General features: G+C 57.5%; 53 protein-coding genes (2 of these 53 running past the window's edge). 24 read left to right on the forward strand and 29 right to left on the reverse strand.

Annotation, left to right across the window (positions count from 1 at the left end):
- On the reverse strand, positions 1-102 hold the 5' portion of the coding sequence (gene mca / locus JOE56_RS02235) for a mycothiol conjugate amidase Mca (RefSeq protein ID WP_204514636.1). 855 nt of this gene lie to the left of the window's left edge; the window shows 102 of its 957 coding nt (coding positions 1-102); the start codon lies at positions 100-102; its stop codon lies beyond the left edge, outside the window.
- A 75-nt stretch (positions 103-177) separates the two neighbouring features.
- Here mca and JOE56_RS02240 point away from each other — a divergent pair, with 75 nt between their 5' ends.
- Positions 178-594: a DUF4307 domain-containing protein gene (locus JOE56_RS02240; RefSeq protein ID WP_204514637.1), complete on the forward strand. Its 417-nt coding sequence runs from the start codon at positions 178-180 to the stop codon at positions 592-594.
- A gap of 102 nt (positions 595-696) precedes the next feature.
- Positions 697-1,188 carry a transcription elongation factor GreA gene (gene greA / locus JOE56_RS02245; RefSeq protein WP_102237601.1) on the forward strand — a complete coding sequence of 164 codons (492 nt, stop codon included), beginning with the start codon at positions 697-699 and terminating at the stop codon, positions 1,186-1,188.
- A gap of 62 nt (positions 1,189-1,250) precedes the next feature.
- Here greA and JOE56_RS02250 read toward each other — a convergent pair whose 3' ends face one another.
- Complete coding sequence (locus JOE56_RS02250) at positions 1,251-2,591, reverse strand: AI-2E family transporter (protein ID WP_239530346.1); 1,341 nt, start codon at positions 2,589-2,591, stop codon at positions 1,251-1,253.
- A gap of 42 nt (positions 2,592-2,633) precedes the next feature.
- Between JOE56_RS02250 and JOE56_RS02255 the strand changes: the two genes are divergently transcribed.
- From JOE56_RS02255 to JOE56_RS02265, 3 genes are all read left to right on the forward strand, one after another.
- A complete protein-coding gene (locus JOE56_RS02255; RefSeq protein ID WP_204514639.1) occupies positions 2,634-3,506 on the forward strand; it encodes an SGNH/GDSL hydrolase family protein in 873 nt (290 codons plus the stop codon).
- Entirely contained in the window at positions 3,503-4,177 is a 675-nt protein-coding gene (locus tag JOE56_RS02260) for a Maf family protein (protein ID WP_204514640.1), read from the forward strand. The genes JOE56_RS02255 and JOE56_RS02260 overlap by 4 nt, the downstream gene beginning before the upstream one ends.
- Positions 4,178-4,262: 85 nt before the next feature.
- The gene (locus JOE56_RS02265; RefSeq protein WP_204514641.1) at positions 4,263-6,005 is read left to right on the forward strand and encodes an acetyl/propionyl/methylcrotonyl-CoA carboxylase subunit alpha; all 1,743 of its coding nucleotides are present in this window, start codon (positions 4,263-4,265) and stop codon (positions 6,003-6,005) included.
- 58 nt (positions 6,006-6,063) lie between these two features.
- Here JOE56_RS02265 and JOE56_RS02270 read toward each other — a convergent pair whose 3' ends face one another.
- Positions 6,064-7,494, reverse strand: a complete 1,431-nt coding sequence (locus JOE56_RS02270; protein ID WP_204514642.1) for an NAD(P)H-quinone dehydrogenase — start codon at positions 7,492-7,494, stop codon at positions 6,064-6,066.
- Positions 7,495-7,740: 246 nt separating this feature from the next.
- On the opposite strand from JOE56_RS02270, the gene JOE56_RS02275 reads away from it, so the two are divergent.
- A complete protein-coding gene (locus tag JOE56_RS02275) occupies positions 7,741-7,989 on the forward strand; it encodes a WhiB family transcriptional regulator (protein ID WP_040348529.1) in 249 nt (82 codons plus the stop codon).
- Between the two features lie 20 nt (positions 7,990-8,009).
- On the opposite strand, the gene JOE56_RS02280 is transcribed toward JOE56_RS02275, so the two are convergent.
- Together JOE56_RS02280 and JOE56_RS02285 are read right to left on the reverse strand one after the other, a co-directional pair.
- The gene (locus JOE56_RS02280) at positions 8,010-9,476 is read right to left on the reverse strand and encodes a sensor histidine kinase (RefSeq protein ID WP_204514643.1); all 1,467 of its coding nucleotides are present in this window, start codon (positions 9,474-9,476) and stop codon (positions 8,010-8,012) included.
- Positions 9,477-9,479: 3 nt separating this feature from the next.
- Positions 9,480-14,405: an NAD-glutamate dehydrogenase gene (locus tag JOE56_RS02285; RefSeq protein ID WP_204514644.1), complete on the reverse strand. Its 4,926-nt coding sequence runs from the start codon at positions 14,403-14,405 to the stop codon at positions 9,480-9,482.
- 98 nt (positions 14,406-14,503) lie between these two features.
- On the opposite strand from JOE56_RS02285, the gene JOE56_RS02290 reads away from it, so the two are divergent.
- A complete protein-coding gene (locus JOE56_RS02290; RefSeq protein WP_204514645.1) occupies positions 14,504-14,968 on the forward strand; it encodes a DUF2505 domain-containing protein in 465 nt (154 codons plus the stop codon).
- On the opposite strand, the gene JOE56_RS02295 is transcribed toward JOE56_RS02290, so the two are convergent.
- From JOE56_RS02295 to JOE56_RS02305, 3 genes are read right to left on the reverse strand one after another with little or no spacing between them, the layout of a single operon-like run.
- Entirely contained in the window at positions 14,930-15,370 is a 441-nt protein-coding gene (locus JOE56_RS02295; RefSeq protein ID WP_204514646.1) for a DUF6912 family protein, read from the reverse strand. The genes JOE56_RS02290 and JOE56_RS02295 overlap by 39 nt on opposite strands.
- A complete protein-coding gene (locus tag JOE56_RS02300; RefSeq protein WP_204514647.1) occupies positions 15,367-16,581 on the reverse strand; it encodes a CpaE/TadZ family protein in 1,215 nt (404 codons plus the stop codon). The genes JOE56_RS02295 and JOE56_RS02300 overlap by 4 nt, the downstream gene beginning before the upstream one ends.
- A complete protein-coding gene (locus JOE56_RS02305; RefSeq protein WP_204514648.1) occupies positions 16,578-17,165 on the reverse strand; it encodes an SAF domain-containing protein in 588 nt (195 codons plus the stop codon). The genes JOE56_RS02300 and JOE56_RS02305 overlap by 4 nt, the downstream gene beginning before the upstream one ends.
- A 163-nt stretch (positions 17,166-17,328) precedes the next feature.
- On the opposite strand from JOE56_RS02305, the gene JOE56_RS02310 reads away from it, so the two are divergent.
- Entirely contained in the window at positions 17,329-17,541 is a 213-nt protein-coding gene (locus JOE56_RS02310; RefSeq protein ID WP_102237590.1) for a helix-turn-helix domain-containing protein, read from the forward strand.
- 4 nt (positions 17,542-17,545) lie between these two features.
- On the opposite strand, the gene JOE56_RS02315 is transcribed toward JOE56_RS02310, so the two are convergent.
- Complete coding sequence (locus JOE56_RS02315) at positions 17,546-18,049, reverse strand: hypothetical protein (protein ID WP_204514649.1); 504 nt, start codon at positions 18,047-18,049, stop codon at positions 17,546-17,548.
- Positions 18,050-18,150: 101 nt separating this feature from the next.
- Here JOE56_RS02315 and JOE56_RS02320 point away from each other — a divergent pair, with 101 nt between their 5' ends.
- Together JOE56_RS02320 and JOE56_RS02325 are read left to right on the forward strand one after the other, a co-directional pair.
- Positions 18,151-18,915 (forward strand): LysM peptidoglycan-binding domain-containing protein, encoded by a 765-nt coding sequence (locus JOE56_RS02320; RefSeq protein WP_204514650.1) that lies wholly within the window; start codon positions 18,151-18,153, stop codon positions 18,913-18,915.
- Positions 18,912-19,343 (forward strand): Rv3235 family protein, encoded by a 432-nt coding sequence (locus tag JOE56_RS02325; protein WP_102237588.1) that lies wholly within the window; start codon positions 18,912-18,914, stop codon positions 19,341-19,343. The genes JOE56_RS02320 and JOE56_RS02325 overlap by 4 nt, the downstream gene beginning before the upstream one ends.
- Positions 19,344-19,381: 38 nt before the next feature.
- On the opposite strand, the gene secA is transcribed toward JOE56_RS02325, so the two are convergent.
- The 6 genes from secA to mtrA all read right to left on the reverse strand — a co-directional run bounded on the left by secA (position 19,382) and on the right by mtrA (position 27,651).
- A complete protein-coding gene (gene secA / locus JOE56_RS02330; protein WP_204514651.1) occupies positions 19,382-22,084 on the reverse strand; it encodes a preprotein translocase subunit SecA in 2,703 nt (900 codons plus the stop codon).
- A 120-nt stretch (positions 22,085-22,204) separates the two neighbouring features.
- Entirely contained in the window at positions 22,205-22,867 is a 663-nt protein-coding gene (gene hpf / locus JOE56_RS02335) for a ribosome hibernation-promoting factor, HPF/YfiA family (protein WP_338028610.1), read from the reverse strand.
- A gap of 49 nt (positions 22,868-22,916) precedes the next feature.
- A complete protein-coding gene (locus tag JOE56_RS02340; RefSeq protein WP_204514653.1) occupies positions 22,917-23,501 on the reverse strand; it encodes a ComF family protein in 585 nt (194 codons plus the stop codon).
- Between the two features lie 120 nt (positions 23,502-23,621).
- A complete protein-coding gene (locus JOE56_RS02345) occupies positions 23,622-25,298 on the reverse strand; it encodes an LpqB family beta-propeller domain-containing protein (protein WP_204514654.1) in 1,677 nt (558 codons plus the stop codon).
- The gene (mtrB, locus tag JOE56_RS02350) at positions 25,298-26,974 is read right to left on the reverse strand and encodes an MtrAB system histidine kinase MtrB (RefSeq protein ID WP_204514655.1); all 1,677 of its coding nucleotides are present in this window, start codon (positions 26,972-26,974) and stop codon (positions 25,298-25,300) included. The genes JOE56_RS02345 and mtrB overlap by 1 nt, the downstream gene beginning before the upstream one ends.
- Positions 26,971-27,651, reverse strand: coding sequence for an MtrAB system response regulator MtrA (gene mtrA, locus JOE56_RS02355; protein ID WP_204514656.1), 681 nt, complete (start codon positions 27,649-27,651; stop codon positions 26,971-26,973). The genes mtrB and mtrA overlap by 4 nt, the downstream gene beginning before the upstream one ends.
- A 375-nt stretch (positions 27,652-28,026) precedes the next feature.
- Between mtrA and JOE56_RS02360 the strand changes: the two genes are divergently transcribed.
- From JOE56_RS02360 to JOE56_RS02380, 5 genes are read left to right on the forward strand one after another with little or no spacing between them, the layout of a single operon-like run.
- A complete protein-coding gene (locus JOE56_RS02360) occupies positions 28,027-28,986 on the forward strand; it encodes a glycerophosphoryl diester phosphodiesterase membrane domain-containing protein (RefSeq protein ID WP_204514657.1) in 960 nt (319 codons plus the stop codon).
- Positions 28,983-29,627 (forward strand): hypothetical protein, encoded by a 645-nt coding sequence (locus JOE56_RS02365; RefSeq protein WP_204514658.1) that lies wholly within the window; start codon positions 28,983-28,985, stop codon positions 29,625-29,627. The genes JOE56_RS02360 and JOE56_RS02365 overlap by 4 nt, the downstream gene beginning before the upstream one ends.
- Positions 29,624-30,823: a DUF4350 domain-containing protein gene (locus JOE56_RS02370; protein ID WP_204514659.1), complete on the forward strand. Its 1,200-nt coding sequence runs from the start codon at positions 29,624-29,626 to the stop codon at positions 30,821-30,823. Before JOE56_RS02365 ends, JOE56_RS02370 begins: the two co-directional genes overlap by 4 nt.
- Positions 30,820-32,037: an AAA family ATPase gene (locus tag JOE56_RS02375; protein ID WP_204514660.1), complete on the forward strand. Its 1,218-nt coding sequence runs from the start codon at positions 30,820-30,822 to the stop codon at positions 32,035-32,037. Before JOE56_RS02370 ends, JOE56_RS02375 begins: the two co-directional genes overlap by 4 nt.
- The gene (locus JOE56_RS02380) at positions 32,037-33,329 is read left to right on the forward strand and encodes a DUF58 domain-containing protein (protein WP_204514661.1); all 1,293 of its coding nucleotides are present in this window, start codon (positions 32,037-32,039) and stop codon (positions 33,327-33,329) included. The genes JOE56_RS02375 and JOE56_RS02380 overlap by 1 nt, the downstream gene beginning before the upstream one ends.
- Before the next feature lie 13 nt (positions 33,330-33,342).
- Here the strand turns inward: JOE56_RS02380 and JOE56_RS02385 are convergent, their stop codons facing one another.
- Together JOE56_RS02385 and JOE56_RS02390 are read right to left on the reverse strand one after the other, a co-directional pair.
- Positions 33,343-33,807 (reverse strand): anthrone oxygenase family protein, encoded by a 465-nt coding sequence (locus JOE56_RS02385; RefSeq protein WP_204514662.1) that lies wholly within the window; start codon positions 33,805-33,807, stop codon positions 33,343-33,345.
- Between the two features lie 34 nt (positions 33,808-33,841).
- Positions 33,842-34,837 carry a stage II sporulation protein M gene (locus tag JOE56_RS02390; RefSeq protein WP_239530347.1) on the reverse strand — a complete coding sequence of 332 codons (996 nt, stop codon included), beginning with the start codon at positions 34,835-34,837 and terminating at the stop codon, positions 33,842-33,844.
- A gap of 64 nt (positions 34,838-34,901) precedes the next feature.
- On the opposite strand from JOE56_RS02390, the gene JOE56_RS02395 reads away from it, so the two are divergent.
- Positions 34,902-35,717, forward strand: coding sequence for an RDD family protein (locus JOE56_RS02395; protein ID WP_338028611.1), 816 nt, complete (start codon positions 34,902-34,904; stop codon positions 35,715-35,717).
- A gap of 44 nt (positions 35,718-35,761) precedes the next feature.
- Here the strand turns inward: JOE56_RS02395 and JOE56_RS02400 are convergent, their stop codons facing one another.
- Positions 35,762-37,165, reverse strand: a complete 1,404-nt coding sequence (locus tag JOE56_RS02400; RefSeq protein WP_204514663.1) for a phosphohexomutase domain-containing protein — start codon at positions 37,163-37,165, stop codon at positions 35,762-35,764.
- Positions 37,162-37,488 carry a DUF3499 domain-containing protein gene (locus tag JOE56_RS02405; protein ID WP_102237574.1) on the reverse strand — a complete coding sequence of 109 codons (327 nt, stop codon included), beginning with the start codon at positions 37,486-37,488 and terminating at the stop codon, positions 37,162-37,164. Before JOE56_RS02405 ends, JOE56_RS02400 begins: the two co-directional genes overlap by 4 nt.
- A gap of 36 nt (positions 37,489-37,524) precedes the next feature.
- Here JOE56_RS02405 and JOE56_RS02410 point away from each other — a divergent pair, with 36 nt between their 5' ends.
- Positions 37,525-37,893, forward strand: a complete 369-nt coding sequence (locus JOE56_RS02410) for a hypothetical protein (protein ID WP_204514664.1) — start codon at positions 37,525-37,527, stop codon at positions 37,891-37,893.
- Positions 37,894-37,908: 15 nt separating this feature from the next.
- Here the strand turns inward: JOE56_RS02410 and JOE56_RS02415 are convergent, their stop codons facing one another.
- Both JOE56_RS02415 and JOE56_RS11765 read right to left on the reverse strand, forming a co-directional pair.
- Positions 37,909-38,154, reverse strand: coding sequence for a hypothetical protein (locus JOE56_RS02415; RefSeq protein WP_204514665.1), 246 nt, complete (start codon positions 38,152-38,154; stop codon positions 37,909-37,911).
- A gap of 132 nt (positions 38,155-38,286) precedes the next feature.
- A complete protein-coding gene (locus JOE56_RS11765) occupies positions 38,287-38,721 on the reverse strand; it encodes a WhiB family transcriptional regulator (RefSeq protein WP_454636696.1) in 435 nt (144 codons plus the stop codon).
- A gap of 323 nt (positions 38,722-39,044) precedes the next feature.
- Here JOE56_RS11765 and JOE56_RS02425 point away from each other — a divergent pair, with 323 nt between their 5' ends.
- From JOE56_RS02425 to JOE56_RS02440, 4 genes are read left to right on the forward strand one after another with little or no spacing between them, the layout of a single operon-like run.
- The gene (locus tag JOE56_RS02425; protein WP_204514666.1) at positions 39,045-40,085 is read left to right on the forward strand and encodes a coenzyme F420-0:L-glutamate ligase; all 1,041 of its coding nucleotides are present in this window, start codon (positions 39,045-39,047) and stop codon (positions 40,083-40,085) included.
- Positions 40,082-40,681, forward strand: a complete 600-nt coding sequence (locus JOE56_RS02430; protein ID WP_204514667.1) for a hypothetical protein — start codon at positions 40,082-40,084, stop codon at positions 40,679-40,681. The genes JOE56_RS02425 and JOE56_RS02430 overlap by 4 nt, the downstream gene beginning before the upstream one ends.
- A gap of 38 nt (positions 40,682-40,719) precedes the next feature.
- Positions 40,720-41,490: a CoA transferase subunit A gene (locus JOE56_RS02435; RefSeq protein ID WP_102237569.1), complete on the forward strand. Its 771-nt coding sequence runs from the start codon at positions 40,720-40,722 to the stop codon at positions 41,488-41,490.
- A complete protein-coding gene (locus JOE56_RS02440) occupies positions 41,487-42,152 on the forward strand; it encodes a CoA transferase subunit B (RefSeq protein WP_102237568.1) in 666 nt (221 codons plus the stop codon). The genes JOE56_RS02435 and JOE56_RS02440 overlap by 4 nt, the downstream gene beginning before the upstream one ends.
- A 59-nt stretch (positions 42,153-42,211) precedes the next feature.
- On the opposite strand, the gene manA is transcribed toward JOE56_RS02440, so the two are convergent.
- The 6 genes from manA to JOE56_RS02470 all read right to left on the reverse strand — a co-directional run bounded on the left by manA (position 42,212) and on the right by JOE56_RS02470 (position 50,483).
- On the reverse strand, positions 42,212-43,381 hold the full coding sequence (gene manA / locus JOE56_RS02445; protein WP_204514668.1) for a mannose-6-phosphate isomerase, class I: 1,170 nt from the start codon (positions 43,379-43,381) through the stop codon (positions 42,212-42,214).
- 103 nt (positions 43,382-43,484) lie between these two features.
- The gene (locus JOE56_RS02450) at positions 43,485-45,965 is read right to left on the reverse strand and encodes an NlpC/P60 family protein (protein WP_204514669.1); all 2,481 of its coding nucleotides are present in this window, start codon (positions 45,963-45,965) and stop codon (positions 43,485-43,487) included.
- A gap of 186 nt (positions 45,966-46,151) precedes the next feature.
- Entirely contained in the window at positions 46,152-47,630 is a 1,479-nt protein-coding gene (locus JOE56_RS02455; protein ID WP_204514670.1) for an LCP family glycopolymer transferase, read from the reverse strand.
- A 30-nt stretch (positions 47,631-47,660) separates the two neighbouring features.
- On the reverse strand, positions 47,661-48,806 hold the full coding sequence (locus JOE56_RS02460) for an acyl-CoA dehydrogenase family protein (RefSeq protein ID WP_204514671.1): 1,146 nt from the start codon (positions 48,804-48,806) through the stop codon (positions 47,661-47,663).
- A complete protein-coding gene (gene purE / locus JOE56_RS02465) occupies positions 48,799-49,323 on the reverse strand; it encodes a 5-(carboxyamino)imidazole ribonucleotide mutase (RefSeq protein ID WP_204514672.1) in 525 nt (174 codons plus the stop codon). The genes JOE56_RS02460 and purE overlap by 8 nt, the downstream gene beginning before the upstream one ends.
- A complete protein-coding gene (locus JOE56_RS02470) occupies positions 49,320-50,483 on the reverse strand; it encodes a 5-(carboxyamino)imidazole ribonucleotide synthase (protein ID WP_204514673.1) in 1,164 nt (387 codons plus the stop codon). Before JOE56_RS02470 ends, purE begins: the two co-directional genes overlap by 4 nt.
- 140 nt (positions 50,484-50,623) lie before the next feature.
- On the opposite strand from JOE56_RS02470, the gene JOE56_RS02475 reads away from it, so the two are divergent.
- Positions 50,624-51,061: a GtrA family protein gene (locus tag JOE56_RS02475; RefSeq protein ID WP_204514674.1), complete on the forward strand. Its 438-nt coding sequence runs from the start codon at positions 50,624-50,626 to the stop codon at positions 51,059-51,061.
- 19 nt (positions 51,062-51,080) lie between these two features.
- Here the strand turns inward: JOE56_RS02475 and JOE56_RS02480 are convergent, their stop codons facing one another.
- Both JOE56_RS02480 and JOE56_RS02485 read right to left on the reverse strand, forming a co-directional pair.
- On the reverse strand, positions 51,081-52,220 hold the full coding sequence (locus JOE56_RS02480; protein WP_204514675.1) for an alkaline phosphatase family protein: 1,140 nt from the start codon (positions 52,218-52,220) through the stop codon (positions 51,081-51,083).
- On the reverse strand, positions 52,221-52,802 hold the full coding sequence (locus JOE56_RS02485; RefSeq protein WP_204514676.1) for a DUF5998 family protein: 582 nt from the start codon (positions 52,800-52,802) through the stop codon (positions 52,221-52,223).
- Between the two features lie 52 nt (positions 52,803-52,854).
- On the opposite strand from JOE56_RS02485, the gene JOE56_RS02490 reads away from it, so the two are divergent.
- Together JOE56_RS02490 and JOE56_RS02495 are read left to right on the forward strand one after the other, a co-directional pair.
- Complete coding sequence (locus JOE56_RS02490) at positions 52,855-55,560, forward strand: bifunctional acetate--CoA ligase family protein/GNAT family N-acetyltransferase (RefSeq protein ID WP_204514677.1); 2,706 nt, start codon at positions 52,855-52,857, stop codon at positions 55,558-55,560.
- Between the two features lie 98 nt (positions 55,561-55,658).
- Positions 55,659-57,671 carry the 5' portion of a DNA gyrase/topoisomerase IV subunit A gene (locus JOE56_RS02495; protein ID WP_239530510.1) on the forward strand. The gene runs 513 nt beyond the window's last position, so 2,013 of the gene's 2,526 nt are visible here — the first part of the coding sequence; it begins with the start codon at positions 55,659-55,661; its stop codon lies beyond the right edge, outside the window.

Here is a 57,671-nt window from a genome sequence, read left to right on the forward strand (position 1 = left end):
ACGGGCACCCAGGGAAGTGTACAGAGCTGTTGTCGCAGCTCCCTTTGACGATTCGTCGTCTGGGTGCGCGTGAACGGCAAGCAGCCGGAGGCCCGAATACATGTATCCCCTTAGAGTTCTTTTCTGAAAGCAACTATCATAGATTAGTCCTTTTAACTCGCGTTTACGAAAGCTCCCATGGACTCACTTGGCATGGACTCACTTGACTCTCGCTACGGTCGCACAGCTCAGGGCAATAAGAAGCGCCCGCTGCTGTTCGCGCTCGTTGGCATCGTCATCGTCCTGATAGCTGGAGCCGCGTTTCTCGCATTCAAACCACGCGCTCACCCGCACGCGCCTGAGACGTCAAACTTCACCGCTCATGACGCAGGGAACGCATCTGTAACTTTTTCTATCGTCCCTGACGCTCACCGAGACATTAAGTGCGCTGCGATTATTAAGAACCAGTACGAAGCAGTCGTGGGATATAAGGAGATCACGATCCCGGCTGACCCCCAGGCGAACTCTGCTTCTATGCACCACGACCGCGTTGACGTTCGCACCACGCAAGAAGGCGCGCAAGGAAACGTGGAATCTTGCGTTTTTGTAGGGTAGACTAGCGGTTCAAATATATCCCGAGTTCCACCAAAGGAACCCGGGATATGTTTTGTTCCAGCTAGCCAAACGACCACTGGCGCAGCATAGAAAGGCACAATTATGACCGCGGAAAACACCGCAGACCAGACGTGGCTCACGCCCCAAGCTTTTGAGCGTCTCTCTAAGGAGCTCGAGCATCTGTCGGGTCCCGGTCGCACGGAAATTGCCGAGCGCATTGAAGCTGCTCGTGACGAAGGCGATCTGAAAGAAAACGGCGGATACCACGCAGCGCGTGAAGAGCAAGGAAAACTCGAAGCACGTATTCGCGAACTCGAGCACCTGCTTCAGAACGCGAACGTGAGCGAACCAGACGGCGACGAGTCAACCGTCACCCCCGGCAAGCTCGTCACTCTGAAAATGGGACGTCGCAAAATCGAGTTCCTCTTGGGTTCACGCGAAATCATTTCAGAGGAAGAGAAGATCGATGTCTTTTCTGAGAAGTCCCCGCTGGGCGCAGCTGTGAATGGCAAGAAGGTTGGCGACAAGGTGGAGTACGAAGCTCCCAACGGTCGCACGATCGAAGTCACCATCGAATCGGCTAAAGCTTACTGAGTCTGTCGCACGAAAAAGCCGTGGAACCTGCTTGGTTCCACGGCTTTTCTCATTCATCGAGCTTATGACTCGGAAGAGGTTTTCGCGCGTTCCTTCGCCACTTGAGCTTCTACATGCTCTGATGTTGCTTTTTTGGCTTTCGTCAGCGCTTCGCTATCTCCTTTGAGATTAGCCAGCGCCTCGTGGGCCTTCTTCATGTACTCATCGTTTCCACTGAGCGTAAGCACCACCGTGTTGAGCATGGCGACGAACGGAACAGCAAACAGGGCACCCGGGATACCGAACAGTACACCACCACCGGTGACCGCCAGCACAACAGCCAGCGGGTGAACAGCAACGGCCTTACCCATGAGGAACGGTTGCAACACGTTTCCTTCCAACTGCTGTACCGCCACAACGACAATGAGCATGATGATGGCACTCACCAGCCCCTTGGACACAAGCGCCACCAACACCGCGATGACACCCGTCAGCACGGCACCGACCAACGGGATGAAGGACGCCAAAAACACCAACACAGTCAACGGGAAGGCCAATGGGATTCCCAAGGCTAGGGCACCGATACCAATACCTACCGCGTCAATAGCAGCTACCAGCACCTGAACACGTACGTACTGCACAAGTGAATTCCAACCGTTAACGGCCGCAGCAACCGACTTGGGCTGAGCCGGCTTTGGAAGCAAGCGTACGAACCAGTTGAAAATGCGCCCGCCGTCAAACAGGAAGAAGAAGGATGCAAACAGGGTGATCAGCAAACCGGTGACAAAGTTTCCAATGCTTGACGCTGCGCCCAGCGCTCCAGAAGCGATCTTGCCCTGTGATTTCTGTAGCCAGTCAAGCGCCTTGGTGTTGAACTCGTCCAGGTAGCCAGTAATGACCGTGGAGTCGATGCCAAACGGGTTGTTCTGGATAAACGCGTTCAATTTGTTCACACCCAGAACGACCTGGTGAGCAAGAGCAGGGAAGCCTACAACGATCTGCTGGCCGGTAAATGCCAGTAGCCCCAAGACCACCAAAATAAACCCAAGGAAGGTTGTCACCACTGAGAGCGTATGTGGCCATTTGTGACGATCCAAAAAGCTCACAACCGGCGCCATGAGAGCTGCGAGCAACAATGCAATCAAACACGGAAGCACCAAAATTGAGACTTTGGACAGTCCCCAAAACGCGACAGCAACAGCAGCGACAATGACAAGGAATCGCCAGCTCCATGCCGCTGCAAGCTTCAACCCTGGCGCAACGTACGGTGGCTTCTGACTCTCTTCACGCGCCTCTTCAATTTCACGATCATTAAAGTCATCCAGACTGATGGTCTGGGTAGCCTGAGGTTCTTCTTCGCGAACGCTATTCACGCTGCGCAACCACTTCCCCAAAATGGGCTTTCGACGTCGCTTCGAGTTCATATGGAATAGCTTACCGGTGCTTTTATTCATAGACTCAAACCGATGAAGGCTTCCACGAAACTTCTTGTTGCATCACTCTCACTCCCCCTCATCGCTGGGGCGGGTGCAGCCGTGTTGCGCATGCAGTCAAACCGGATGCGTAAACTCTTCGAGCGCGACCTCAACCTGCCTGGCGAAGACATCGCTATGACGATCGGCCCAGACGACTCGTCAGCGGAAGCCGGAACGACCTCGGCGCCCTTAGACACACATTCCGAAGACCTACCCGCTTTGGTAGTGGTTGGTGATTCGTGGATCGCGAAGATGGGCCGAGGTGCCCCGTCCCCAGCCGTCCTCATGGGCCGAGGTCTTTCTGCGTTGCTAGGTCAACGCGTCCGGGTGCGTGCCTGCACCCAGCCCGGGGCACGAGGCGAAGAGATGAGCGAACACATTTCGGCAGTGTTGGCTGATTCGCGGATGCGCCGTTCGCGTTCAGGCTCAGCCGGACCGCGTTTTGCGGTTATTTCGATGGGTTCAGCGGACATTGTTCGCCCCAGCGTGTACCGGAGCGGTGTGGCTGTCTTTAGTCGCGCGCTGAACCGCCTAGAACGTGAAGGTGGGTACCGGGTTGTGGTTCTCACATGCCCTAACCTGGGATTGCTTCCGGGTGTTCGAAGGCCGTTGCGCACATTTCTCAGGCGATCCTCCCGCGTGGTGTCCGGATCGCAGTGGCTCATGGCGGTCAGTTCACACGCGCTACCTATTTCCCTGAACCAAGTCCTGTCGGGAACGTCGAGGGTCGGGTTGCTTGCCGATTCGCGTCGCAACCCTTCTCCCCTGGGATATAAGCAGATCGTGGCAGCTGTCCTGGCGCGCATCGCAGCCGATCTCGATTCACACATTGTGTCCACACCCGACTCCGAGGAGCACAGATGAGCACCGTCATCACCGTCCTTGCCTCCAGTTCGCCCAGCAGGCTGTCGCTGTTACGGCAGGCGGGAATCGAGCCGGTTGTCATTCGCCCTGAAGTCGACGAGCACGCCGTTGTTGAGCGCGTTGCTCCGGGATCAGTCGTCGAAGAGGTGGCGCTCTTAGCCCAAACTAAAGCCAACGCGGTCATCAACGCCCTCGCCCAGGATCCGCATGAGGGGCTCATCGATTCGGCAGACACGTGCGTTCTGATCGCGTGCGATTCGCTCCTTGAGTTAGACGGTGAAGCTGTGGGCAAGCCGGGTAACGCGCAGGCCACGACCGAGGTGTGGAAACGTTTGCGTGGAAAGTCGGCTGTTCTTCACTCCGGCCACTCAATAGCCCTGTTGCGCCGAGGGTCTTCGGGCTGGAGTCTTGTTGACCAGGAACATGCAGTGGGCTCTACGACGATTCGCACCGCTCACATCAGCGACGAAGAAATCGCGGCATACTGCGAAACGGGCGAACCATTCCACGTGGCTGGTGCCCTCACGATCGACGGGTACGGCTCTGCTTTTGTTGAAGCGCTTGAAGGTGACCACACGAACGTCATTGGGCTGAGTATTCCACTCGCACGCACCCTGGTCACCAAACTGGGTGTCGCCTGGCCAGCTTTGTGGAAAATAACTCCCGCGTAGTTTTGTAGCGTGTCTACAAAAGATTTGGAGCTAGTAGCGAGCTCTCATAGATTTGCTTCGTCAGATTTTCGTGACGGGAGATTGAATGAGCGCCCAGTTTTCAAAGGTTCTTATCGCCAACCGCGGTGAGATCGCACTACGCATCGTTCGTGCATGCCGTGACCTTGGACTGCAGTCGGTTGCCGTATACACCAGCACTGAGTCCAACGCCGATTTTGTCCGGTTCGCCGATGACGCGTGGTTGCTCCCAGGAACCGGTGCGGCCACGACGTACCTGGACATGCGGGCGCTTATCGACATCGCTCACCGCGCCGGCGCTCAAGCTATCCACCCCGGATACGGTTACCTTGCCGAAAGCCCTGAGTTCGCACGTGCCGTAACCGAGGCCGGACTCACATGGATCGGTCCCGCTCCAGAGGCGTTGGAAGCGTTGGGCGACAAGGCAGGGGCTCGCACTGTTGCCGAAGCCGTGGGCGCCCCTACCACACCAGGATCAGGGCGTGCGGTCAAAGACATTGAAGACGCTCTCAACATTGCCGACACAATTGGTTACCCTGTCGCCGTCAAGGCTGTTCACGGCGGTGGTGGACGCGGATTCCGCACTGCCGCTAACCGAGAAGACCTCCCCACGGCTCTCGAATCCGCCAGCCGCGAAGCGGTTGCAGCCTTTGGCCGCGGCGAATGCCTGTTGGAAAAGCAGATCGTGCGACCACGCCACATTGAAACCCAGTGCCTGGCCGACTCACACGGCAACGTCGTCGTAGTTTCGACCCGCGACTGCTCGCTCCAGCGTCGTCACCAAAAAGTCGTTGAAGAAGCCCCTGCACCGTTCTTGACCGATGAGCAGAACCAGATTCTTGTTGATGCGTCCCAGAAGATCCTGTCCCACGTGGGATACATTGGGGCAGCCACGTGCGAATTCCTTTTGGGCCAAGACGGCACCATCACCTTCATGGAGGCAAACGCCCGTATTCAGGTTGAGCACACGATCACGGAAGAAGTCACCGGGGTCGACCTGGTGGCGTGGCAACTTAAAATTGCCTGTGGCGAGAAACTGCCTTCGTCTATGCCCGCTCCACGTGGCCACGCTTTCCAGTTCCGCATCAACGCGGAAAACCCTGCCAACCGTTTCATTCCAGCAACCGGTCGCATCGTTGAGCTCCACGAGCCAGCAGGGCCTGGTATTCGCATGGACTCCGGGGTTAAAGAAGGCACAACGGTAGGCACCGACTTCGATCCCATGCTTGCCAAGCTGATCGTGACAGGTGAAGACCGCGAACAGGCTCTTGCACGTGCTCGACGCGCACTCGACGAATACATTCTCAACGGCGTAGCCACGCTGCTCCCCCTGCACCGCGAACTCGTGCGGACACCAGCGTTTACCACCGACTTTTCGGTGTACACGCTGTGGCTAGAACAAGAGTTCATGCCATCGTTCTCAGCGCCGCAAGAACTCACGGCAGAGACCAGCCCCGAAGACACCACCACCGACGTTGTGGTGGAAGTCGACGGTCACCGCCTCACCGTGAAGGTCCCTGCAAGCCTGACAACCGGCGGACAACAGACCAAGGTGAAACCACCTCGGCGACGGAAAACCAGCCGCGTTTCTACCGACTCAGGTGACCTGACTGCTCCCATGCAGGGGACGATCGTGACGGTGGACGTTCAGCCCGGTGACACCGTCAACGAAGGTGACCGCTTGGCAGTCATCGAAGCCATGAAGATGGAACAGCCGCTCACTGCCACTCGCACCGCCACCGTAAGCGAGGTATGCGTGGAAGCTGGTTCGGCAGTGAAGTCCGGAACGCCTCTAGTGAAGTTCCAGTAGACACAAACAAAAGGTGGGGCTCGGAGTCGTTCCGAGCCCCACCTTTTGTCTATGGCCTTTAGTCGCGGATTTCGCGTCGGTGGTGCAGACGACGTGCCGCTTCTGAGAGCGAACCACTCACCGACGGGTACACCATGAACGTGGACGACAACTGATCCACTGTTAAACGGTTCTCAACAGCCAAGGCGATAGGCGTGATGAGCTCGCTCGCCTTAGGACCAACGACCACACCACCCAGTACCGAACCGGATCCGCGGCGCGCAAACACCTTAATGAATCCTTCTTCGTTGCCCTGCATCTTGGCGCGTGGGTTCGTCGCCAGCGACACCATCGACCATTCGACATCGTGCCCCGAGGTCGCAAGATCAGCCTGCGTGAACCCGACTGTTGCGATTTCGGGAGCCGTGAACACGTTTGAGGCCACATTGCGCAGTTTCAGAGGAGCAACCGCATCACCCAAGGCGTGCGACATGGCGATGCGTCCCTGCATAGCAGCAACGGATGCCAATGGGAACACGCTGGTGCAGTCACCGGCCGCGTAGATTCCCGGGACCGAGGTGCGAGACACCCCGTCAACCACGATGTGTCCGCTGTCCTCAACGTGGACCCCGGCTTCTTCCAGACCCAAGTCGGCCGTGTTCGGGATCGAACCCACAGCCATGAGGCAGTGGCTGGCGCGAACCTTACGACCGTCGGCCAAAACAACCTCGACACCGTCTTCAGTGCGCGTCACCGAGTCGGCACGCGAACGCGACAACACGTTCATTCCACGGCGACGGAAAGCCGACTCAATTACCTCGGCGGCGTCTTCATCCTGCCCCGGAAGCACACGGTCACGGCTGGACACCAACGTCACTTCGCTACCCAGGGCCTTGTATGCGGACGCGAACTCAGCACCAGTGACACCTGAACCTACGACGACCAGATGTTCAGGCAGTTCCTGCAAGTCATACAGCTGAGTCCACGAAAGAATCCGCTCACCGTCCGGCATTGCCGATGGAAGCTCACGCGGATGCGCTCCGACAGCTAGCAGAATGGTGTCGGCATTGAGTTCATACTCAGTGCCGTTGTTTTCCTTCACATGTACTTCAGAATCACTCGTGAGGCGTCCTTCACCGGAAATCACCTTCACGCCTTCGGATACCAGCGAGTCATGAATATCGCTCGCCTGCGCATTGGCCAGCTTCATGATGCGGCGGTTCATAGCAGCGAGGTCAACCCACACTTGGCCATTCTGGTCGGTCTCTCCGTCGCCCACTCGCAACCCAAGTTGCGAAGACTCGGTGAAGTCAACCATGACCTCGGCGGTTGCAATCAAGGACTTAGACGGCACCACGTCAGTGAGAACAGCCGAACCACCCGTGTGGTTCTTCTCGATGAGCATGACGTCGGCACCAGAACGAGCGGCAACCAGAGCGGCCTCGTACCCGCCCGGGCCTCCACCAATAATGACGACACGGTTTTGCGAGGGGTCAAGAACGTTTTTCACGTTTCCATTGTGTCAGTCAATGTGACTATTCCAAAGAGCAGGGCTACTCTTAAAGAGTCGAAGGCGATTCAAAGGCACGCTTGGGCATTATGCGCAAGAGTTTTGTGCTGTCAGAAATTTCACACCACGGACCCCTTGTATCAAACTTGCCATTGTGTGAATCTTAGGTTAACCGAAATTTTCTTCCCGTCCCGTGCACGCCGATCCATTCGCAATATGCACGTGGAAAACCTGAGAAAGGACACCATGGACTGGCGTCACCGTGCAGCTTGCCTCAACGAGGACCCTGAACTTTTCTTTCCCATCGGCAACACCGGCCCAGCCCTCCTCCAAATCGAAGAAGCCAAAAGCGTATGCCACCGTTGTGAGGTTGCAGAAACGTGCCTCCAGTGGGCACTTGAAACCGGACAAGACGCCGGCGTCTGGGGTGGCTTGAGCGAAGACGAACGTCGTGCTCTCAAGCGTCGCGCCGCCCGCGCACGTCGCGCGGGCTAACGACGCCGAATGAGTGTGGTTTAGGTTCCCGATCTCAGCGGGAAGTCCAAAACCACCTCGGTACCCCCACCTTCACGGGGGCGCCACTCAATCGTTCCGTCCAAGTCAGTTGTGACCAGAGTCTTCACGATCTGAGTGCCCAAGCCGGTTCCCGGAACCGCATTGTCGCCGATTCCGATTCCGTTATCTGCAATGACGACTTCAAGCCGGCCCTCGTACCTGCGTGAACGGATCCACACATTTCCATGAACGTGCTCGTCGTCTTCCTCGCTTGCAAATCCGTGCTCGATAGCATTCGTGACAAGTTCGGTCACAGCCAAAGCTAGCGACGTAGCATCAGCAGAGGAAATCGTTCCGATCTGGCCGTCCTGCTCAAGCTCAATGTGCTTGTTTGGGTTCGCCAAAGACGGCCCCAAACGCACACCCTTGCTAATGACTTCGTCGAAATCGACCTCGGGATCCACACCTTGGCTCAACACGTCATGCACAACGGCGATCACCGAAACTCTGCGCATCGCTTCTTCCAAAGCCGACTGCGCCGCCGGTGACTCAACCCTGCGTTTTTGCAACCGCAAAAGTGCGGACACGGTTTGGAGGTTGTTCTTCACCCGGTGGTGCATTTCCCGGATCATCGTGTCTCGCGACAACAGATCCCGCTCGCGCCGCCGGATCTCAGAAATATCTCGGACCAGCAAGAGCGCCCCGGTTCGGTACTCTCCACGACGGAACGGAATGGACCGCAGGGCCACTGAAACCTTCTTCGACTCCAATTCCGTCCGCCAGGCAGCACGCCCAGTGAGAACCAGAGGAAGGATCTCGTCGACCGGTCGAAGCTTCGACATAAGATCCGACATCAGTTCCGCAAGATACCGACCCTCAATCTCGCCCTTGTAACCCAGGCGGTACAAGACCGAAATCGCATTAGGTGACGCATACCGGACGCGCCCCTCACGGTTCAGCACGAGCATGCCATCACCCACGCGAGGCTCACCACGGCGCACACCTGAAGGGGCCTCCATATCAGGGAAATACCCTTCAGCGATCATCGACAAGAGCATCACGCCTGCCGAACGATAATTACGCTCCATCCTCGAGTAGTTAGCCTTGCGTTCCACATCCGAATGGATGGTGAGAACCGCAATTACGCGACCGGTACGCACAACTGGAACGGCCTCGGCCCCTTGCAGCAAACCGTCTTTGGCAGTCGACTGGCAGGTTTTCGCATTGTCCATCGCTTCGGAAATCAGCGCCTGCTCGTCATCGTTTGCTACCGTGCCGATCTCGTCGTGCGGGTACACGGTGGATCCCGTGTTGGGCCGGCAATGCGCAACAACAGTAAACGCTTCGTCCACTTTCACCCACAAGACGAGGTCGGCGAAGGCGAGGTCAGCGATCATCTGCCAGTCTTCGACCAGCCGATGCAACCACTCGATGTCGTCTTCGTCAGTGAATCCCTTGCTGGTCAGCAGATCAGCAAACGCGCTCATCAACTAGTCCAATTGGGATTGGTACACGGTCGAACGTACCAGCGAACGGATCATCCGCAACAGCACCGACAGAGGCGCTTGGTCAACATGTTCAAGCGACAGGACCTCATCAGCTGTTTCGCGAACCTTCCGCAAGGACGTTTCGTTGTGTACCTGCCATTGAGCAAGTCGATCGTCGGAACGATCCTGAGCGGTGACCTTATCCGACTGTGTAGAGCTCAGAACCGCATCCACGATCGCAGCGGCCGCCTGGTAGTAGTCATCGCGAAGCGCTCCGCGAGCCAATGCGGTCCAACGCGACGAGCGATCCAGAGCACCGATGTTTTCCAAGATCTTGACCCCGTGGATCAGCTCAGTCACACCGAAGTAGATTTCGGCCACTTCATCAGCATCCGTCTCCGACGTAGCCGCAAGCTGTGCAACAGTAAGCAACGCGTACTCGTCGAGCATTCCCGCAGCACGGTACGACAAGTCGGTGGGGACTCCGCGACGCACAAAGTCGCCGACTCGGCCCTCGAGCTTGTCGCGGTCGCCTCCACGTACCAAGGTCGGCAGTTGCGGACGCAGTTCTGTAATCGTTGGTCGGTAACGCTCGATCTCGTCTTCGACCACGAAGAAGTCTGGTGCCTGGTTGACGAACCACCGCGAAGCACGGTCAAGCAGACGAATGTAGTTGTTCTGCAGGGCAACCTGCGTATCGGTGTCGACCTTGTTGTCCAGAGCGAAAATTTCTTGGAAGTGTTCCTCGAGGTCGAACACTTCACTCACCGTAGTAAACACGCGAGCGATGTGCGGAATCGAGGCCCCTGTCTCTTCCACAAGGCGGAAGATATAGGTCAGACCACCTCGGTCAACCATGCGGTTAACCAGGCGCGCAGTTGCAATTTCACGGAACAACGGGTGCGCTGTGAGCTGGTCGCCGTACTTCTCTGTCAGTGTCTGAGGGAAGTACTGCAGGACATGCTTCTTCATGAACGGTTCGTCTGGAACGTCCGATTCGAGAATCGCATCGGCCGCGTTCATCTTCACGTACGCAAGCAAAACAGCCAGTTCAGGCGAGGTAAGACCCACTCCGCGTTCTGACACGCGCTTGTTGAGTTCCTTGCTGGTTGGCAAGAATTCAACCGCCCTATCCAGGTGTTGATGGCTTTCCAGGTACTTCATCATGCGGCTGAGGGTTCCGTTCAGACGCAGGCTGTTGCTCCGCGCCTCGCCCATGGCCGCGTTCTGTGTGTAGTTGTTTGACAGAACCAGATCGGCGACTTCGCCAGTCATCGACTCCAAGACATTCACGCGTTCGTCTGCAGGGAAGTGCCCGTGCTCAATCAGCGTGGACAACAGAAGCTTAATGTTGACTTCATGGTCAGATGAGTCCACACCGGCCGAGTTGTCCACAGCGTCCGTGTTGATCTTCTGACCGTTCAACGCAGCTTCAATACGACCCAGCTGAGTCACACCGAGGTTTCCACCTTCGCCCACTACCCGGGCACGAAGGTCTGCTCCGTTGACACGAACCGAGTCGTTCGCTTTGTCACCCACTTGTGCGTGAGTTTCGTCCTGGGACTTGATGTACGTACCGATTCCGCCGTTGTACACGAGGTCAACTGGTGCGCACAGAATTGCACGAATCAGTTCAGGCGCCGTGTAAGAACCTGCCCGCATTCCCAAAGCTTCAGCTGCTTCGGGCGACACTTCGATCGACTTTGCTGACCGCGAGAAAACCCCACCGCCGGCCGAAATCAGGTCACGGTTGTAGTCCTGCCAGCTGGAGCGTGGCAGCTCAAACAAGCGCTTGCGTTCCTGATACGACGTGGCCGCGTCAGGATACGGGTCGATGAAGATGTCACGGTGGTCGAACGCAGCTACCAAACGGATGTGTTCGGAGCGCAACATACCGTTACCGAACACGTCACCGCTCATGTCACCGATACCAACGGCCGTGAAGTCGTCGGTAGCAGTGTTGACACCCAGTTCACGGAAGTGACGTTCAACCGACTTCCACGCACCTCGGGACGTAATCGCCATCGCCTTGTGGTCGTAACCCGTGGAACCACCAGAAGCGAAAGCGTCCTGTAGCCAGAAGCCACGGTCAACAGCGATCTTGTTCGCAACGTCCGAGAACCGCGCTGTCCCCTTGTCGGCTGCGACAACCAGGTACGTGTCGTCTTCGTCGTAGCGAACCGTGCGCTCAGGGTACACGGTCTTTTGCTGGCCGTCTTCGACTACCAAGTTGTCTGTAACGTCCAGCAACGCGTTGATGAACACTTCATACGCAGCCTGTCCAGCTGCACCCCACGCTTCGCGATCCAGGGCTGGGTCCGGCAGACGCTTAGGGTAGAAACCACCCTTAGCTCCCGTAGGCACAATGAGCGCGTTCTTAACCATCTGAGCCTTAACCAAGCCCAGGACTTCGGTGCGGAAGTCATCGCGCCTGTCCGACCAGCGCAGACCACCACGAGCCACACGACCAAACCGCAAGTGAACACCTTCGACTTCCGGCGAGTACACGAACATTTCCAAAGCCGGACGAGGCTTGGGACTGAACTCGAGAAGCTCCGGCTTGATCTTGAAGACGTTTGCTCGTCGTGGTTGCCCGTTCTCATCACGCTGGAACACATTGGTGCGTACGGTAGCTGCGATCACCTCGGCGGTGGCACGCAAAATCCTGTCAGCGTCCAGGGAAGACACCTGCGCCAACGCCTCAAAAATTTCTTCTGTCTTCGATTCGACCGCACTCTCACGATCTCCAGTGAAGTCCGGGTCGAACTTGACGTTAAACAGCTCAACCAACAGACGCGAGATCTCCGGGTGGCTGGAGTAGACGTCACCCATGTTCTTTTCGGACAAGGAGAAGCCACTCTGACGCAGGTAGTGCGAGAAACCACGCAACAACGCGACGTCTTGCCACGACAGACCAGCCACAATGAGCTTGTCCATACGACCGTGCTCGCGCTTACCCTGCCAGCCTGCCTTGAACGCGTCTTCAAAGCGCTCGAAGTCAGATTCGGGAACGTCCTGTGGGAATTCCAGACCAAAGTCGTAAATGTACCTGCTGGTCCCGTCGGCAAGTTCCAGGTGGTACGGACGCTCATCAACGACCTCGGCACCCAAGTTAGCCATGTACGGCAAGATGTCACTCAAGTTGGCTGGCTCAAAGCGGTAAAGCGCCAGTCGAATGCGACGGCCGGACGAGCCTTTCGCACGCGTGACGTGTACATACGGCGTTTCGTCGCTCTCCATGGATTCGAAACGCTGAACGTCGGCAACCGCGTCGTGCGGAGTGAAATCGTCCTGGTAGGACGGTGGGAAAGCCTGACCCCACAGCCCTCCACGTTGCGCTACGGCGTGGCTCAAACGCTCTGACGATGGCGACAAGAATTCGTGTACATCTTCATTCCACGAACGCAAGGCGCCACGGATCCGATTCGATACCTGAGCTGGCGGAATGTCCGGCAGCAAGTCCTTGGGGTTGACACGCACAACGAAGTGCAAGCGCGCAAGGGCCGAATCAGAGAGCAACACGTCAAAGTCGACACTGCTAGCCCGGTACAGTTCGCGAAGCACGTTTTCAACGCGAGTCCGAGACGCCGTGTCGTACAAGTCTCGTGGAACATAGACCAGGATGGACACGTAACGCTCGTAGGTGTCCCGACGCATAAACACAGAAGCTTCGCGCTTTTCCTGCAGGTTGACCACCGACATGGCAATGTCGAGGATCTCTTCTTTGTCAGCGTGGAACATGTCGTCACGCGGATACGTTTCAAGAATCGACACCAGCTCGTCACCGGAATGGGTGTTGCGTGAAATGCCGGATTCGCGCAGGATCCATTCACACTTTTCGCGCACGACTGGGATGGTCAGGACTGATGCCGTGTACATTGACGACGTGTACAGACCCACGAAACGGCGTTCACCGATGATGCGACCGTTTTCGTCGAACATTTTGATTCCCAGGTAGTCCAGGAATCCGCGACGAATCAGTTTGGAGCGTGAGTTCGCCTTTGTGAGCACCAGGACGTGACGGTCCGAGGCGTGTGACGCGACCGCGCGCGACAGTGGCGACGCTTTTGGCTCACGCAGAGCGCTAATACCCCGGGCGGTTCCGGGAACCGGCTCAAGAGAGGTGGTTTCGCCGTTGTTTTCCAAGTGGTACTCGCGATAGCCCATGAACGCGAAGCGCCCGTCCAACCAGTCCAGAAGGTCGGCGGCTTGAGCAGCTTCCGAACGCAGGTCGATACCCGGAGGCTGGTTGCGCAACTCTGCTGCAATCTCTTTGGCTTTGGCTGCCATGTCATCGCGATCGCGGTCTGCTGCCTCAACGAACTCGAGTGTCTGCGAAATCTTTTCGCGCAACGCACCGAACTCGGATTCCGGGATCGCATCAATTTCGATGTGGGTCCAGGACTCCAGTGCTTCGTCTTCTTTAGTGACGTCGGCGCTGATGATGGGAAGGACCGAGGTCGTTGTCTGGGTGGTGTGTGCCGCCCCTTGGGGCGCGATGATGCGGATGTCTTCACCCGACCGTGACGTGATGACCTGCGGGTGGTGAACTGCCCGCAGGGCGTACCCCTCTCCTGTAAGGTCCGAGGTCAGTGACGACAACAGGTAGCGCATGTCACGGACGACGATGTCAATAACGGTGCGGCTACCGGAGTAGTCAGGGTCAGAGGACTCTGGGTTGTGAATGTCGATGACCGCTTGTTCACCGGTGTACTGTGCGGCTACTTCCCAGTGACGGACAGCTACGGCAGCGAGGGTTTTAGCCCCGTAGGTTTCGAAGTCCGAAGAAGCAATGCGCGGGTAGTAGGTTTCAAGCAGATTGGCGGGCGGGGTGTGCCCTGTCAATGAGTGCCATTCCTGGGCGATCTCGGCCGGGTAGACCTCGGTCACTTTTTCACCTCTTATGTAGGGTTGTTTCCACTTGTTCATCCTTGAACTTGTTTCTACCTTACGCCGAATGTGTGTCTGGTTCGAAGTATTCAGCCGGGTCTTCGTCAGAAATAACTCTGACGTGCAACACTTGCATCATGAAGTCCTTTCGCATGCAACAAAACTACGACCGCTCGCCTGAAAAACTCCTCGAAATACTCGCCTCTGAGGAGTTCTGGAAAGAGAAGGATTTCGAGTTCACTCGCGAAGGTGACGCGAACTCGGGTTGGCATATACGTGTGTCGAGTCCCGTGAACAAGGACCAGGTTCCTTCTCAGTTTTCGCAGTTCGTTACGCCCGGACTGCGTATTAAACATGAAGCTCAAGTCCCGGTTGCACAAGACAGTGGCGGAACCGTCACGTACAAGGCACATGCACCCGGCGCCCCTGCCACGGTAGAAGCCGATATCGCCGTTGAAGGCAAGGACGGTTCGTCGACCGTCACGGTCGATGCCACGCTGTCAATCAAAGTCCCGTTCGTGGGCTCCATGCTCGAAGGAAAAGCTGAACCCACCGCCCGCAAACTACTTCGACGTCAGCTCGATAAGCTCGCCAAACTCTGAAGCGTCGTACCACACCAGCGACGCTTCGCGCAGAACAGCCAAGTTGTTTTGAGCGCCGTCGGTGAGCCGACCCAGCTCATCCGGGTCGTCGATGTGGGCGCTCACGACTTTGGTCGGATCGAACTGTGCCGGTTCAAACGCCAACACGTCTCCCCCGGCCTCGGTTGTGTTCGTGGGTGCGGGGATGTCGGCGGCTAGGACCACGCGCCCTTCGCCGGTGCGTGCTGCTTCTTCTTCCAAGGCCGCTGCCGCATAGGCCATGGCGAGCCATTCGACTTCGTCGAGCGCGTCGCCTTTGAGTCCGTGGGTGCGCGGGTGTGGGGTAAATCCGATCGAGGGTGTGATGTTGGGCCAAGAGTGGAATTCGGACACTGTCAGTGGGAAGTACGCTCGAACGCTCATACTGTCATCTTCCGCTTTCGGCGCCGTGCGCGCGAAGGTTCCGCTCGGCGTGGCGCAAACCGCTCGCTAAGTTCTGTGATGGCTAGGGAAAAGGGCGCCCGAGGTGTCAGTTCCGTGACCGTGCGTCCGGCAAGTACCGCTCGGTCGACGTCTTTGAGGGATTCGGGAATGAAAACTGGGTCGTTGACATGCGTAAACTTGGCAAGTGTGGCCGAAATCGTCTTCTCTGGTGCCTGCCCAACTGCGCTTGCCCGCACCCGGTTGATCACGGTGGTGAAATCGGGCAGGTTGCGGATGCGGTCGGTATCGAGAAGCTCAACGAGACGCTTGAGCCCCATGGGATCCCCTGTCCCCACAACAGCCGTGTGGTCTGCGCTGTTCAACACGACTCGAGTTGCGCTGTGCCGGTCATAAAACGGGTCGGCAAAATCGTCGTCGGGGTCGATCCGGTCGGCAACATCCACCACGATCCAGGTGTAGTGGGAGCGCAAGGCTTGTAACACCTCGGCCAGATGCGCCGGTTTCACTTCCGGCCACCGCATTGCCCGCGACAGACCTGTCACAACATGGAAGCGCGGCTCGATCACTGTGACGGACTCTTCAATGGTGTTCGCGGTAAGACCCTCGACATGTCGACACAGGGTAACCAGTTGAGGAGTGTCCGACAAGACCCCTAAAAGCGCGGCTTGAACAGAGTTCACGGTGTCGGCGTCGACAAGAACCGTGGAATCCTGCTGTGAGAGCGCATGAGCCAGATTCGCTGCGACGGTTGAGCGTCCCGGCGCTGAACCAGTCCCCCACACGGCAATGATTTTCCCGTTCGCTTTGTTGGAAGGCACTGGGGCGAAATCCGGTTTGGGTGGGGCTTTCACGGATGCCGATACACGACGGAGCGCCGCAGCAAGTTCATTGGGCGATGCCCATGGCGACACGTGTTCGTCCACATCCCACGCTGTGACAGCCGATTCGGCCTCGCCAAACCCCAGGACTTTTCCGGAGTTTCCGCGCACTCTGCGGACGAGCTCACGGTCGGCGCCTGTGAAGTATTCGCCCAGAATTACCACGTCGCCCGTTCCCGCAACAACGGCAGCAAGAAGCTCAGTTTCATCCGCGGGTCTCGCCTGAACTGAGACCCCGTCCAAATCGTTGAGCACGGAGACGAGTTGCGCTTCAAACTCCACGTCTACCGCCACAATGACGTTGATGGTCATGAGGACTCCTTGGGGTACGCCACAATTGACACCCGGTGATCCGTCGCGATGACTTCGAGTACGTGTTCCAGTTTGCCGTTGGGAACAAAGATTTCGATACGTGTGTCAGCCGTCGATGTGAAGCCACCTTCGTCTCGCCCTACCGCATGCACATGGGCACGTGACAGCACTTCTATGGGTTGGGCTTCGTCGTTCTTGACATCAGTGGCCCACACGTCGACGAACGCCCCGGTTTGAACTGCTTGGGGAAGGCTACCTGGGATATCCAGGGCAATCACACGGCCATCCAAGTGAGCCGGATCAACCAAGACCGAGGCGGGCACCAGTTCCCCCGCTGCGACTGCCCCTGTGACGGTCATACCCACTGGTGATGACTGATCTGCGCGCACGTACTTCTCTTCTGTATCCGGGAGTCGCACTTCCACTGCGGTGAGTGAGTCCTGGTCAATGGTACTACCGGACGCGAGTGGCTTAGACGCCGCCCACACGGTGATGGTGTCAGCTACGCGAGTGACAACTGCCCATGTGCCTAAGAGAGAAACGATAACGAGGATGATTCCCACAAGCACACGCGGATCACGCATACGTGGAAGGGTAAACCGGGGCGACTCTTTCATGGTTGTTCTCCGTTGAACTACATGAGGGTGTACAGCACTTTGGTGTCAAATGGTAGTATTTGATACTAAATAGTACTTCTTTATCTAATTACATTTATTCTACGTACGCTTCACATGAAAGGGAACCCTCATGGCTGTAGAATCTCGTTTTCTACCCTTGACCGATGTCGCGGAAATCTTGAGCGTTTCGATCGCACAAGCTCGCGCCTTAGTCCGCTCAGGCGAACTTCGCGCGATCAAAGTAGGTGGGCGCGGACAGTGGCGCGTCGAAAAAGGAGAGCTGGAAGATTACATTCAACGCATGTATCGCCAGACTCAGGAAGAAGTCGAATCGCTCTCATAGCCCACTATTCGGGAAGTGCCCATACGGCGTGAATCCCCGAAAGCGGCACAACATCGAATTCTCTGCCTGAACGCAACTGCACATAGTCGCTCCCCACGGCGTCGATACTCCCCTCGGTGAAACCACCAGCAAACTCCACCCGCACGGGAATTCGCTCTCGAGCCCAAGCGCGTAGAACTGACATCGGGCTCATCATCCCTGGCTCACTATGTACGCGCGACGTCATTCGCACCAGCTCCACATGAGCGAGCATGACCAAGACGGTGCGTGACTCTTGCGACAACACGACCCACGATTTACCACATCTGTCGACGACCCCTCCGATGCCACGCTTTTCCACCCACAGCGTGACTGCTTTGCCTTGCGCACCCGAAAGTCTTTCCGCCAGGCTTCGCTCAGCGAACGCTTCTTCTACCAGATCGGCCTGCTGCCCCATGCGCTCATGCGCATCACTGGCATCGACCTGCGCCGCCATGTCGTCGAAAAGCTGATCCCACCGATCTGTCATACCGTCATACTGCCATACTCTTATAATCCTTATTCGAACATTATTGACTTTTAATTACCTTCCATGGGTATAGTTAATTATTGATGTTTCAAGGAGGAAACATGCTTCATCGAATAATCGGAGTCTCAGCGGCTCACGCAGCTCTCTGTTTCATGGCAGCCGTCTGGCACCAGCACGCTCTAGACGCGATTCAGTCAGGTGACGTGAGCATGATGCTCATCGCTGCCTGCGTGTGCTTAGCAATCGTTGCGGGTATCCGGCTTCAGCTTGCCGTCTTCACCGTGGTCATCGCTTCATGCGTTCGCCGGTTCGCGCCAAGTTTGGGCCACACCCTTTCGCAACTTGCGATCTGGCTGGCACCTTCGCACTTTAAGAAAGGCATCGCTGTTGCTGTAGGACTCGTCATCGCAAGTGCAACACATGCCACCGCGGCACCTATGTGGCCCACAAGCGCCCCATCTTCACCTGTCGCTGAGGCACCACAACAAGCGACTCCGTCACCGATCTGGCCCACCAGCACCTTGCCGTCACCGCATGTGGAAACACCCGGACCTGCACTGCCCTCACCTACGTGGCCCACGACCAACTCTGAACGACCTCGGGAAAGTGTGGCACCTGCACAGTCACCGTCGCAGCAGAGCGAACCCATACCCAAGGAGAAACCAACACCTAATCAGAACACTGAGCATAAGAAGGAACCAGCGCCCAAGGAGAAGCGCACCTACACCGTTCGTAAAGGCGACTCACTGTCGAAAATTGCACAAAAGATGAAAGTCGACCCCGACGCGCTATACAAAGCGAACCGCTCAACAGTAGGCAAGAACCCCAACTTGATCTTCCCCGGACAGGAACTGATCGTGCCATGACCGCACAACTCGAAGCGCCCGTTATTCGCAAACCGCACGCGCGCACATCTCACACCAGGCCCACACCTGCAACACCACGCAAGCCACGCACAGAAACAAGCGGTGTCGACAATGTCGTGACCGCGCTTGCCGTCGCCTGCGTTGAAATCATGCAAGGGCGACGCTCTGCTTCAACGCTCGTCAGATGGGCCACTCCAGAACTTATCGACCGCTTACGCACGTTCGCGCAGGTGCGCACCAAACTTGCCCGCACACGCCCTGCCCCAGCAACCCGCATCTCGCCGGGAGCCGTGAGGGTGTGTCACTTGCGCGCAAACGTGGTTGAAGCAAGCGTCAACATCATGAGCCCAGATCGGCGACGCGCGGTCGCGTTACGCCTGGAGAGCACCTCCGGACGGTGGATCCTCCACGAGCTCGTCATTGTGTGAAGCTCACTCGCGTCGAGCTTCACCGCAACGAGTACTGCCTAGCGCTTCTTCTTTTTCTTGGCCTGCCGGCGCTGCTGGCGGTTCTTTGGAGCTTCGTCCTTGGGTTCGTCGTCAGGGGTGACTTCGGTACCGCCGTCTTCGGAAGGCGCAGACAAAAGCAACCTGGTCTTCTTCTGCTTGAGCTCTTCCGCTTCGACCTCAACAAAGTCGTCCGATGGATCCTCTAGGTCCTTACCCGGGTTCACCGTCACCTTGACTTCCAGCGTGTTGGTCAAGCGAACGACGTCCTCCTTGATGCCTTCCTGCATCTGGTTGAACATGTCGAAGCCTTCACGCTGATACTCCACAAGAGGATCGCGCTGCGCCATTGCACGCAGGCCAATACCGTTCTTGAGGTAGTCCATTTCGTACAGGTGATCGCGCCAACGCTTGTCGATTACGCTGAGGATCACGCGACGCTCCATTTCGCGGGCGCCTTCTTCGCCCAGCTGTTCCTCGCGTTCACCGTACGCAACTTCCATGTCAGACAAGAGCTCAGTGAACACTTTGTCGCGGGTCAGTGAAGTCTTACCACCGGCATCTTCGATGAGTTCCTCAGCCGTGATCGTGGGTTCGTACAGTTCACCAATAGCGCTGAAGAGTGCGTCCAGGTCCCAGTCTTCTGGGCTTCCAGCCGTTGCACCGTTGACATACGCCTTCACAACGTCTTCGCGGAAGTTCGAAACCTGCTCGTCGAGGTCTTCACCTTCAAGAACCTTGTTGCGCTCACCGTAGATCACCGTGCGCTGGCGGTTGAGGACGTCGTCGTACTTGAGAACGTTCTTACGCTGTTCGGCGTTGCGCTGTTCGATCTGCGTTTGAGCGGACAAGATCGCACGGGTCACCAGCTTCGACTCAAGTGGTTCGTCTTCTGGCGCCTTGGTCATGGTCAGGATGCGCTCGGCTGCATTGGCGCCGAACAGACGCATCAGGTCGTCGGTCAGCGACAAGTAGAATCGCGACTCACCCGGGTCACCCTGACGGCCTGCACGACCTCGGAGCTGATTGTCGATACGGCGTGATTCGTGACGTTCGGTACCCAGAACATACAGACCACCGAGTTCACGTATTTCCTTGGCTTCTTCTTCTACGCGCTCTTCAATCTCAGCCAGGACGTCCTGCCACGCTTCTTCGTACGCTTCGGGGTCCTCGTGCTGGTTGTAACCGCGCTTTTCCATTTCGGCAACGGCAAGGTGTTCGGCATTACCGCCCAACATGATGTCGGTACCACGACCGGCCATGTTGGTGGCCACGGTGACCGAACCCTTACGGCCTGCAAGTGCAACGATCGCAGCTTCGCGTTCGTGGTGCTTGGCGTTGAGCACTTCGTGGCGGACTCCACGCTTGGCCAGCAAGCGTGACAGGTATTCGCTCTTTTCCACGCTGGTGGTACCCACCAGGATGGGCTGACCTTCTTCGTGGCGCTCGGCAATGTCGTCGACAACCGCGTTGAACTTGACTTCCATGTTGCGGTACACGATGTCGGTGTGGTCAACACGCTGGTTGGGCTTGTTGGTAGGGATCGGAACAACACCCAGTTTGTACGTGGAGTTGAATTCTGCCGCTTCGGTTTCCGCAGTACCGGTCATTCCGGACAGTTTGTCGTACATGCGGAAGTAGTTCTGCAATGTGATGGTGGCCAGAGTCTGGTTCTCGGCCTGAACCTTCACACCTTCCTTAGCCTCAATTGCCTGGTGCAGACCTTCGTTGTACCGGCGACCTTTAAGAATACGTCCCGTGTGTTCGTCAACAATGAGTACTTCACCGTCAAGAACCACGTAGTCCTTGTCGCGTGTGAACAGTTCCTTTGCGCGAATCGAGTTGTTCAGGAAGCTGATGAGCTGAGTGTTAGATTCGTCGTACAGGTTGCCAATACCCAGGTAGTTTTCCACCCGCTCGATACCGGCTTCCATGACACCAACGGTGCGCTTCTTTTCGTCGACTTCGTAGTCGCGGTCGCGCTTCAAACGCTTCACCACGGTCGCGAAGTCGCCGTACCACCGGTCAGCGTCACCTTCGGACGGGCCAGAAATGATCAGTGGTGTACGCGCTTCGTCAATCAGAATCGAGTCGACCTCATCGACGATCGCGAACGCGTGGCCACGCTGCACCTTGTCGTCTGCAGTCCACGCCATGTTGTCGCGCAAGTAGTCGAAACCGAATTCGTTGTTGGTGCCATATGTAATGTCGGCGGCGTACTGCTTACGACGTACGTCGGGGGTTTGCTGAGAGAGGATGCACCCCGTTTCCATTCCCAAGAAACGGAAGACGCGCCCCATCAGTTCAGACTGGTAGCTGGCCAGATAGTCGTTCACGGTCACTACGTGAACACTGCCCCCAGTCAAAGCGTTCAGATACGCCGGAGCAGTCGCAACCAGTGTCTTACCTTCACCGGTCTTCATTTCAGCAATGTTGCCCAAGTGCAGAGCGGCACCACCCATGAGCTGCACGTCGTAGTGCTTGAGCCCCACCGTACGGGAGCTCGCTTCACGGACAGCCGCGAACGCCTCGGGAAGAATTGAGTCCAGCGATTCACCGTCTTCGAATCGTTCTTTAAACCGATCTGTCTCTTCGCGTAGTTCGGTGTCTGACAGCTTTTCGAACTCTTCCGACAGATCGTTGATCGCCGTGGTGTAGTTACGCAGTTTTTTGAGTGTGCGTCCTTCACCCCTCCGGAGCAACTTCTCCAGGATATTGGCCACGATTCTCCTCGACTGGTAGGTGGACGATTTACCGCATGATAAATCCGCGCCTCAGTTTAGCGCGGTTGAACGGTGAACACACAATGTGGCCGGCTCTCAGGCCGGCCACATGCGCGTTTGTTACTCTTCAGTCATTTCAGGGTCCAAGGCGATGACGCCATAGCTCCATCCACGTCGCTTGTAGACCACCGATGGCTTCTTGGAGTCCTCATCGATAAAGAGGTAGAAGTCGTGCCCAACCATCTCCATGCGGTTAATCGCTTCATCGAGCGCAACGGGAGTTCCAGCGAAGGTCTTTTCACGCAAGACCACAGGTGAGTCACCTTCTGACGGGACACGGCCACCCGTGTGGTCAACGTTCTGCTGGTCCTGTTGAGCTTCGCGCTGCTCTGCTTCACCCTCAGCGGGAATCACAGGGTCAATGACTTCCATTTGCGAAAGAACTTCAGCGGTTGACGCGTTCCGGTGCTTACCCTGGCGCGAAATTTTCTGGCGGTCCCGTGCGCGACGCAAACGCTCAAGCAGTTTGGCCCACGCAAGGTCCAGGGCAGCGTACTTATCGGATGCCGTGGCTTCTGCGCGCAACACGGGCCCTTTAGCAATCACCGTAATTTCAACACGCTCAGTGTTTTCTGGCTGGCGCACGTTGGGGTCGTGTGTGAGAACAACTTCAACTCGGAGGGCGCGAGGTGCGAGCTGTTCAACTTTGGAGACTTTGTCCTCTACATGCGCCCGGAAGCTCTCAGAAAGGGTGACGTTGCGTCCTTTGACTACGATGTCCACGATGCTCTCCTTTGCACCTCGAAAACTGATCACCATAAATGGTGATAGTTCATTCTTCCCTATTTTCTTCGCAGTTTCTATTATCTGAGCCCGTAATCCCGATACTCGCAACAGCAGTGACATCTATGTGGGATTCGCGCAAAACTCGCGCTGACTCCGCCACGGTCGCTCCGGTCGTCACAATGTCGTCCACGATGATCACCCGAACATCCCGCGGCCACTTGGCAACGACCTCGGGGTGGGAAATACGGTGCGTCCCCCGCACGTTCCGGCGCCTCCCGTGCGCCCCGGAACCCACCTGATCGCCACGGCCACGGACCGCCAACACCGGGGCGACGCGCAGTGGAAAACCGTCGCGGATGAAGTGTTCGGCGGCATTGCGGGCAAGCACCTCCACGTGGTTGCCCCCGCGTTTCCGTGCCGAGGTGACCCGGGCCGGGACTGGAACCACGAGTACCGGCGCCGAACTTACAGGAGCGTCGTCCAAAGCGCTTGCTATTGCACGCGCAAGCATGAGACCCAGAACTGGGCCCAAATCGCGACGGTCGTGTTCTTTGTAGTTGACGAGAACATTCCGCATCACACCCTCGTACGGCCCTGCCCCATAGGCTTTGACGGTTCCGTACCGTGGCATGGAGGAGATTGGGTCGGTGTCGAGGCTTCTGACGCAAGCCCTGCACAGGGACACAGTTTCACAACCGCACCCGCCGCATGCGCGCGGAATCAGAAGGTCGACAAACTCCGAGAGCATGTGTCACCCGGGGTAGGCGGGGTCCCTGATGTCGGAGTCCAGGAGGCGTTGCCACGATCCGGATGTGTATGTGAAGAGTTCCCCGTTGCGCGTGCCCACGCGGACTGACGAGGTGTCCCCGCCCGAGGTGATCGAAACCCCTTCTGACACCGTTCCCAGCGCTTCCGAGGTTCCGCTTACCTTCTGAATGTATGGCTGGGCGGGTTCTTCTGCAGTGCGCGCTGCCAGCATGGCGAGGTCTTGCGTACCCGCCCATGAGACGTCTTCAATTTTCTTGAATCCCGTTGCGACTTTAAGCGTTGAGTCGCCGGTGAGTTTGGTGGGTTTGTTGTCACCATCGCGCGAAATACCCACGACGTCCATACGGGATTGATCCTTTGAACGGGATAGGACGATGATTCGGGTTCCGTCTGGCGAGACTCGCACGGCACGAACGTCTTTGTTGTTGACGAACGAAAGCTTGATGCGTGCGAGTTCGCCCGATGAGCGGACGGCAAGAAGGTCACTCCCGTCGCGGTCGACAGTCCATACCCAGCCAAACCGGTCGAAGCTGGGCCCAACGAAGTTGCGGCCCACAAGAATTTGGTTGGATGACCCGTTTTCTCGGTCAAAGAAATTGATCTCTTTGTTCGTTTTGCTCAGCCACGCGATCGATTGCCCGTCCGTGCTCACGGCTGGCGATTTGCCACCGTCCATGCGCGGAGATTTGTCAATGCTCTTGCGTTCGTTTCCGCTGAGTAAGACCAGGGAGTCTTGCGAAATCGCGACGGCAATGTTTTCGGCCGTGGTCTTCGTGCTTGCCGGCACCCCGCTGGTGAGCGAAGCGTCGGGAGTCTGGAGTTCAAGCGAAGTCACGGACCCCAACGACAGAAGTGTCGTTTCAAGTTGAGTGAAGATCCGTTCTCGCGTTTTGCTGTCCAAGCCGGTTGCGCTTAGTCCCACATCGGCTTGACCGTCGTGGGTTGTGACCGACTGCGGTGTCAACGAGGTGTTGTCCGGGATGGGCGAGACAACTGCACCGGCCAGATAGCTGGCGGGCCCGTCCAGCGTTGCTCGCACCATGTCCGTTGCTGTTGAGGAGGTGCGGAGGAACCACCGCAGGTCTGGGACCAGGTAGTTGAAGTCGGGCGTGTAGAAGTGCAGGGGCAACGGGCGGAACATGTTGTCGAAGTTGGTGCGGGACACCAGGAGCCCGTCGGGTGCTTCTGAGATGCGCCACTCACCGTTGACTTGGCGTAGGTGGAATTCCATGGTGGCCGAGGTGTCGGCCTCGTTTTCGTGAAAGACTCCCCTTTCGTCGAGTCCCGCGCTAACGGGGATCTCGAAAGACACTGTCTGTGAGTCGGTTGCGATGTTGGTAGTGACCGAATCCAGGCTGACTTCGCGTTTCACAATTTTGACGCTTGAAGTTGGGTTCCACTCTGCTGCCAGTGAGTCGGTGAGGAATGACCGGGCAACACTGAAGTTGTTGTTGAAGCTCGCACCTGCGGTGATAAAGCCGCGCACGATCGCGTCTGGCCCGTCGCCGGGTTTGGGTCCTTCTGCGTCGACGCGAGTTTGGGCGCCTGATTCGGGGTCAACGGTAATGGTTCCCACTTGGCTGTCGGAAGGGATGCGGGCGCACGCGCTGACGCCTGCCAGCAGGACAATACAGGCGAGTACTGCAAACAATCGGCGCATCAGCTGTCCTCCTCTTCAACCACGATAGGGATACTGCCGGTGTGAACGCGAACAGAGCCGTCCGAGGTGGATGGTCCTGCCACAATTGACGCGCCTTGAACTCGGGCGTCGGCCGGAGGAAGTGGCAACGGTGAGCGGGTGATGGTGCTACCTGCCCGTCGGGGAATGGTGAGGCGGAAACAGGTTCCATCACCTTTGCGTGACCAGACTTGTAGCCACCCGTTGTGGAGGTGAGCGTCTTCCAGCGAGATCGCAAGCCCGAGTCCAGAACCGCCGAGCGTTCGCTTACGGGATGGGTCGGCTCGCCAGAACCGGTCGAAAACGTTTTCCAGCTGTTCGTCGGTCATTCCGATTCCGTGGTCGCGAACTGAAACGGCAACCGCTTGGGCGTTGGACCCCACGTACACGTCGATCCGGTTTTCTTCACCGTGCTCTACCGCATTGACAACCAAGTTGTTGACGATTCGCGAAATACGGATCCTGTCGGCTTCGGCCATCACCGGGGCGGAAGGAGCGTGAATGAGAATCTCCGTGTTCGCCTGGTCGGCAACCATCGACACACTTTCAACGACCTCGGACACAATCTCTGTCATATCCACTGGCTTAGCCAGCAAATTCGCGGCACCAGCGTCGTGGCGAGAGATTTCAAGCAAGTCACCCAACAAGTTTTCGAAGCGTTCGACCTGCGAGTTGAGGAGTTCGGCTGACCGCCGCGTCGATTCGTCGAATTCGTCGCGTGACTCGAAGATCATGTCTGAAGCGATGTGGATCGTGGTCAGGGGCGTGCGGAGTTCGTGCGACACATCGGAGACGAACTGGCGTTGCAAAACAGTGAGTCGCTCCATGCGTTCAATCTGATCTTGCAAGTTGTCAGCCATGTCATTGAATGACTGTGCGAGTGTCGCGATTTCGTCATGGCCGGAAACCGGCATGCGCTGGTTTAGATCGCCGTCAGCAATCTTGCGGGCCACCTCGGACCCAGCTTTGACAGGAACCACGACAAACCGGGTGACCAGCCATGCAACGCCACCCACCAGAACAATGAGAACCACGCCTGACACTGCCAGCGCACGTTGCACAAAATCCAGGGTGCCTTGTTCTTCTTTGAGGTCGGCAACCGTATAAAGAACGAAATCGCCTTGCCCGTTGACGGTGAGACGCTGCGCGACGATCAGGCCTGGGCCCTCCGTACCTTCCAGCTGAACAGACTGGAACTTCTGGTATCCCGCAGGTGATTCACGGATCGATTCGCGCAACTCCGGGCTGATGTCCGAAACGGAGATCGGCTCATACCCCGTTGTGATGGCAACGAGGGGCGGTACTTTTGAGTTTCCGACTGGTTCAAGTGCGATGGACTGCAGTTGCAAGGACGAACGCGACAACATTGAACGCAGTTGCGCGTTGAGCGCGTCGGCTGCCTCTTGCGAATCGGACAAGCCCGACAAGGCTTCCAGTTCAGCCACATAACCGTTGGTTGTGGCAGACACGTCTGACTGTTTGGACTCAAACAGTCCACGGGCGATCTGTTGCGACAAATACGCACCCACCCCGTAGATTGCGACGATGGTGAACACGATGGTCACCGATACGACGCGAACCTGAAGCGAATGCGTAAAGGTCCGAACTACCCACCGAAACAGGATCCGGATCCACGCCTGAACCCGGCGCCAACTCACTGGCTGTGACCAGCCTTGTAACCCACACCTCGGACGGTGACGACGATGTCAGGCTTTTCCGGGTCCTTTTCAATCTTGGACCGCAAACGCTGCACGTGAACATTCACCAAACGCGTGTCAGCCGCGTGACGGTAGCCCCACACTTCTTCAAGCAGGGTTTCACGCGAGAACACCTGCCACGGTTTCCTGGCCAAGGCCACCAGAAGTTCAAACTCAAGTGGCGTGAGGCTCACTGGTTTGCCGGCCTTTTCCACCGTGTGACCGGCAACGTCAATCGCCACGTCACCCACCTTCAGAATCTCTGGTGCCGACGGTTCGCTCATGCGGAGGCGGGCACGCACACGGGCCACGAGCTCTTTGGGCTTAAACGGTTTAGGAACGTAGTCATCTGCGCCGGATTCAAGGCCTTTAACGACATCCACGGTGTCGGACTTGGCCGTCAGCATCACAATAGGAACGCCCGACTCTTCACGGATTTCACGGCAGACTTCTAAGCCGTCTTTTCCGGGCAACATGAGGTCTAACAGAATGAGGTCGGGACGCACGGATCGGAATGCTTCCAGGGCACCGTCACCTGTTGCGCAAAAGTGGGGTTCAAATCCCTCACTTTTCAAAACGATACCGATCATTTCAGCAAGGGCGGTGTCGTCGTCTACGACCAAGATTCGAGCGTTCATACCCCTATTGTCCAATACTGTGCGCGCGTTCCCAATTGTTTGCGTGTTTTCGCGTGTGCGGGAACATTTTGCGCCAACATTTTACAGTGTCTCAAGTGACATTCACCTGAGTGGTTCCACCTGCGTCTACGCTGAAAGTGCGCATGAAAAGTTTGTGTAACCTTGAGGTGGATCTGTCAGTGACACGTGTGAGGAGGCGACATTTTTCATTCGCAGAACTCCTCGTGGACTGTCACGACGGACTGGCGAACTGGTCGCCATACGTACGAAGTTCCCACACGGCTCTCTGATGCGTGGACTCCCCCAGTTGCAGCAGGCACAATTCCTAAGCGCCCCCTGACGTTGGGAGAAGTTCTAGACTGCAGTGTGCGCCTCATGCGCACGGCACCAGCGGTGAATTTTGGTTTGCCGATCATCGTGTCCACTCTGCTCGCGCTTCTTGCAGGCGCAATTGGCGCGGCCATCTTGGCCTTCACGTTCGACTTCCTCATCACCATTTCTCAAAACGACGATGCCGCCAACGGTGTGTTTGTCATTGTTGAAAGCTTAACCGCGGTGTTGTCGCTTGCCTCCCTGGCCATTATTCAGTTCTTCGCAGGAATCGCCGCCACGTCCGCGCGTGATGCTTTCGACGGAAAGAAAGTGACGCTGGCACTGGCGTGGAAACGGTCCCGAGGTCGTCGCTGGGCGCTCATCGGAATGACCGTTTTGATGGTGAGTGGTTTTGGAGTGTCAGCCGGCGTTTTCTTTGCTCCGTCGATCATTCTCGCGCTAACAGTGAACGAGATCATGGGTGTTTTGGCGTTCTTTGTGGGCGGTTTGATCTGGGCGGTGCTCATCGCGTTCTTCTTGATCAAGTTCGCGTTTGTGGGCCCCCTCATCACATATGAACGGCTGCCATTGAAAGACGCGGTCAAGCGGTCATGGAAACTCACGAATAAAGGTTTTTGGCGGATCCTGGGCGAACTGGCGTTGGGATATTACTTGTCCAGCCACGTGGTTCAAATCATGATCACGCCGGTTATGATTCTCTTTCCGATCGTCATGATCATTCTCACCATTGCAACTGGCTTCCAGTCCGCGGCGTTTGAAACAGTGGTTCTTGTCATATTCGGACTGTTTTTCATCGCTCTGACTATTGCAGTGTCTGGGCTCATGCTGGGCTATTGGTCAGCGCTTGTGGTGGTTGTGTTTTTCGACCAAAAGATGCGCCTTGAAGGGTTCGACCTGGTGATGTTGCGCGAAGCTGAAGATGAGATTCGAGCCCGTACACGCAACGAGGGTGAGTCGGTGACAAAAGATCAGTGGCTAGCGATTCCGCAGGAGGCCACGTGATTCACGCGTTAGTATTCACTCTGACTCCAGGCCGTGATGAGGCACGCAGGTGGGCCGAAAAAGAATTATCAAAACCGGAGTACCGCGATTCAGACGTGTCGTTCTTTGAACGGATTGGGCGTGCCATTCAGCGCCTGTTCAATGATGCACTGGACAAAGCGTTTGACCTCAACAACCCGTGGTTCATCATTGTGTTTGGCCTGGTCATCGTGGGAATTGTTGTGTTCTTCGTGTGGCGGGCTAACCGTGGAACCGGAGACGCCTTCTCCCCGCAGTTGTTCGACAAGACCCACACCGTTGAGGTTGAAAACCCCGACACGTACCGGAAGCGTGCTGCTGATGCAGCGTCCAAGGGCGATTGGAATACCGCAGTTCAAGAGATGGTACGTGCCAGTGTCGCCCATTTGGCTCGAACAGGGGCTATCGAACTCAAAGCGTCCGCAACTACGCATGAACTCACAATGACGGCCGCCACGACCTATCCGCACTTGGAACATGACTTGAGCGAGGCCTCGAACTTGTTCGATGCTGTGAGCTTTAGCACCTATCACGCAAGCCAAGAAGACTACGCGTTCACGCAAGCGGTTGATTCCAAAGTCCGGCAAGTAACCAAACCGAGCCTCGAGAAGGTCGACGCATGAGCGCACATCTTGACGTCGCAGTGCGCGGAACAGTGGGTGACACCTCGGCGAGCGCAGGACAGAGAATCGTTGCCTTCGGAAAGTCCGCAGTGGTGTGGATTGTGGTGGTTGCGCTCGTCCTCATTGCCGCAATCATTGGTTTTCTGACCTCTACCGACCCTGGCGAAGACCGTAATCTACACTATGACAACACCGGCGAAGACGGCACCGCGGCACTTGCAGGAGTGCTTCGATCTCACGGAGTGAAAGTCTCGACGACCGAAGATTACGACACGGCACTTGCAGCCGCTCAAGACGCTGACACCACGCTTTTCGTTCTCAACGCACATGTCGCAGGTCAGGCCCAACGCAACAAGATCCGCGACGCTGTACAGACACATGGTTCACATGTCGCGTTGGTCAACCCTGGGTACGAAGTCGCAGGCTACACCTCTCATGTGTCTTTTGAGACCGGCTCCATGTACTCGAATACCCACCCAGAGCCGTCGTGTGATTTTGGCCCCGCAAGCAGAGCGGGAAAAGTCGAACGTAGCGGTGCTGGTTATCGTGTTCTTTCTGACAAAGACTACGAAGGTTGCTACCCCATGGACGGGGACGCCTATTCGCTTATTCACACGCCAGAAGGAAAAGGATCCGTCACAGTATTGGGCGAAAGCTCGTGGGTAAAAAACACGAATCTTCGCGAAGACGGCAACGCCGCCCTGTCAACAGGTGTGGCTGGTTTGAAGCCCAAAGTGGTCTTTTATTATGCGATGTACGACTTCGACGAGCCCGACCCGCTCAGCACTGTCCCGGGCTGGTTCTACATGACCCTTCTGTGGCTCCTGCCCATTGGTCTTGTCGCAGTCATCTGGGCCGGACGCAGGTTCGGCCCATTGGCGGTCGAAACGCTTCCGGTCACCGTACCGCCGATCGAAACCGTCACCGGTCTAGCTGGGCTCATGCACCGCACAGGCAACCGTGCAGAAGCACTTAGGATTCTTCGCGCATCGGCGCTCGTCAAGATGGGTCGCACACTGGCAGTTCCAGCCAATGCGGAAAGTGCCGAGGTGTGCCAGGCTGTCGCTGACCGTACAGGGGTCGGTTACGCCGAACTCGAGTACCTTTTCATCACTGCTGTCCCCGAAAACGACGCACAGCTATCCGATCTTGCAACTCGAATCGCGAATATCGAAAGAGAGGTCCGCGCACTATGACCACGCCTGAAAAGCCACAGACTCCCCCAAGTCAGCCACCTCAGGGTCAGCCTTATCAACAGCAAGCGCCACAGCACCAGCCGGCTCCCTACCAACAACCGGTGGCCCCAGATCACCCTCAAAACGTTGCGAACCACCAGCAGTTCCAACCTCAGGGTCAGCAGTTTCAGCCACAAGACCAGAGGCAGCCACAGGACCACGCGAACCACAATGCGTATCAGGAACAGTCTGAGCAACGCTGGGCGTCTGAACACCAACTGGACCAAACCGACCATGAGCTTCGCGAACGCTTCGAGAAAGCGCGTGCTGAAGTGGGCAAGGCGGTTGTGGGTCAGACCGAGGCGGTTGAAGGGATCATGGTTGCCCTCCTGTCCGGCGGGCACGTGCTTCTCGAAGGTGTCCCAGGTGTCGCTAAAACCTTGCTGGTCCGGTCGATCGCCGGTGCTCTTGACCTCGATTCGGCGCGTATCCAGTTCACTCCCGACCTCATGCCCGGCGACGTGACAGGGTCCATGATTTACAACGCGCAGACGTCGAGCTTCGAATTCCGCGAAGGCCCCGTTTTCACCAACATCCTCATCGCTGACGAAATCAACCGAACACCTCCCAAAACCCAGTCCGCGCTTCTCGAAGCGATGGAAGAACGCCAAGTGTCGGTTGACGGTCTCACCCGGAAACTCGACGAACCGTTCTTAGTTGCGGCCACTCAGAACCCGGTCGAATACGACGGAACGTACCCGTTGCCTGAAGCTCAGTTGGACCGTTTTCTTTTCAAGCTCATTTTGGACCTGCCGCTCCGTAACACCGAGGTTGAAATCCTCACCCGCCACGCGGCCGGCTTCAGCGCCCACGACCTTTCACGCATCGAACCGACGCTGAACCGCGACACCATTCTGGAAGCCAGCCAACGCGCCCAAAACGTGTACTGCGCACCAGAAGTTCTTGAGTACATTGTGGACTTGGTGCAGGCCACTCGCCGCGCACCGTCGTTCGCCCTGGGGGTCTCTCCCCGAGGTGCCACCCGCCTTCTCGCTGCCACTCGCTCGCGTGCGTGGTTGCACGGTCGCGCGTTCATCACACCCGACGATGTCAAGGCGCTCATGGGTATTACGTTCCGTCACCGCGTCCAGTTGCGCCCTGAGGCTCAAATGGACGGTATTGGGATTGACCAGGTACTCGACTCGATTGTGTCGACCGTGGCGGTACCCCGCTAATGGCATTTACGTGGCGTTTTCTGGTACTCACGGTCCTGCTCACGATCCCCATTGCTTTGGGCGGATCGTGGGAGTTCCTTGTTGCCGGATTAGCGTTCCTCGTCCTGGTGGGAGTAGGTGACTTCTTCTTAGCACCCTCCACCAGGTCGATCCAAGCATTGCGCTCGCCCGGTGACAGAATCCGCTTAGGGTTGCCCACCTCGGCCACCTTGACCCTGGTCAACACCGGGAAGCGCACGGCGCGCTTGCATGTCAGGGACGCGTGGGCACCCACCGCGGGTGCCAGCGACAACCGCTTCCGTACGGTCATCAAACCTGGTGAGACTTTTGAGAGGGTCCAGCACTTGCTACCTGTCCGTCGCGGTGTCCTCCCTGCTGACAAACTCACCTTGCGGTCCACATCGGTTCTTGGTTTTGTCGCACGGCAAAAATCCTTCGACGTGCCCGCGCAGATCCGGGTGATGCCACCGTTCCATTCGCGCAAGCACCTGCCTTCCAAACGTCAAAAACTGCGTGAACTCGACGGGCGAACAGCACTCATGGTGCGCGGGATGGGCACCGAGTTCGACTCTCTTCGCGAATATGTTCGCGGCGATGACATCCGATCGATCGACTGGCGAGCTACCGCGCGTGCTCAAAAACTCATGACAAAGACGTGGCGCCCTGAACGGGACCGGCGGGTGGTCATTGTGATCGACTCGTCGCGGTTAGCGGCACGCCGGGCGGACACCGGAACCGTTTTCGATGCGGCAGTCGAATCGGCCATGTTGCTTGCCGCTTTGGCGGCTGGAGCCGGCGACCGGGTCGATGTCATCGTTGCCGATGCGCGCGTCCGCCTGAGCGTGGGCCCCCTTTCCGGTAAGGACCCTCTGGGCGTGCTCACCAACAAACTCACCCCCATCGACCCCGAACTCATCGATACAGATTGGACGACTCTCACCTCGGCGGTCATGGAGACCTCCCCCAACCACGCATTCGTCGTGTTCGTCACCAGCTTGGACGCGCTCACGATCGCCGAGGACGTGCTCCCGGCCATCCCGCTGTTGCGTTCGCGCCACACGGTCGCTTTTGCCAGTGTTGAAGACCCCCAGCTGGGGCCCATGAGTCACAACACGTTCACCCCAACGCAGACGTATCAGGCCGCGGCGGCCGCTCAACAACTCATGACCGAGTCCTCGCTTCAGGGCGCGCTCACACATTTAGGAATTCATACGGTGAGCGGATTCCCCGAAGACCTTCCACCACGCCTAGCAGACCTTTATATTCATTTAAAGTCGATCGGACGCTTGTAGGAGACCTGGTCGTTTAGTACACCCACAAGGCCCCTGCACAGCACGCGAGTGCAATACAGCTGGCGATGGTTCGCACGACGTGTGCACGCTGCCACGCTTGCGAGAACGCACCCCAGGCTTCTTGGGGCGGGCGTTGTGTGCGTGCCAGTTCCTCGTTGAGTGGAACGTTCATTGTCCTCGTCACCACGATGACTCCCAGGAGCTGAAGCCCTGCGGCAAGACCAAGCAGCACGGCTGCGAAGGGAATGCGTTCTACTGCGCACACGATCGTTCCCACAAGACAGATAACTGGAGACGCGAAGAAAGGTATGAGGAACGCCGGAGTCAGTACTGATTCGTTGAGCGAACGCATCGACGTGACAGCGACAGCAGGTGGCACCTTGTCCAACGCGGGTAGCACGACGATTCCCCACGTACACCAGAAACCTGCCAATACGCCAGTCACACACGTCGCGAGAAGAATAACGACCAGAGTCATGACAGTTTCACCTCAACCGGCTCGAAAACCACCGCTACGCTGCCGTCACCACACGGTACCCCGCCCGGCTTTCTTCCATGTCACCCGTCAAGCCTTGCTTTACAGCGGGGCGACCCAAACCAATTGCGTACGCACAGATCCCCACTGTAAGGAGTGCTCCAAAAAACATCTTGATGGGGAACGGCATGTTGGAAGGTGTCACGAAACCTTCGATCAGGCCCGAAAGAAACAGCATGAAGATCAGGCCCACACCCACCGTAATGAGGGAGCGTGCAGCGTGAGCGAGTGACTGCATTCGCGACATGTTGACTGGAATCATCCACGACGTGAAAATCTTGAGCCCGGCAGCTGCCGCGATGAGGATACACGTGATCTCCGGGACACCGTGGGGCAGGATGTATCCGAAGAAATCGCCTGCGCGGTCAAAGTGGAACATGACCGCACCTGAAACTCCCACGTTCACGGCGTTCATGACAAGACCCACGATCACGTAGATTCCGGTCACGCCCAAGACCACCCACTGAAGGGCGATCCACGCGTTGTTGGTCCACACACCCACAGCAAATACGCTGTTGGGGTTCTCTTTGTAGTAGTTCACGAAATCGTGTTCGGCCAGACGCTTCGCATCGTCGTACGGCACCATTGTAAAGAGAGTCTGGGTGTCGTTTGCCAGCCACACAGTGGTTAAAACGCTGAACGCGACAAACGCAATGAACACGCCCACGAAATACCAACGAATCGAATACAGAGCTGCTGGAAGTGAGGCTCCAAAGAAGTCGAGCACTGTAGCTTTCGCGCCCCGAGGCACACCTGTGAGCTGCATACGTGACCGGTGGATGACATTCGATAGCCGCACTGCCACATCGGAATCGGGGGCTACCGACTGGACACGTGAGAGATCCTTTGATGCTCGCCTGTACAGTTCACGAAACTCGGTAGCTTGTTGCGTGGTGAGCTTCTTCTTGCCCGCGAGGGCAGAAAGTCGGTCCCACTGACTTCCGTGCATGTAAGCGAGCAGATTTGGGTCCATTTGGCTATCGTATCTGAGGTTTTCCCAGTTCGAATACGTGTCACCGGTGTGGCAATATACAGACGTGGACAATCTTGTGACTGGGGAAGCTGTTGAGCTGAGCATTCGCCCTGCTTCGCTCATGTCACGAGCCGTAGCCTGCGCAATTGACGCCTTTGTTTACACGATCGTGTACATCACGTTGCTCATCTCAATCCTGTACTTCGTCCTCAATTTCGCGGACGTTCAAGATCTCCTGGTCAATTCGCTCATCATCATTTTCATGGCGGTCACAACAATCATGGTTCCGTGTACCGTTGAGATCCTGACCCGCGGAAGATCCTTGGGGAAACTTGTCATGGGACTCCGCATCGTCCGTGACGACGGTGGAGCAATTTCGTTCCGTCACGCGTTCTTGCGAGCGCTGATGTGGGATTTCGAAGTCCTCTCCGGTGGCGGCGGAATTGCCGCGCTCGCCGGGTTCTTGTCGCCGCGCACTAAACGTCTAGGCGATATGTTGGCAGGCACCATCGCGGTGAGTGAACGGCCCCGAAAGATCGTCCACCGGCCGCTTCCAGTTCCTCCTCAGTTGCACCAGTGGGCACAAGGCGTGGACCTCACTCCTTTGCCACCGGGCTTGATGTACCGTCTCACGCAGTTCCTTGACACCAGCACAAAGAACACCGCGGAGTCGCGCCTGGAGCGCGCAATTGAGCTGGCTACCGAGGTCAACCCGTATGTGGCTCCCCCACCGCCAGAAGGTACACACCCTGAGGACTTCCTTGTGACTGTCGTCGAGCTCACCCGAACGACACAGTTTCACAAGCTCCGCAAAGCAGAAGCAACGGCCCATGCCTTCACCGATCGCGTAGGATCCCTGCCCTACTCACAACGCGTCTAGGTTGTTAGAAGCTGCTACCCCAGTAGCCCAGCAGCCACGCGCACTTATGCCGTGCGGATTATCCGCAAAACGCGTTCCGTGAGGTCACGTGTGGCAACGTAGTCTGAGGATTCGGCGTTAAACCGCACGAGTGGTTCCGTGTTGGACTTCCGCACGTTGAACCAAAAATCATTGGCAGTAAAGGTCACACCGTCGAGGTGGTCAATACGCCCCTCGCCAAACGTGCCCGCTTGGCATTCAGCTTCGACACGCTCTAAGACCTGGTCCGGGCACTCTACTTCAGAGTTGATTTCGCCACTCAGCGCGCCTGCGCTAAAAGGTTCCAGGAGGTGTGAGAGCGGACGGCCTGTTTCACGTAAAGCCGCAATGACGTGGCACGCCGCCAGAATCCCGGAGTCTGCGCAGAAGAAATCTCGGAAGTAGAAGTGCGCTGAGTGCTCGACGGCAAAAACAGCGTTCTCTTTTCGCATCCGCTGTTTGATACCGGAGTGGCCTACCGGTGTGCGAATGGAACGCCCGCCGGCTTTCTCAATCGCCTTGGGCACTGCGCGCGTGGTCAGCGCATTGTGAATGACAGCAGGATTGTCTTCGCCCAGGTTGCGTGCGCGCTGGATTTCGCGCGTGGCTACCAAGGCACCAATCGCAGACGCCGAGGTGGGCTCACCCCGTTCGTCAATGACAAAGCACCGATCGGCGTCACCGTCAAAGACCAGGCCAATATCCGCACCATGGGCACGGACTGCTTCCTGCGCGTCGCGGAGCGTACTGGGGTCTAAAGGGTTTGCTTGGTGATTGGGAAAGGTGCCGTCGAGGTCGGTAAACAAGCCCACCAACGTCACTGCGTCACAGTCGAAGACGCGGTCCAGGAAGTTCCCTGCCATTCCGTTTCCGGCATCTGCCACCACGGTGAGTGGCCGTGAGGCGTCTGCCAGTCCTGTCAGCACATGAATACGCTGTGCGAACTGTTCAGCCAGTTCTGAAGCCCGCTCGCGATCAACGGGCCATGGCGCACTGTCAACAACGACCTCGGCGGTTTCTGCAACCGTGACAATCTCACCCAACGCGTCCTGGCGCGAGATTCCCCGGGCCTGCGGACCGCACACCTTAAACCCGTTCCAGTCAGCTGGGTTGTGGCTTGCCGTGACCATGATTCCGGGCATATCCAGCACGCCGGATCCAAAGTACAGCTGGTCCGTCGATGCCAGCCCGATGCTGACCGGCGTACCCCCGGCTTGAGCAACACCGTGGCACAAAAGAGAGGCGAACTCAGCGGACTTTTCGCGCATGTCGTGGCCAATCAGCACGTGACTGCTCTGATACTGAGCACGCATGACCTCGTGGGTCGCATACCCCACCGCTGTCACCAGTTCGTCGCTGAAGTCTGTGTGAGTGCGTCCGCGCATATCGTATGCGCCGCAGAGGTGAGCGAGCTGCGCTCGTCTGGTCATTCACGTCCTCCGATGACCCTCAGGTGACCGTGCTTCCGACCCTGCGGTTGCTCCTGAGGTTTGGCGGCTTCGCGTACTGCGTCAGCAATAGCAAGAAGATCGTCGCGACTGCGTTCAGGCGGGCTTTCACCGGGTTCGAGTGAGATCAGTTGCCAGCCGACCGGCGCTTTGAGCCGCTGCGCGTGCTCTGCGCATAGATCGTGTGCCCCCGGTTCAGCGCGAACCGCCAACGGCCCAATCACGACGCACGCGTCAGCGTGGACATACGTGAGGGTACGTGTTGCGGGCGCCCCACAGTTGGGTTTGTTACAGGTTCGAAGCACGCTCTCTAGTCTATTACACCGCTATACAATGTGCTCATGAACGCCCGTTTGCGCCGTGACCGCCGAGGTCGTAGCAACGCCCGCTTACTGTTGCGTTCCGCGGTTCCGGCCCGTGTTTCTCGTCGTGAACGGTTCGAGCGCATAGCGGTTTCGGTAATGAATAAGGTGCGTGCCCGAGCCCAGGGCGAATTGGATGATGTGCGGCTCACGATTGACTGCGTCCCACCGCTTTCGGCAGATCTCAGTCATGTTTTTGAGGCCACGCGCCACACACCTGCCACGATCGTCGTGTACTACATTCCCCTGTCGCGTTTGGACTCCGACTGGGATGAGCTGTTGGGTGAGGTTGTTTCTGAGCAGGCGGCCCTACTCTGTTCCTGCTCGGCCGACGAGCTACGCCCGTAACGCTGGGAGTGTAGGTTATGCTCCTGTTTTGGGTGTTGCGTCGGTTTCTGGTGGCGCGTCGGTACCCGCCTTTGCACTCTTGCCGTTTAAGGCCAAAGCGATAGCTAGACCGATTCCTGCGCCAAGAGCGAGCCCAAACCCTGCACAAACGGGCACATTCAGATCTGCGATTAACGCAACTGCTATGCCCACCACCAGGCCAATAGCATCTCCCACGAGTATTGCAACGTAGTAGCTCTTGCTATCTTTATGCGCCATCATCGAGCTCCTGACCGTGAGCATAGGGGTGAACGAGGAGGTAGTGAGGTGACTAACTGTTTCAAGCATAACCTTAGGGCCCGCGCATTGTGTGAAGCGCGGGCCCTAAGATCTTCGTAACTGTGAGCTATGTGGTTAAACGATTTGCTTCTTCAAGCGACGGCGTTCGCGTTCTGACAGCCCACCCCAAATACCAAAACGTTCGTCGTTTGCGAGCGCATATTCCAAGCATTCGCTACGCACTTCGCACGACGCGCACACGCGCTTAGCCTCGCGCGTTGAACCACCCTTTTCCGGGAAGAAGGCCTCTGGATCTGTTTGCGCGCACAGTGCTTGGTCTTGCCACGCAACGTCATCGTCAGCTTCACCCAAAAGAAGTTGCAGCGGCGATACGCTTGCAACAGATGGACTTCCGCTTATTGGTAAAAGTTCTGCTGGATCTACGTCGAGTGGATCTGCCGTGGTTCCCGGCGCGCCCTGCGGATCAACGAACCAGTCGTGAGCTGTTCGGCTACGCACGCCAGGCGTTTGAGTGCGCAGACTCTCTACGTACTTACGCGCTTCTGACACGTGTTTCCCCTTTCCTCGGCGGCTCTCGCCACCATGTTCCCCACTAAAATTACACGCGTGTCATTACGGTTTCGTCAAGTGCGCAAGTGATATATGTAGGTCGCCAGAAGGAGTATTAGAACAGACGTTCACTCACTCATCGCCGTATGCCACTACATCTAGTGGTCACGCGACACTCGAGGCACTACTTGCTGTGCTTGGGCGTGTCGGTTGAAGAATCTAACATTTTTTTCGGCGCACGGCGTGAATGAGACGTTTGCTCCCACCTCTTTGAGAAAATGGGCGCGAGCGCACTCACGCACACGATCGACAACTAGGTACGCATGAACTCACTTCTCACCGCCCTGTCCTTGAACCCTGGAACCATTACACAGGGGGCAGACTTAGCGCGCATTTTGATCACCACGATCGACAATGCGCGGGTGAGCATTAAAGACGGCGACGTGATTGCTATCGACCACAAGCTGGTCGCGATTGCACTCCACGGCACCACTTCGGGCGCGGGGGCGGAAGAATTCGCGCAAGCTATTCGCGACCACTCGCGCGAAACGATCGCAGCCCGAACGTATGGCTATCCCCCGTCTACCATGCGACTGGTGCGCACACCGCACAACACTGTCGAACTCAACGCCGGAATTAGTGTCACCAACGGCACTCTCATCCTTCCCCTCGACGACCCACAGGCCTCGGCCGAAAAGCTTCACGACACCTTCCGTCGGGAATACGGCGTGCGTATGGGACTCGTTCTCACCACTTCCCTCCCCCATCCTTTCCGCCACGGGCAACGCCCAGCCGCTCTCGCCTCGGTCGGAATTGAGAGCCAGCGCGTAGCCGATGAAATTGCCAGCGCGGCCTCACTCACCGACATCAGCATGGGCCTGGCTGTCATTCGTGGAACCGACGCTGGCATGACCAATGAAGCGATCGATCACGACACCCTGGGCCCGTTTGCCGACTGGTTCGCCCACGGCTCCGCCGAATCCGTGTACCTAGCCATGGGGATCGACCCCCAAAAAACTCCAGCGCTGTCTGGCGACGACACCGACGACATTCTCACCAAGGTCACGCGCGCCATCTCCGCGGTCCGCTTGGGGACCCCGCGTACACCTGGTGAAAATGCGTGGCGGATCCGGCCGGCAGGGTCGGGCTCGCGTATCGAAATCGACCCGGCGAACATCGAACTGACCTCCCACGCCGGCGGCCACCCCATGATGGAGGCAACCGTTGGGCTGGGAGCACTCATCGACCGCCTCACAACCGCGCTGGCCATCGAAAACCTCGACGTCAGCGTCGATTACGTGTGGGGCGAACGCGGAACCACGGAAGGCGCCCACGTCGACGTCAGCTTCCGAGGCGCGTCATGATCGCGCGCAACGTTGAAGCGATCGCTCGTCGACCCGACCCGGTTATCGAGTGGATTGACGAATACGGACGCTTAGAGCTCACGGGGCGCGTGTTCGCTAACTGGGTGTACAAGTCTGCCGGGCTTCTTCGCGACACGTTCCCGGATGCGCTTGTGCTCAACCCGGATGGCCCTCTCCACTGGCGTGAGCTCGCGTGCATTTTTGCTGCATGTGGCAGTGATGTGCCCGTCATGGTGGGCGCCGAGGTGACACCCCCTTCCGCTGATTCGTGGGTGGGTATGGTTGCTGTTGGGAGCGACCTTTCACCGTTTGAAGACGCGGAAGAGTTGTGGGTTTTCGACCCCGCCCCGCTAGCGCTGTCCACTGAAGTGGAATCCGGCGACACCGACTACATTTCAGCTGTGCGCTCATATCCCGATGTGGCACAGCTTCTTGATGGTCCACTTGAGTACTCTCGCTTTGGCACTGCAGTTCGGGCGCACTCAGTAGACGGACCCACGCGGCTGGCGACGACCTCGGTCCCGGAAACCGACCAGCAGTTATCCGAACTTTGCCACGCACTCACATACGGACAACTCACCGTCGATCTGTCTTAGCTATGTGATCTGCGTCGCATGTGTGGCAGAATGCAGACATGGACAAAGTAGTTTCGTCAGCAGCAGAGGCCGTTGCCGACATTTTTGATGGTGCTCGCATTGCAGCCGGCGGGTTCGGAGTTTGTGGAATCCCTTCCGTCCTCATCGATGCCCTGAAAGAACAGGGCGCAAAGAACCTGACCGCCGTTTCTAACAACTGTGGGGTCGATGGGCAGGGCTTGGGTGTTTTGCTCGAGTCGAAGCAGATCGACACCGTGATCGCGTCGTACGTAGGAGAGAACAAGGAGTTCGCACGCCAGTACTTGTCTGGTGAGTTGCGCGTTATTCTCACTCCCCAAGGAACGCTCGCAGAAAAGTTGCGGGCAGCCGGGGCCGGGATCCCTGCGTTCTACACCGTTACTGGAGTGGGAACTCAGGTTGCCGATGGTGGCATGCCCCTCAAATACGACTCGGACGGCAATGTGATCGAAGAGTCCAAGCCCAAGGTCACTCGCGAACTCGACACATTCGGTGAAACCGAAACATATGTGCTGGAGGAATCGTTGCCGTGTGACTTTGCGCTGGTGCGCGCCGCAAAGGCCGACCGCCACGGCAACCTGGTGTTCCACGCGTCAGCACGCAACTTCAATCCGCCTGCCGCGCAGGCTGGCCGCATCACGATTGTGGAAGCAGAAGAACTAGTCGAACCGGGCCAGCTCGACCCCAACGAGATACATCTGCCAGGTGTTTACGTCCACCGAATTGTGGAGCTGACGCCCGAACAAGCTAAAGACAAGTCGATCGAGAAGCGGACGGTGAGGAACTCATGAGCCTTACACGCAACCAGATGGCCGCCCGTGTTGCCCAAGAACTTGAAGACGGTAGCTATGTGAACTTGGGAATTGGCCTGCCCACCCTGGTACCCAACTACGTACCCCAAGATGTTCACGTTGTTCTGCAAAGTGAAAATGGACTTCTAGGTGTGGGTCCGTACCCCACAGAGGACCAGGTGGACCCTGACCTCATCAACGCGGGTAAAGAAACCGTCACCATGCTTCCCGGGGCGTCGTACTTCGACTCGGCGACCAGCTTTGGAATGATTCGTGGCAAGAAGGTGGACTTCGCAGTTTTGGGTGCTATGCAGGTGGCCCGAAACGGTGACATCGCCAACTGGATGATCCCAGGCAAAATGGTCAAAGGTATGGGCGGGGCCATGGACTTGGTGCACGGCGCTCGCACCATCCTGGTAGTCATGGAACACGTTGCAAAAGACGACTCACCTAAGCTTCTAGACGCTTGTTCCCTTCCGCTCACCGGTAAGGGTGTGGTCCAGCGAATCGTGACCGACCTGGCAGTTATCGACGTGCGCAACGGCGAATTTGTTCTCGTTGAACGCGCCCCTGGCGTCGACGTCGACACGATTGTCGAAAAGACTGGGAGTCCACTTAAGGTTGAGGGCGATATTCCAGAGATCCAAGTGCCGCAGGTCTAAGGCACTTCATCCGTGTAGGCGTCACTGATGTGGCGCCTACACGTGTATGTAGGGCATTCCTACACCGAGGCGATGAACAGCTTCCCGTCTCCACGCACGGTGAGGTTTCCGTCCGTGGCGGGGATGAAAACGGATTCCCCAGTGTTGACGGTTGCGCTGTCCTGGGTTTCCGTGGTCAGGGCGTAGGTGCCTTCAACGCACAGCGCGATTGCCGGCCCGTCCAGTTCAACGGTGGTGTCGGCACTCGTCAATGGCATGAGTTTGAAGTCGTCGGTCGCCCCTTTGAACCACTGACCTACGTCAGCGTTCACACGGTCGGGTGCAGTGGGCTCGTAGGTGACGACTGCTTTGAGTTCATCGATGTCAATGTGCTTGGACGTGAGTCCGCCACGTAGGACGTTGTCAGAACTGGCCATGATTTCAATTCCCAGGCCGCCCAAATATGCGTGCAAAATACCTGCGTTTAACGCAATTGCTTCACCGGGGTTGAGCGTGAGCATGTTGAGCATGAGGGCAACGAGGGCTCCCGGGTCTGTGGGGAAGTCGGTGTTCACTCGCTTGAGCGTGGTGACCGGGTCCTGCGCCGATCCTTCCAACGACGGGTGATGTGCGTCCACAGGCTCGTAGGTCAGCTCTGCCAGTTGGTCGGCCAGCTCTCCATACCCGGGTTCCGTCAAGATTGTCGAAAGTGTCGTTTGGAGTGGGTCGGGCCCGTCCAGGGTCTCAATCGCGCGGGTGAGAAGGGGGCTTCCCGAGGCGGTGTCCAGGCGTTCTAAAGTGGCCTTGATTGCGCGGGGTGAGCGGAACCCGCATAGCGCGTCAAACGGTGTGAGCGCGTACATCATTTCGGGCTTGTGCCACGCGTCCTTGTAATTGCGGTGAGGCGCGTTCACGCTGATACCTTCTGCATTCTCGCGTTCATATCCCGCTCGCGCTTGGTCGAGAGTGGGGTGGGCCTGGATGGATAGGGCGGTACGAGCTGAAAGGATTTTCAGAAGAAAAGGGAGACGGTCACCATATGTGTGGCGTGCTTCTTCGCCGAGGTGTTCAGGGTGTGCGGACACGTGTTCGAGAAGTGTGGAATCAGCAGTGGGAGAAGGAGCTTTAGGGTGAGCACCTAGCCAATACTCGGCCGCTGGCGTTCCATCCACTGGGATTCCCACGATCTGTTGGATCCCTTGCGTGTTGCCCCACGCATAGTCTTGTACTGTTCCGCGAATTTCGAACATTGTCCTCCTTGCATCCACGCCTAGCCTAGGCAGATACGGGCAAAAAACCAACGTGGGCGCTAGAGTTCGCACTCTAGCGCCCACGTGGCATTCACCTGAACTGTTAGTCGTCCAAGTAACGGACGAATTTCGCTCCGCGCCTCTTCATCCAGTCGTAGCTACGTTCGGACGTGTTCGTCCTCCGCGAACCAGCGTCCAGCATCTTGCCCTTCTTGTCGGAGACGATCCCCACGTGACCTGGCGCCCAGATAATGTCGCCTGGCTTTGCTTCCTTCTCTGAAACAATACGGCCAGCGCGCATCTGTGCACTTGAGTGACGTGGAATCTTGATGCCGATCTTGTTGTACACGTAGCGGGTGTAGCCGGAGCAGTCCCATCCGTTCGGAGTGTTTCCGCCCCACACGTACGGAGTACCTAGGCCCTTTCTAGCCTCCTTGATCATCTCGCGACGAATGTCGTCAGTCGATTTCTTTTTTGGCTTTTCCTTGGGCTTGTCTTTCGGCTTGTCCTCAGCCTTGTCCTTGGACTTTTCTTCAGCCTTTTCATCCGGCTTGTTGTCCTGCTGAGGTGCCTCCGAACGCTCCGGTTCAGGTTGCGGATTCTGGTCGTTGGCCCCTCCGCGCACCGCTGGGCCGGGTGCGTATTCCACCGTCCCAAACCCATCGGTGTGCTGTACGCGAGCACCTTCGAAGCGCTGTTCCAGCTGCCCATCGGACTTCGTCACGTCAGACGTAGGGAAGCCCATGTGGCCACGCTCGAAGCCCTTGTCCTTCCAGTACTTCCAGATGACGCCCCACGTAGCGTGCGCTCCGTTGTTAGGCGACCAGTGGACAGCGCCACGCTGGAAAGACTGGTAAGAACCGTGCTGAAGTGGCTTTTCGTTCTGGGTAGGCAAGCCAATGTCGTCACGGTTGCGCCACCAGGCATGCGCCATGCCGTCGCGTAGAATCACCGCACCGGTTTGTTGAGTCCAGGTGATGAAACCACGGTCGTAGTTCTGAACGTAGCCGTCGCCCCATTTGTGTTCGTTACCTCGTGGCTGTCCAAGGGCCGTTTCATTGCCTTTGTATGCCTTTTGAATGGGGGTCAAGTTTTCTTGCTGAGGTTCGTTCTTTTCAGGGGTTTGAACGTTCTGACCATTCTGCAGTTTGGAAACTGCGCTACGGATTTCTCCCATCCGAGCGTAGAAAGCGTCACCGGGGCAGTCTGTGTCTCCCACATCGCGGTGTGCGGAGATCGCACGGATTGAACGACCGTTGACATTTGCTCGTCCGTTCGCGTCGACTCCGTTAAGCTTCCACGCGATAGCATGTTCAACTGCGTTCAGAGCTTCGGCGCTAGGTGCTTGCTTGTCGTAGTCACCCATGACCGAAATACCAAATGTTCCGGAGTTAAACCCCTGTGCGTGCGCACCAACGACAGGACGGTTGATGTCACCGGCACGTCCCTGCCACATGCGACCGTACTTGTCGACGAGCACGTTGTAACCCACATCGGCCCAGCCACGTCCCTTGGTGTGGAACGTGTAGATACCGCGAATGATTCCAGGAACATCGCCTGCAGAGTAGTTGTTGGATCCGGCGGTGTGGTGAACCACTGCCGCTTTGACCTTAGGGGCATAGTCAGGGTTGCCCTTGCGCAGGCTCTCGTTGGCTCCCCAGTCCTTACGGCTTGCAATCGGTGGTTTGTCGACTTTTCCAACCGACACGTTGGATGCTGCGAATGCGACGTTCGTCGCGTTTTCAACGCCTTCGCAACCGTTGTCGTCGCATGTCACGTTCGAGTTGGTGCCTGCGGCTGCTTCCCCGGCAGTCGCAGGAACGGGAGAGTTGCCAGCGACGGCTGCTGCGTCACCAGAAGTTTTCTTTGGGTCAACCAGGACGAGCTTTGCATCGGATGCGGCCGTATCCCCAAGGACACGCATCTGGATGTTTGAAGCTCCAGCAACCACGTATGGTTCGGTTCCCGGGCGACCTTCACCCGTGTTCTCTTGGTCGATTTCTTTCCAAGCACCCCATGATCCACCGGTCTTGGTGCGTACCTCGAAGGTCACCTTGGCGTGGCCCGTGTAGGAAACACCCACAACCGAGGGGTTGCCACCAGGAACGTTAACAACCTTGGAAATCGAAGCGATGTTGACACCGTCTTCGGTTTTGTCCTTCGCTGATCCGCTCATCGCAGGCTCGGTGGTTTCAGGGGCCTGAGTAGGAGACGGCTTCTGAGAAGGGCTTGGCGTTTGAGCCGGCGTTGGTTTTTGTGAAGGTGTCGTTGAATCGCTCTTTGAGCCGCCTAGACCCGGCTTTTCCTTGGGTTGTGAAGTTCCGCCGGAGTTTGCGCCGAGCCCCATGCTCTGCGCCATGAAGACGCCGGGCAGGTTGCGTGTACTACGATTCTGCGCGTTCGCGGTTGTGTTCGAAGAATCGCGCGCACCAGGTTCGTCGATGCCTTTTTCATCAACACTTGTAAGTGGCATTTCGTCCACGCTTGGACGCGCTGTTGAAGCCTGTGCGTTCTGCGGCGCACCAAGTGTACTGACCGCTACGGATGCGACGGCTAGCGCCGCTAAGGGCGTTCTTATTCTCATTGTTCAAGCCTTTTCGAGGAAGTCGGGAAGTGAGGCTAATGCGGAGACTGTCGCTGGCAACGACGCTCCAACATTTCAAAATTGTTACATATATTTTCGGCGTGTCGAATTGAGAATAAGAAAATGAGTAAATTACAAGGATGTCGTTCCGCGTGTTGACGCGCAACACGCGGAACAGAAAAATTGTTACTTTACTTCGCAGATCTCTTTGTCTTTTGCATCATCGTCGTTACTTTCGGGCGCTGCGAGCGTATCTGCTCCCATCGCGTAGTACGACACATCTGCGGGGGCACCGAGTCCCTGCTTGTCTTTTTGAGCGTTTTCTTCGCTCTTCTTAATCGCCTCCTGCACGAGGCTGTGTGCTTTGTCGAAGTCGGGGTGCGACGGTTTCACGCGAGGTGGGCTCAAGTTCAGTTTGCCCAACTTGTGGTCACGGGTTTTTTGCGCGAGGTCAACGAAGTAGTCGAGCTGACTCCGTGGCACGTCTGTCGACACCACGTTGGGCGCAGCGCCCGCAATTTTTTGGAATCGAGAAAGCACAGTGGCCGGATCCAGCTGTGTCAGCATTGCCTCTTGTACGCACCGCTGGCGCGTCATGCGTTCGTAGTCAGATGCGAATTCACGGGATCGCGCATACCACAGGGCGTGGTAACCATCGAGGTGAATGTTCTCTCCAGGCTCGATCCACCCTTTAGGTGGCCCGTGTTTCCCTGTCCGTTTGTTGGTTTTGGAAGAGATAGGCACGCGCACATGGCTGGTGAGCTTGATACCGCCCATCGCATCGATGAGCTGTTCGAAACCCTTGAGGTCGATCATGGCGTAGTACTGAATTTTCAGGCCGGTCACACCTTCCATGGCCTGTTTGGTCGCCTGAACTCCCGCAGGTGGTCCGTCGTCAGGGAACAGCGACGCGTTGTCCTCGCCAAGTTGGTAGACGGCGTTGAGAAGGCAGTCGTCCCCACAGTTGTAACCGTTGGGGTACTCCTTCGCCAACGGACTTCCCTTGGGGAAAGGAACGTTCTGCATGTTGCGAGGCAAACCGATCGATACTGCAGCCCCAGTTTTTGCATCAATAGAAACAACAGACAGAGAGTCTGGACGGACACCGGTTCGCCCTTTACCTGCGTCTGATCCCAATAGAGCAATGTTGTATCGACCGTCGACGGCCTTTTCGACTTTGCGCGAATTGAAAATGTTATTCAGAAGCTGACGACCGGAGTTCAGCGTGGTAACACCGTAGGTGAAAGCGCCTCCCACAACAAGCACACTGACCAAGGCAGCTGACAGAAAAACCGGACGCGTTCGTTTACCCAGAGACGCCACACGTATTAGCCGAACGGTATCCAGCAGACACAGGACCCACACAACACCCAAAAGCACCGCAAATGCCATGAGCGGTATCAACACGAAACTGCTGGTAGCCAAAGAGATGAGCCACTGCTTGCGGACAATCGCAAGAACAAGAACGACGAACAGGAGTGCCCACGTAACGAGGGTCACGCGGAGCGCAAAGCGCCCCATTTTCCGGTTGCCCAGCATGGTCTGGACTGAGCCCGGAATAAGAGCGCTTGTGAGCAACAGCACCCAACCACGCCGATTGCGAACTTCTTCAGAAGCGAAGCGCGGATTTCGCAGAGGGTCGACGTACTTGAGCTGTCTGCTCACAAGCGTCCTTTCTTCCCAGTTAAGGCTTGATTAGCCCAGCAGTTTGCGGCCCATCACCAAGCGCTGAACCTGGTTGGTGCCTTCGTAGATCTGGGTGATCTTAGCGTCACGCATCATGCGCTCAACTGGGTGGTCAACCACGTACCCGGCACCACCCAAAAGCTGAACGGCATCCGTGGTGATTTCCATAGCGATGTCGGAAGCGTACGCCTTTGCGGCAGCGCCGAAGAAGCTCAGGTCGTCATCGTTTCGTTCAGACTTTGCTGCCGCGGCGTAGGTGAGCTGGCGTGCCGCTTCGAGCTTGGTTGCCATATCGGCGACCATGAACTGGATCGCTTGGAAATCAGCAATGCGCTTACCGAACTGCTTGCGTTCCTTGACATAGTCGATTGCGTAGTCGAGCGCACCCTGTGCAACTCCCACAGCCTGTGCGGCGATGGTCACGCGCGTGTGGTCCAAAGTCTTCAGCGCAATCTTCAGACCCTGTCCTTCTTCGCCAACCCGGCGGCTATCCGGGATCCAGCAGTCTTCGAAGAACAGTTCACGCGTAGGCGAACCTTTGATGCCCAGCTTGCGTTCCTTCTCGCCAAAGCTGAAGCCTTCGTCGCCTTTTTCCAGCACGAATGCCGTGATGTTGTTTCCGCGCTTGCCTTCAGGGTCAGTCACGGCCATGACCGTGTAAAACTCGCTGACACCTGCGTTGGTGATCCACGTTTTTACACCGTTTAGCACCCAACCGTCACCGTCGCGCACTGCGCGCGTCTTCATTCCAGCGGTGTCGGATCCAGCTTCACGTTCAGACAGGCCGTAGCTAAAGCCTTCGCCGCGTGCCAAACGCGGAAGGTATGCCTGCTTGACTTCTTCGCCACCGCCAATGATGACCGGCATTGAACCCAGCTTGTTCACCGCCGGGATGAGCGAGGACGACATACAACCGCGGGCGACTTCTTCGATCACAATCGCGGTGGCCAGTGCGTCTGCTCCCACACCTCCGTATTCTTCGCCCACGTGTGGAGCGTAGAAATCGGTTGCGACCAACGCATCGTGAGCTTCTTGTGGGTAGCGTGAGTCGGCGTCAACTTCGGCTGCAAATGGCGCGATCTTGTTTTCGACAACATCGCGTACTGCTGCACGAATCTCTTCGTGTTCTTCGCTGAGCTTGTACAGATCAAACATGAGGCTCCTTCTGTGTACCTTCAAGCTTCTCAGTGAGCGCCCGCCCTTTGTCGCGCGCCTGGGTGTACAGATCTTCACGATATGTGTCGAGACGAGCGCGCAGTGCGTTCGCTTCGTCATCTGCACCTGAGGCAAGAATACGGGCAGCGAGCAACCCGGCGTTCTTCGCTCCACCAATCGACACAGTTGCCACGGGCACTCCCCCTGGCATTTGCACGATCGATAGAAGCGAATCCATACCGTCGAGGTATTTCAGCGGGACTGGAACACCAATAACGGGCAGGCTTGTCACGGACGCAATCATTCCCGGCAGGTGAGCAGCTCCTCCGGCGCCGGCAATGATGACCCGGAGTCCACGTTCAGCCGCGCTACTCCCCCACTCGATCATGTCGTGGGGCATACGGTGAGCTGACACGACCTCGGCGGTGAAATCGATTCCCAACTCACTGAGCACATCAGCGGCAGCCGACATGACGGGCCAGTCCGAATCGGACCCCATCACGATTCCTACAGTCATGCTTTCTCCGTTCGATTGGGCCAAGGGTTGTCGTCGACCCCGGCAATGAATTCGGCGGCGTGGAGAGCGCGACGGGCAACGTCCTCGGGGTCCTCCCCTGTCACATTCACGTGCCCCAGCTTGCGCCCTGGGCGCACCGACTTACCGTACATGTGGACTTTTGCGCGCGGATCGTGGGCAAGCACGTGAAGGTACGCGCGGTACAGGTCGTCGCGGTCAGCACCCAGAACATTTCCCATAGCGGTGTACGGCGCTAGCGGGGCAGGGTCCCCGAGTGGCAAATCCAAGACTGCGCGCAGATGCTGTTCAAACTGGCTGGTCACCGAACCGTCTTGTGTCCAGTGCCCGGTGTTGTGCGGGCGCATGGCCAGCTCGTTGACCAGGTAACCGTCTGCGGTCTGGAACATTTCGAGGGCCATGACACCGGTGACGTCGAGCGCGTGCGCCAGCGTCAAAACATCCTGCGTGATGGTTCGGGATAGTTCTGCGTCCAGGCCAGGTGCCGGCGCGACCGCCTCGTAACAAATCCCGTCCTTTTGCCGGGTTGCGACAACCGGCCACACGGCGGTCTGCCCGGAAGGCGAGCGCCCCACCATCACTGCCAGTTCACGCGTGAAGTCGATCAGTTGTTCCGCTAACAGGGGCCCTGAGCCAAACCAGTCGGAAACGGTATCGAGATCTGCTTCAGAGCGGATAAATGCCACGCCGTGCCCGTCGTACCCACCTGTGGGGGTTTTCAGAACCGCTTCCCCGTGCTCCCGCACAAACACGCCGAGGTCGTCCACAGTTTCGATCTGCGCCCAGCGCGGGTTCGGGAGCCCCAGCTCGTCGATTTTGGCCCGCATTTTCAGCTTGTTCTGCGCGTACTGCAGGGCGTGCGGGCCGGGGTGAACGTTGATTCCTTCGTCAATGAGACGTACCAAGTGCTCATTGGGAACGTGTTCGTGGTCAAACGTGATGACATCCACCGTGCTGGCGAACTGTTTGAGTGTCGCGTAGTCCGTGTAGTCGCCCACTGTGACGTGTGAGGACACGTGGGTCGCCGGACCGTCAGCGGATTCGGCTAGAACGTGAAAATGAACACCAAGAGCTTCGGCTGCCGGCGCCATCATGCGCGCAAGCTGTCCAGCTCCAATTACACCTACTCGTGGAAAAGTCACGTTCTCACTCTAGCTATCGCGTGCCATGATCTCGCGGTGGCCCGCCGGTCTACTCACGTATCTTGTGTGAAATTGTCAGAGCTTTCCACATGTACGCACTAGAATCAGCGTGGACGTTTTTCCAGTTGCAAGGGATGTACATGAAGTTTCGCCGTGAAACGTTGCGGGTCGCCAAGTTTTCGGCAGTGGGCACCGTTGCGTTCATCGTGGACTTCTTAGTGTTCAATCTTTTGCGTTTGGAGGTCTTTCACTTGGGCCCGGTGTGGGCCAAGATCATTTCCGTGATCATGGCGACGACGGTGTCGTGGCTGGGTTCAAGGTACTGGACGTTCACGGATGGCCGGAATAAGTCCAAGACTAAAGAGGCCGTCTATTTCTTTTCCGTGAACGGGGCTGGCCTGCTGATTGCTTTGGCGTGCTTGTGGGTGTCGCACTATCTGCTGGGGTTCCGTTCAGCGCTGGCTGACAACATTTCCGGCAACGTGGTGGGCGTGTTGCTGGGGAATGTGTTCCGCTACTTTATGTACCGCTTCTTCGTATTCAAACCCGCACCTAAGCGACAACGCCTGGACGTCTAGTTACTGGCCAAGGGCGGTATTACCGGCGAAGCACGATGAGTGGGATCGCCAGTTCTTCGGCCGTGATGCCACCGTGGTGTCCCCTCAGCCTCAATGCTGACGGGCTGTCGTTGCGCGAGTCCACGATCGCCGTTCCGGCTTCGCTAATGGCCACGACGTCACCAATCCGGCCAAGGTTTTGAGTGCGTACCGGCCCGAACCACCCGTCTGCCACCGCCTGCTTGCGGACCATCGCATGGACGCGTCCGGCCCCAATTTCGTTGATCGCCGAGGCGGTCTCCTGTGGGTGCGGGGTGTACAGGTGGGTTGCGCGCGGCTCCCCGCCCACTGCACTGACCAGTTCACACACGTCAGGGTGGTCAGCCAGGTCAATCCGAGCGTCATAGTCGACATTGACCATGCCGTGATCGGCGGTAATGAGCAGTTGAGCGTCGCCGGGAAGGTTATTGGCCAAGCGGGCTAATCCTGCGTCGACTGCTTCAAGTTCATCTGTCCACGCATGGGAATCTGTGCCTTTTCCGTGCCCGGTTTTGTCGAGCGCTCCCCAGTAGAAGTAGATGAGTCGACGGCCCGGCTTTTTCGCTTCTTCCACCGCGTGTTTGACGCGTTGCTCAAACTGGTGCGAACCACGGAAGGTGCCACCTCGCAGGGAAGCCGCGTTGAGACCTCGGCCTACAAATTTAGGTTCACCCAGGCTGACCACGTCTACCCCGCTGGCATGCAGACGTTCAAACAGCGTGGTGTCCGGGACCCACGTGTGCGGGTCGCGGGTGGTGTTCCACGAAAGTTGGTTGAACACGTCGCCGGTGTCCGGGTCTTTCAGTTTGTATCCCATGACCCCGTGCGCTCCCGGCAACAACCCGGTGCCCAATGACGACAAGGAGTTGGCTGTTGTGGACGGGAAGCCGGCGGAAAATTCGCTGACGGAATCTCGCACTGACCGCAAGAACGGTGCATATGCCCACGAGGCTTTGAGGAGTTCGAGCCCCATCCCGTCGATGAGGGCCACAACAACGACCCGGGCTTCGAGGTCCAGGCCCACTTTCTGGGCACGCTCGCGCTGGCGGTCTTCCAGGATCTGGCCAGCGCCCAAAGTGACAGCGGCCGCGGGCACAATATCGGACAGCAGTCCCGCGTCCGCATAGTCCGGTGGATGCATTTATGAGGCGTCCCGTCGAGCACGGTAGACGAGTTTCTTCAAAGTCAACGCAAAACGTTCTGCCTGGTCGACAGCGGCTTGGCCTTCGGCTTGCGCGGAAACCCGCAGGTTCACGTCTTCTGGAACCGAAGTGCCTCCGTAGCCGTGGTCGGCATCGCACTGAGGGTCGGCGCACGACTCGGGGAACACCTCGAGCCTGCGCACCGATTCCCACCCTAGGCTGACGCCCACTTCCACGGGTTTGTCACCTGGTTTGAAGTGGGCGGGGTTCTCATAGATCCGGCTGAGAATCACTGTGCGGATCCTGTCGAACGGAATGTCTTCGACACTCGCCACACCCCGCATGGACTGGGACGAACCAGCGGGTTCGTCATCGACATGAACCAGGATCAGCCGGGTTTCCGTGAGCACGAACGCGGTCACGTGCCGGTGGATCGACTCGAAGTCCATGTGCGTTTCCATGTGTACGCAGTGTTCCACTACGGGTTCGTCAAAAAGAACATCGCCAATGATGTTCGCTGCGAGGTGTGGGTAGTACCCCGCGTCTTGCAAGTCACGAAGAAGCGCGCCGGAAACAGACATGCAACCATTGTGCCAGTCACCCATCGTTTGTGGAAAAGACTATGCTTGAGACATGGTTACCTACCCGAAGAACTGGGAAGCCGATGTTGTCTTGCGTGACGGTGCGACGGCGCACGTCCGCCCGATTGTTCCTAGCGACGCCGACGGCATTCAACTCATGCACTCCAAGCAGTCGCCGGAGTCGATCTACCTGCGTTTCTTTGCGCCCATGCCCACGATTCCCCAGCGGGACCTGGAGCGGTTCGTCAATGTGGACTATAACGACCGCGTAGCGCTGGTGATGATCGCGGGTGAAGAGATCATTGGGGTTGGCCGGTACGACCGTTTAGATGAGACGTCTGCCGAGGTGGCGTTCAACATTTCTGACGCCCACCACGGTCGGGGTATCGGGTCGATTCTTCTTGAACACCTCACTGCCGTGGCCCGGGAGCGTGGTTTGAGTGTGTTTACCGCCGAGGTGCTCCCCCAGAACCGCTCCATGTTGCAGGTTTTCGCGGCCGCCGGCTACGAGGTCTCGCGCGAATTTGACGACGGAGTCGTTGCAGTGCGTTTCGAGATCGACCCCACGGAACGTTCAAAGCAGGTACTCGAAGCTCGTGAACACCGCGCGGAGGCCCTGTCGGTCCGTGCTGTCCTCAACCCCGCCTCGGTTGCCGTCATTGGAGCGTCACGCAAGCGCACCTCGGCCGGTAACCTCCTTTTGCGCAACCTGGCCTCAGCCGGGTTCAAAGGGGCGTTGCACATTGTCCACCCGCACGCCCCTGTGGTCGCCGGAATGCCCACGGTGAAGTCGCTCGATGAGATCGAAGGTTCGATCGACTTGGCGATTATCGCCGTCCCCGCGCCGGCGGTCATTGACGTGGTGAGGGACGCAGCTACCCGAGGTGTCCGCGCGGTTGTCGTGGTGTCCTCGGGATTCGCGGAAACCGGGCCGGAAGGCCAAGAGCTACAGCGCGAGGTCGTTGCGACTGCGCGTTCACACGGAATGCGCGTGGTGGGGCCCAACTCGTTTGGAATCGCAAACACCAGCGCCGATGTCGCTCTCAACGCCTCTTTGTCACCGTTCTTTCCTGAGCCTGGACCTCTGGGACTTTTCAGCCAGTCAGGAGCGCTGGGCACGGGACTTCTCGCGGCGGCGAAGAGTCGCGGTTTGGGAATCTCCACGTTCGTTTCTGCTGGTAACCGCGCCGACTTGTCCGGTAATGACCTACTGCAGTTTTGGGAAGAAGACGAAGCCACTCAGATTGTTGGACTGTACCTGGAGTCGATCGGTAACCCACGGAAGTTCGCGCGTATTGCGCGTCGCGTCGCCCGGCAAAAACCCGTCATCGTCATCAAGAGCGACCTCACGGGACGTGAACTGCCCCCTGGCCACCAAGTGCGCGTGTCCAGCTTGTCAGGTTCTGCGCTTGATCAAGTGCTCACGCAGGCCGGTGTAATCCGTGCTGATTCGATCCACCAGATGTTTGACGTCGCGCAGGTTTTTGCAACCCAGCCGTTGCCCAACGGCGCTCGTGTGGGCGTGATTGGTAACTCGGCAGCACTTTCCACGCTGATTGTGCAGCGAGCTCGCGCGGAAGGCCTGCGCATCGACACTCCCCCGGTTTCGTTGCACCCAGAAGTGACCACGGACGAGTTTGAAGAGCACTTGGCCAAGATGTACCAAAATCCGGCCGTGCAATCGGTGATCGTGACCTTTGCCCCGTCGGCGCGCGGTCACGAACGCGAAATCACCCAGATCCTGGCAGAACGGGCCGCGGTTTCGGGTAAAACCACGGTGGCCTGCTTCCTTGGTCTCACAGGTGCGCAAGAAGAACTCACCGCGTACACGCGTAGCGCTGAAGGCACACGAGAAATTCACACCGTACCCAGTTACATGGGTCCCGAAGATGCCGTATGGGCGTTGGCCCGCGTCACCGAATACGCCCAGTGGAAACGTTCCGACCACGGGAACTACCCCGAACTCGAAGGCTTCGACAAACGCGCCGTGCGCACCCTCATCGAAAAGGTCCTCCAGCGCGACTCTGAGCACGACGCAGACGACAGCACCACCTCGGCGACGGTACGCCTATCACGCGACGAAACCCAGGAACTCCTCCAAGCGTGCAGCATTCAGGTGCTCCCCTACCACCCGTCTTCCACGGTTGAGCAAGCCAAGGACATTGCACGCGAAATCGGCTACCCGGTAGCGCTCAAGGCCGTGGACTCGCGCTTGCGTCACCGCTTGGACCTGGGCGGGGTACGACTGGACATTTCCAACGACGAAGAAATGGATGTCTACTGGAACTCGGTGCGCGAGGTCATTGCTGCCCGGCTGGACGATGACGCAGACACTCGTATCGACGTCCAGACCATGGCAGCCCCCGGGGTGGCCTGCGTAGTCCGAGGTGGTGAAGACCCGCTTCTGGGACCCATGGTGTCGTTCGGGTTGGCGGGCGATTCCTCTGAACTGCTCGACGACGTGCAACACCGTGTGGCCCCACTCACCGACGTGGACGCTAAGTCGATGGTGCGTTCACTGGGCTCCTCGCCGCGCCTGTTTGGCTACCGGGGTGGGCCAGTCATGAACGTGGCGCCGCTTGAAGAGACTATCCTGCGAGTGGCAGCGCTAATCGACGAGTTCCCTACGATTCGTATTGTGGAGTTTAGGCCCATTTCGGTCACGGAAGGTGAACAGGACATTTTGTCGGTCCGCATCGAACTCACTCGTGAATCCGACCGGATCGATTCCCCACGACGACGCATGAGTGCCCACTAAATCCACGGTTTTTGGGCTCCTGGCCTATACCATGAGGGGAGTCTAATAAAGGAGCACGTGTGGCTGATCACATCGTAGATGTCGATGTTTCGCTGGAAATGGAATCTTCGTTCCTCGAATACGCGTACTCAGTGATCTACTCACGGGCTCTCCCCGATGCTCGCGACGGACTTAAGCCCGTTCAGCGACGCATCATCTACCAAATGGGTGATATGGGCTTGCGCCCCGACCGCCCACACGTGAAGTCATCCCGCATCGTGGGTGACGTGATGGGTAAGCTCCACCCCCACTCCGATGTGGCCATTTACGATGCGCTGGTTCGACTGAGTCAAGACTTCGTGATGCGCGTCCCGCTCGTTGACGGGCACGGTAACTTTGGAACCTTGGACGACGGGCCGGCAGCCCCCAGGTACACGGAAGCGCGCCTCGACGACGCAGCGCTCACCATGATCGCCGGACTGGATGAAGACGTCGTCGACTTTGTCCCCAACTACGACAACTCGCTGACGCAACCGGAAGTTCTTCCCAGTGCTTTCCCTAACCTTTTGGTCAACGGGGCCAGCGGAATCGCGGTGGGAATGGCCACGAACATGGCCCCGCACAATCCGGGCGAAGTCATTGCGGCTGCCCGCCACCTCATCGAGAACCCGCAGGCCACGGTGAGTGAACTCATGCGGTACGTGCCGGGCCCCGACCTGCCCACAGGTGGTCGCATTATTGGTCTCGATTCGATCCGTGAAGCATATGAAACCGGGCGTGGGACCTTCCGGACCCGCGCCACGGTGAAGTTCGAAAACATTTCAGCCAGACGCAAAGGCATCGTGGTCACGGAGCTTCCGTACCTGGTGGGCCCGGAAAAGGTCATTGAGAAGGTCAAGGACCAAGTTCAGGCCAAACGTCTGACCGGAATCGCGTCGATCGATGACTACTCCGATCGCAAGCACGGTCTGCGACTAGTTATTGGGATTAAGAATGGGTTCAATCCTGAAGCCGTTCTGGAAGAACTGTACCGGCTCACACCTATGGAAGATTCCTTTGGAATCAACAACGTGTGTCTGGTAGAAGGACAACCGCGCACGCTGGGTCTCAAGCCTCTTCTCGAGGTGTTTGTGGACCACCGCCTGTCTGTCACCCGGCGACGCACTGCCTTCCAACTGGGGAAGGCGAAAGACCGCTTGCACTTGGTCGAAGGTCTTCTGATTGCAATCCTCGATATTGACGAGGTTGTTCAACTCATTCGTTCCTCAGATGACGCTACTCAAGCACGTACGCGCTTGATGGACGTTTTCGACTTAAGTGAAATCCAGGCCACGTACATTCTGGACCTCCAGTTGCGTCGACTCACCAAGTTCTCGCGCATCGAACTCGAGGCTGAACGCGATGAGCTCAAGTCCCGCATCGAATACCTGCAGGACATCCTCGACCACGACGACAAGCTCCGCGCCCTGGTATCTGACGAACTCCAAGAGACCAGCGACCGGATTGACTCTCCGCGTCGCACAATCTTGGTCGAAGGAAATCTCAAGGAGCTTCGTGCAGCCAAGAAGGGTACCAAGCTCACTGTTGCCGACGAACCGTGCTGGGTTTTGTTCTCGACCTCGCAGCGGTTAGCTCGCACCACTGGTCAGGATCCCTTGTCTGCTCAGGGTCGGCGCGCATCGCACGATGCTCTGGTGAGCCAAATAGCCACCACCTCGCGGTCGACGATCGCTGCCGTGACCAACACGGGGCGCGTGGTGGGTGTCGACGTTGTTTCACTCCCCCAGCTTCCCCCGCAAGCTGCCCGTCCCACCGTTGCCGGTGGTGTTCGGGTGAGCGAGTATTTCACTCTTGAAAAGGGTGAAAAGATTATGGGGCTCATTGACCCTGAACGGGAATGCGTTGTGGGAACCAAACAGGGTGTCATCAAACGCGTCAATGGCAACGATCAGTTCAAGGACGGGGCCACTCTCATCAATCTCAAGCCCAAAGATGAAATCGTGGGACTTGCCCAACCTGCAGATCTCGACACGCACTCCGCAGTGTTCATCACGTCGAACGCACAGCTCCTCACGTTCGATCTCGCAGGCGTACGCGCTCAAGGCTACGCCGCGTCCGGGGTTGCTGGTATC

Source organism: Brevibacterium paucivorans (genome assembly GCF_016907735.1).
Taxonomy (GTDB): Bacteria; Actinomycetota; Actinomycetes; order Actinomycetales; family Brevibacteriaceae; genus Brevibacterium; species Brevibacterium paucivorans.

Coding starts and splice junctions, on each gene's coding strand:
- JOE56_RS02425 (WP_204514666.1), top strand. CDS start 39,045: ATGAACTCACTTCTCACCGCCCTGTCCTTGAACCCTGGAACCATTACA.
- JOE56_RS02290 (WP_204514645.1), top strand. CDS start 14,504: ATGAAGTCCTTTCGCATGCAACAAAACTACGACCGCTCGCCTGAAAAA.
- JOE56_RS02255 (WP_204514639.1), top strand. CDS start 2,634: ATGAAGGCTTCCACGAAACTTCTTGTTGCATCACTCTCACTCCCCCTC.
- JOE56_RS02280 (WP_204514643.1), bottom strand. CDS start 9,476: ATGAGCGCGTTTGCTGATCTGCTGACCAGCAAGGGATTCACTGACGAA.
- JOE56_RS02370 (WP_204514659.1), top strand. CDS start 29,624: ATGAGCGCACATCTTGACGTCGCAGTGCGCGGAACAGTGGGTGACACC.
- JOE56_RS02375 (WP_204514660.1), top strand. CDS start 30,820: ATGACCACGCCTGAAAAGCCACAGACTCCCCCAAGTCAGCCACCTCAG.
- JOE56_RS02410 (WP_204514664.1), top strand. CDS start 37,525: ATGAACGCCCGTTTGCGCCGTGACCGCCGAGGTCGTAGCAACGCCCGC.
- JOE56_RS02340 (WP_204514653.1), bottom strand. CDS start 23,501: ATGCCACGGTACGGAACCGTCAAAGCCTATGGGGCAGGGCCGTACGAG.
- JOE56_RS02295 (WP_204514646.1), bottom strand. CDS start 15,370: ATGAGCGTTCGAGCGTACTTCCCACTGACAGTGTCCGAATTCCACTCT.
- JOE56_RS02240 (WP_204514637.1), top strand. CDS start 178: ATGGACTCACTTGGCATGGACTCACTTGACTCTCGCTACGGTCGCACA.
- greA (WP_102237601.1), top strand. CDS start 697: ATGACCGCGGAAAACACCGCAGACCAGACGTGGCTCACGCCCCAAGCT.
- JOE56_RS02490 (WP_204514677.1), top strand. CDS start 52,855: ATGGTTACCTACCCGAAGAACTGGGAAGCCGATGTTGTCTTGCGTGAC.
- JOE56_RS02285 (WP_204514644.1), bottom strand. CDS start 14,405: ATGAACAAGTGGAAACAACCCTACATAAGAGGTGAAAAAGTGACCGAG.
- JOE56_RS02345 (WP_204514654.1), bottom strand. CDS start 25,298: ATGCGCCGATTGTTTGCAGTACTCGCCTGTATTGTCCTGCTGGCAGGC.
- JOE56_RS02380 (WP_204514661.1), top strand. CDS start 32,037: ATGGCATTTACGTGGCGTTTTCTGGTACTCACGGTCCTGCTCACGATC.
- purE (WP_204514672.1), bottom strand. CDS start 49,323: ATGACTGTAGGAATCGTGATGGGGTCCGATTCGGACTGGCCCGTCATG.
- JOE56_RS02390 (WP_239530347.1), bottom strand. CDS start 34,837: ATGGACCCAAATCTGCTCGCTTACATGCACGGAAGTCAGTGGGACCGA.
- manA (WP_204514668.1), bottom strand. CDS start 43,381: ATGTTCGAAATTCGCGGAACAGTACAAGACTATGCGTGGGGCAACACG.
- JOE56_RS02300 (WP_204514647.1), bottom strand. CDS start 16,581: ATGACCATCAACGTCATTGTGGCGGTAGACGTGGAGTTTGAAGCGCAA.
- JOE56_RS02450 (WP_204514669.1), bottom strand. CDS start 45,965: ATGAGAATAAGAACGCCCTTAGCGGCGCTAGCCGTCGCATCCGTAGCG.
- JOE56_RS02260 (WP_204514640.1), top strand. CDS start 3,503: ATGAGCACCGTCATCACCGTCCTTGCCTCCAGTTCGCCCAGCAGGCTG.
- JOE56_RS02320 (WP_204514650.1), top strand. CDS start 18,151: ATGCTTCATCGAATAATCGGAGTCTCAGCGGCTCACGCAGCTCTCTGT.
- JOE56_RS02385 (WP_204514662.1), bottom strand. CDS start 33,807: ATGACTCTGGTCGTTATTCTTCTCGCGACGTGTGTGACTGGCGTATTG.
- JOE56_RS02275 (WP_040348529.1), top strand. CDS start 7,741: ATGGACTGGCGTCACCGTGCAGCTTGCCTCAACGAGGACCCTGAACTT.
- JOE56_RS02360 (WP_204514657.1), top strand. CDS start 28,027: ATGCGCACGGCACCAGCGGTGAATTTTGGTTTGCCGATCATCGTGTCC.
- JOE56_RS02400 (WP_204514663.1), bottom strand. CDS start 37,165: ATGACCAGACGAGCGCAGCTCGCTCACCTCTGCGGCGCATACGATATG.
- JOE56_RS02460 (WP_204514671.1), bottom strand. CDS start 48,806: ATGTTTGATCTGTACAAGCTCAGCGAAGAACACGAAGAGATTCGTGCA.
- JOE56_RS02325 (WP_102237588.1), top strand. CDS start 18,912: ATGACCGCACAACTCGAAGCGCCCGTTATTCGCAAACCGCACGCGCGC.
- JOE56_RS02475 (WP_204514674.1), top strand. CDS start 50,624: ATGAAGTTTCGCCGTGAAACGTTGCGGGTCGCCAAGTTTTCGGCAGTG.
- JOE56_RS02430 (WP_204514667.1), top strand. CDS start 40,082: ATGATCGCGCGCAACGTTGAAGCGATCGCTCGTCGACCCGACCCGGTT.
- JOE56_RS02440 (WP_102237568.1), top strand. CDS start 41,487: ATGAGCCTTACACGCAACCAGATGGCCGCCCGTGTTGCCCAAGAACTT.
- JOE56_RS02315 (WP_204514649.1), bottom strand. CDS start 18,049: ATGACAGATCGGTGGGATCAGCTTTTCGACGACATGGCGGCGCAGGTC.
- JOE56_RS02265 (WP_204514641.1), top strand. CDS start 4,263: ATGAGCGCCCAGTTTTCAAAGGTTCTTATCGCCAACCGCGGTGAGATC.
- mtrA (WP_204514656.1), bottom strand. CDS start 27,651: ATGAACGCTCGAATCTTGGTCGTAGACGACGACACCGCCCTTGCTGAA.
- JOE56_RS02415 (WP_204514665.1), bottom strand. CDS start 38,154: ATGATGGCGCATAAAGATAGCAAGAGCTACTACGTTGCAATACTCGTG.
- JOE56_RS02485 (WP_204514676.1), bottom strand. CDS start 52,802: ATGTCTGTTTCCGGCGCGCTTCTTCGTGACTTGCAAGACGCGGGGTAC.
- JOE56_RS02305 (WP_204514648.1), bottom strand. CDS start 17,165: ATGCGTGATCCGCGTGTGCTTGTGGGAATCATCCTCGTTATCGTTTCT.
- JOE56_RS02480 (WP_204514675.1), bottom strand. CDS start 52,220: ATGCATCCACCGGACTATGCGGACGCGGGACTGCTGTCCGATATTGTG.
- JOE56_RS02250 (WP_239530346.1), bottom strand. CDS start 2,591: ATGAACTCGAAGCGACGTCGAAAGCCCATTTTGGGGAAGTGGTTGCGC.
- JOE56_RS02435 (WP_102237569.1), top strand. CDS start 40,720: ATGGACAAAGTAGTTTCGTCAGCAGCAGAGGCCGTTGCCGACATTTTT.
- JOE56_RS02310 (WP_102237590.1), top strand. CDS start 17,329: ATGGCTGTAGAATCTCGTTTTCTACCCTTGACCGATGTCGCGGAAATC.